We start from the raw sequence: 57,671 nt of genomic DNA, 5'->3' as shown, positions 1-57,671 counted from the left end.
CGTCATCGCGGCGCTGCTCGCGTTCGTCCAAGACGACATCAAGAAGGTGCTCGCCTACTCGACGGTGTCGCAGCTCGGCTACATGATGCTCGGTCTCGGTACCGGCGCTTGGCTGCCGGCCGTGTTCCACGTGTTCACGCACGCCTTCTTCAAGTGCTGCCTCTTCCTCTGTGCCGGCTCGATCAGCCACAGCGGTTCGCACCACTCGTTCGACATGAAGAAGGACATGGGCGGACTGCGCAAGCACATGCCGGTCACCTTCACCGCCTGGTGCATCTCGACGCTCGCCCTCACCGGCGTGATCCCGTTCGCCGGCTTCTGGTCGAAGGACGAGATCATCGACAACGTCGGCAACAACGGCTACACATTCCTGTTCTGGGTCGGTCTCGGCGGTGCAGCGCTCACGGCGATGTACATGACCCGTGCGACGTACCTCACCTTCTTCGGTGAGCCGCGCGGCGCCGCAGCGGGCATCCACCACGACGACGATCACGGCTACGCCACGGCGTTCCGTGAAGAGATCATCCACGGCGACGAGATCGATCGCGAACTCGTCACCGCAACTCCTCGCTCGCTGAGCTCGGCCGCCAACACCGGTACCGCGGTCGCCGACGATCACGGGGACCACGGTCACGACGACGGCCACGACGATCACGGTCACGGCGACCACGGACCGCACGAGTCGGGCAAGTTGATCATCGTCCCGATCATCATCCTCGCCTTCCTCGCCCTCACGTCCGGCTTCGCCAACCCGACGCCGCTCGCCACCGGTGCGCTCGGCATCGACCTCGGCGAAGGTGTCGAGGTCATCAAGAAGTACGTCGAGCCCCGTCCGCAGCCGGTCGCCATCGAGGCGATCATCCCGGGCGGTCCGGGCCACGCGCTCGAGCTCAACGTGCCGGGCTTCGAGGCCGGTGCATCGCTCGCAGCCGAAGACGGCGCCGACGACCATCACGGCGGGTGCGGCTTCGACACCCCGGCGGCGGGCAGCGTCTGCTTCTTCCCGTCGGTCACGCACGCCAAGCCCGAACTGGGCAAGGTGCTGTTGTCGCTCGGCGTGGTGGCCGCGGGCTACGCCGCCGCCATCGCGTTCTGCCTGGCCTACTACCAGCGCCGCGACAAGCGCCTGGTGGGCCTCACCGAGCGGAACAAGTTCGCACGCGGCGGCTACCTGTTCTTGAAGAACAAGTACTACCTCGACGTGCTCTACAACAACGTGTTCGTCTACACGGTGTCACGCCCCGTCTCGAAGGCGGCCTACTGGATCAACCAGAACGTCCTCGACGGTACGGTCGACGCGGTCGGTCGAGGCGGCAAGAAGTCGGGCGACTGGGTCTACAAGAACCTCGACCAGCGCATCGTCGACGGAGCGGTCAACGGCTCCGGCACGATCGCATCCGAGACCGGCCACGGGCTGCAGAGCACGCAGTCCGGCAAGGTCAACCAGTACGGCGCACTCATCTTCGGCGCAGCAGCCGTCGGCGCCGTCGTCCTCGTCATCTTGAACGTCAACTAACGGATCATCACGGCCGCAGCAAAGGCATCACGGAACAGAGATCATGAACACAATTTCCGACAACAACTGGTTGCTGACCGTCGGCACCTTCCTGCCGATCATCGGCGCCCTCTTCATCATGTTCGGTACGAGCAAGGATGACGAGCGGACGCCGAAGATCATCGGTATCGCCTTCGCCGGCGTCACGATGGCCATCGGCATCGCCACGCTCGTGGCGTTCGACTACGACCGGTCGGCCGACCTGCAGTTCTTCGTCGACGCCGAGTGGATCTCGGTGATCTCGTCGAACTACACGATCGGACTCGACGGCATCAGCCTGCCGCTGTACTTCCTGTCGATGGTCGTCACCTTCCTGGTGATGATCTACAGCTGGGACAACATGCCCGACGCCGGCAACGCCAAGGCGTTCTACGCTCTGATGCTGATCCTGCAGACCGGTATGGCCGGATCGTTCATCGCCCAGGACCTCATCCTCTTCTTCGTCTTCTTCGAGGTCGTCCTGCTCCCGATGTTCTTCATGATCGGTGTGTGGGGTGGCGAAGATCGCAAGTACGCCTCGCTCAAGTTCTTCCTCTACACCATGTTCGGCTCGGCGTTCATGCTCGTCGCCTTCCTCGCACTGTTCTTCCAGACCGGTGCCGAGAGCTTCAGCTACGCCCACCTCATCGAAGCCGGCGCCGGCATCGACCGCGACGTGCAGATCTGGATCTTCGCCGGCATGTTCCTCGGCTTCGCCGTCAAGGTGCCGATGTTCCCGTTCCACACCTGGTTGCCCGACGCTCACACGCAGGCGCCCACCCAGGGCTCGGTCATCCTGGCCGCCATCCTGCTGAAGCTCGGTACCTACGGATTCGTCCGCATCGCGCTGCCGATGCTCCCGCAGGGCGCACAGGCCTGGGCGCCGGTCATCGGCATCCTCGCCGTCATCGGCATCATCTACGGTGCGCTCGGCTGCCTCGCTCAGACCGACATGAAGCGGCTCATCGCCTTCTCGTCGGTTGCTCACATGGGCTACGTGATGCTCGGCATCTCCACGCTCACGTCGTTCGGCATCAACGCCGCCCTGTTCGGCATGGTCGCTCACGGTCTGATCACCGGCATGCTCTTCTTCCTCGCCGGCTCGATCAAGCATCGCTACCACACGCTCGAGATCAAGCGCCTCAGCGGCATGCTCATCCAGATGCCGAAGCTCGGTTGGATCCTCGGTTTCGCCTCGATGGCCTCGCTCGGTCTGCCGGGCCTCGCAGGCTTCTGGGGCGAGTTCCCGGCGATCCTGTCGGCCTACAGCCCGCACCCCTCGCTCAGCGAAGAGCTCTTCCGGGTGCTCATGGTGGTCGCCGCGATCGGCACCGTCCTCGCCGCTGCCTACCTCCTGTGGCTGTACCAGCGCACGGCGTTCGGTGAGCCGACCGCAGAGTTCGCCGGCCACTCCGACGCCGAGAAGGGTGGCACGATGGCCCACTCGCTGTCGTCGGCTGCCAACGACGATCACGAGGAGATCCACGACGTGCAGCGGTCCGAATGGATCTCGTGGACGCCGTTCCTCATCGCCATCGTGGTCTTCGGTGTGTACCCGCAACTCATGTTCAAGGTGATGGACCCCGCCGTGACGCAACTCGTTGAAACGATCAGCGCAGGCATTCCGAAATGATCGGCATGCTCTCGACCGTCTTGGCGCAGGCCTCTGAGTGGGTTGCGCCCGACATCGATTGGCACGCGCTCGCCCCCGAGTTGGTGCTGATCATCGGCATCAACCTGGTGCTGTTCATCGATCTCAACCTCAGCGACTCGAAGAAGTGGACCATGGCCACCCTCTCCGGGTTCGTCATGCTCGCTGCCTTCGTTCCCGTGGTCACGCTCGCCGTCGACGACGGACCGGCGCGAGAACTCTTCGACGGCCGCTACGTGGTCGACGAGTACGCACTGATCCTCAAGGCGTTGTTCCTGCTGGTGGCGTACGTCGTCATCCTGCTCAGCCAGAACGAGCTCGAAGAGGGCGGCTACTACCAGGGTGAGTACTACGTCTTGATGCTGTGCTCCGTACTCGGCATGGTGATGATGAGCTCGTCGCGTGACCTCATCTCCATCTTCGTGGCACTTGAGCTCCTGTCGATCCCGGCCTACATGATGGCGGCCTGGAAGAAGCGCTCGTCGAAGTCGAACGAAGCGGGTGTGAAGTACTACCTCCTCGGTGTGTTCGCCTCGGCGATCATGCTGTTCGGCATGTCGTACATCTTCGGCACGACCGGCACGACCAAGCTGACCGAGATCGGCGCCGCGCTCACCAACGGTGACCTGCTCGGCCTCCAGGTCGTCGGCGTCGCCTTCGTGATCGTCGGTTTCGCCTTCAAGGTCTCGGCCGTTCCGTTCCACAACTGGGCGCCCGACACGTACGAAGGTGCACCGCTGCCGGTCACCGCGTTCTTGTCGGTCGCGTCGAAGGCCGGTGGTTTCGTCGCCCTCGTCACGCTCGTCTACGTCGCCTTCCCGGGTGCCGACGACGTGTACGGCCCGATGCTCTGGGTCATGGCGGCGCTCACCATGACGGTCGGCAACGTGCTCGCGCTGCGCCAGACCAACATCGTCCGCATGCTCGCTTACTCGTCGGTGAGCCAGGGTGGGTTCATCCTCATGCCGCTGGCGTTCGCCGGTGACCCCGATGCCTCCGGCTCGGCGCTCAACGCGGTGGTCGTCTACCTCCTCGTCTACGCCTTCATGAACCTGGGTGCGTTCGCCACGATCCTCGCGGTCACCCGCAAGACGCGCAGCGGCGAGATCGATTCGTTCGGTGGACTCTTCCAGTACGCGCCCGGCATGACCGTGGCGATGACGGTGTTCTTCGCCTCGCTGGCCGGCATCCCGCCGCTCGGCGGCTGGTTCGCCAAGTTCAACGCCTTCAAGGCCGTGCTCGACGCGTCGAACGGCGCCGCCTACACGCTGGCCTGCATCGCCGCGATCAACACGGTCATCTCGGCGGCGTACTATTTCAAGGTGCTGCGCACGATCTGGGTCGACGACGCTCCCGACGGCGACAACGCACCGCTCGCCACACCGCAGCCGATCCTGGCTGCACTCGGCATCACCGTCGTCGGCACCATCGTCGTCGGCGTGCTCCCGGGTCTCGTCGCTCGCTTCGGCGAACTGCAAGACCTCACCGGCGCCCTCGGCGGCTAGCAACTCGTCAGCCCGGTCCGCCCCGGGCAGAGCCAGCTACATCCCCACCCGCCCCGGAGTCAGCAGATCCTGCCCAAGTCAGAGCGTGCTGACCCGGTGAGATGACGCTCGAATAACGGCGGTCTGCCAGGGTGGAAGCGTGAAGAAGTTCTCCCTCATCTCATGCGCAACCGTGGTGTCGCTCCTCGCCGGGCTGGCCGCGACCGAACCACCCGTCGCAGCGCTCCCGGTCGAAGGCCGTGAACCGCTGCTCCTGACCGACCTCGACACGAGTCCGTACGGCATCGAGTCCCGTCAGTTGTTCGCGAACGCCACGCACGTCTTCGCGATCAGCCGAGAGCGGCCGGTGGACACAGGTGACCTCGGATCATCGGATGACACCTATGTGGTGTGGAAGATCGACCGCGCGACCGGTGCCGCCGAGACCCTGATCGACTCGACCGACGGCATCACGAGCATGGAGCTCGGGTTGATGAGCGGGAACCAGCTGATCGGCGCCGCCAGGCGTGATTCGATCGGCTACGAGCTCTTGGTCATCGACGTCGTCGCCGAGTCGTGGGAGATGATCGACGTCTACGACGGAAGCGAGAGCTCGTATCCGAGCCAGTTCACGGAGTTCGACGGTGAGATCTACTTCCGCGGCGACGAGGGAACGGGTTCGGAGCTCATGCGAACCGACCTCACCGCTGCAGGGACCGAAACGGTGCTCGACATCGACCCTGGCGCCCCGTCGTCCTACCCCACGGGTCTTACCGTCGCCCCGGTCACCGGCGGGGGAGAGGCGCTCTACTTCAGTGCCGACAACGGGGTCGATGGCAACGAGCTGCATCGCTACGACCCGACCACGGGCCTGACGATGTTCGAGACGCGTCCGGGCCTCGCCGATGGCAACCCCTCTCTCATCCAGACGTCGGACGACGGCTCGCTGTACTTCGTGTCTCGAGATGCTTCGAACTTCAACCTGGTCCGGCGGATCTCCGAATCGACCGCAACCCCGGCGACCGACACGATCGAGGTGGTGTCGGACGCCGGAAACGTCACGGGCTTGGACCTCGTCGGGAACTTCGCGTGGGAGGGGCGGATCAACGGCCTGTACACGATCGCCGACTCGACTGCGACGTCGCAGCTCGTGAAGTCGGGGCCGAACATCGGCAGCACCGTGGGACTCTCGAACGGCAACGCAGTCTTCGTCGAGCGCGTCGGCGACTATCAGTTCTGGGTCAGTGACGGGACCGAGGCCGGCACCGTGGCAATCGGCGGTACTGGGGCGTCGCCGGTAGCGGCCCTCGATGGAAGCGCGGCACTTCTGGCCGTCGAAGCCGGAGACGGCTTCGAACCGTGGATCAGTGACGGGACCGTCGGTGGCACGCGCCAGATTGCCGACATCTTCCCAGGGCCGGCGCCGTCGATCGGCTTCTCGGCGCCCGTGGCGGTGGATGACGGTTGGTACTTCGTTGCCGACGATGGTGTGTCCGGTCAACAAGTGTGGTTCACCGACGGGACCGCTACGTCACAAGTGACCTCGATCAACACCGTCATCACCCAGTCGTCGTTCCCGAACGACTTCTCCCAGTTCGGCGCCGACGCCGTCTTCACTGCATCGAGCTCGGCGACGGGCGACGAGCTGTGGATTCACGACCGAACCGCCGACGAGGTTCGGCTGGTGGCCGACATTCTTCCGGGTGCGGAGGGGTCGCGGCCGCGACGGATCGCACCGTTCGGCGACCGGTTCGTGTTCGAGGCCGACCGCCCGGACATCGGCTACGAGCCATTCATCTCCGATGGAACGGCTGCGGGCACTCACCTGCTCGCCGACACGCGTCCGGGTGATCTGGGCGGCAACTTCAGCAGCGGGGTCGAAGTCAACGGCAGCTACTTCTTCCGTTCGAACGGTGACCTCTGGGTCGTTCGTCCGGGCGGCACGACGGCGACGATGTTCGGTGAGTTCGAGACGAGCAGCATCGTCGGAGCGATCAGCGGCCGTCTTCTCGTGCAGACCGACGACGGACCAACCGACGAACTGCATGCAGTCGACACGGAAACCGGATCGACGACACTGCTCATCACCGACTTCGAGGCGAGCGGGGACGCCGTGGAGTTCGGTGGACGTCTGTACGTCATGCGCGACGTCGACACAGGTGAAGGCGGTGGTGGCGTCAGTTTGCTCGGAGATGGCGATGAGATCGTGTTCCGTACCGATGGCACGGTTGCGGGCACCGCAGCCGTCGCTGGTCTGAACGACCTCCCGATTCAAGAGCTCTATGCCACCGACCAGCAGCTTGTCGCCGTGGCCTACGAGGACGACGGCGGGGGCGCCGAGGAATTCACCGAGCCGAGGAGCATGCTCGGCGACGAGTACGCGTTCTTTCAAGTCGGGCTCGACGATTCTGCAGCCCCGATCACCGTGCCGGCGGGAGATCCCATCAGCCGGATCGATGCGGGGCCGGGGGAGAACGGCGACCTCGAACTTGCTGGTGCGATGGTTCTCGGCCTGACGCGTGGCGAGGGAAATATGGGCGGCAACCGCCTCGAGGAACCAACGCGCACTCGCCAGATCGTGTCGATCGACGGCACCGTGATGACGGTCATCGAGGAGACGACCACCGACGAGTTCGATTTGCTCGGCGTGTACGACGACGAACTGTTCTTCGTGACCGAGATGGAAGAAGCGTTCGAAGGAGTGAGTGGGTTCGCCCCCACACCGGCGAACACCACCAGGGTGTGGCGCACCAAGGGTGAGGTCGACGCAGCGAGACCGCTGTTCGACTACGAATTGCACGGCTTCTACCAGGCGCGCCCGACGCTGATCGGCGACGTCATCTATGCCCGTGCCGACACCGAACTGTTCGGCACCGAACCGACCGTCTTCTACCTCGGCGACGAGCCGACCGTCGAGCCTGACCCCGACCCCGACCCGGATCCGGATGTGTCGGTGGAGGTGGTGTCGTTGACGCCGGGTCGTGTGTTTGCGTCGCGGGTGTCGGATGAGACGGTGGATGGGTTGTTCGAGGGTGGTGGTCGGATCGAGGCGGGTGAGTTCGTGGAGGTCGAGATCGCGGGTCGTGCTGGTGTTGCCGATGATGCGAAGTCGGTGGTGATGAACATCACGGCGATCAATCCGTCGGGTCGTGGTTATGTGACGACGTATCCGTGTGAGACGCGGCCGTTGGCGTCGTCGTTGAACTATGGCGCTGCTGGTGCTGTGGTTGGTAATGAGTTGGTGGCGAAGCTGAGCGGTGAGGGTGCGGTGTGTGTGTTCTCGTCGGCCGAGACCGATCTGTCGATCGATGTGGTGGGTTTTGTGCCGGCGGTGTCGGAGGTCGTGTCGTTGGATCCGGGTCGTGTGTATGCGACTCGCGCATCGGATGAGACGGTTGATGGTGTGCAGGAGGCGACGGGTCGGATCCCGGCGGGTGAGTTCGTGGAGGTCGATCTGGCTGGTCGTGCTGGTGTTGCTGGGGATGCGAAGTCGGTGGTGATGAACATCACGGCGATCAATCCGTCGGGTCGTGGCTACGTGACGGTGTTCCCGTGTGGTGATCGCCCGTTGGCGTCGTCGCTGAACTATGGGTCGGCTGGCGCGGTGGTCGGTAACGAGTTGATCGCGAAGCTGTCGGCTGATGGGACGGTGTGTGTGTTCTCGTCGGCGGAGACGGATCTGACGGTTGACGTGGTCGGCTACATCCAGGAGAGCAGTGCGGCGGCGTCGTTGGATCCGGCTCGTGTGTACGCGACGAGAGCGACCGATGAGACGGTTGACGGTGAGCAGGAGGCGACCGGTCAGATCGCGACGGGTGAGTTCGTCGAGGTCGAGATCGCGGGTCGTGCTGGGGTGCCGGCGTCGGCGGGTGCGGTGGTGATGAACATCACGGCGATCAACCCGACGGGTCGCGGGTTCATCACGACGTATCCGTGCGAGACGCGGCCGTTGGCGTCGTCGTTGAACTACGGCGCCGCTGGTGCGGTCGTTGGCAACGAGCTGGTCGCCAAGCTCTCCACCGACGGCACCGTGTGCGTGTACACGAGCGCGGCGACCGACCTCACCGTCGACGTCGTCGGCTACATCCCCGCCTGAGGGCCGACGTCAATCGGTGTCAGACACAGAATGACGAGTCATTCTGTGTCTGACACCGGATGATCGGTCGGCGGGATCAGAATCCGCGGTTGTTGTCGCGCTTCTTCGGCGGCGCCTTGAACGGGGCTTCGATCAGCATCTCGAACCGGGCGTCGTCGGGCTGGTTCGGCTCGTTCATCTGCTGCAGGTAGCGCTTGAGCGCAGCGCGACCGGCGGTCACGTGATCACCCTTCACACCGACCGAACGCGACAAGGCGTCCTTCGCCTTGGCCACGCGCTCTTTGCGGGTCGCCTTCTCGGCGTCGCTGAACACCCGAGACCCCTTGTTGGCCTTGGCGGCGGCGTTGGCTTCGCGCTGGGCTTCCAGCTTCTGGAGCGGGGTGAGCTTCTTGTCGGGCATGTTGGCTGCTTCCTGTGGTTTGCGAGGGGCGGACGATACCGGCGGCCCGCTCGTGGGAGTCCGGACGTGGCGTGTGAGTAGTTCCTACTCATGACAGCGGCGACCGGATCACGCACGATGAAGAGCGGCACCACCGGTGTGTGCCTGGTGCGAAACAGGAGGCTGCGTTCCATGTCCACACGACCCCATCATCCCGTGAGCGTCTGGGGCAGGATCGCGGTGGCCATGGCCACGGCAGCTGCGCTCATCATCACCGCCGCGCCCACGCTGCAGGCAGAGACCAGTCAGACGGTGACGGGCGACGAGATCCTCGGGCCCGGCGGAAGTGCACAGTTCGGCTCGACGCTGCTCGTCCTGTCGAACGGCAACTACGTGGTGACCGATCCGATGCACGACGGTGCCTTCGCGACCGACATCGGGGCGATCTACCTCTACGACGGCACCGACGATTCGGTCATCAGCCGCATCACCGGCACGCAGTCGAACGATCGTGTGGGCAACGGACTCATCGCCGAGGTCGGCGACTCGAACGTCGTGGTCGTCAGCCGAAACTGGGCGAATGGTGCAACCCCGAACGCGGGCGCAGCGACGTGGATCGACGGGGTCACCGGGTTGAACGGAACGGTTGCTCCGTCGAACAGTCTCGTCGGCGAGGCGACCGGAGATGCCGGAGACACTCGCATCACCGTGTTGGCGAACGGGAACGGTCTGGTGAGTTGGCGCAACTGGGACCGTGGCGGCGTGGTCGATGCAGGTGCGGTGACGTGGGTACCCGGCAACACCGGCATCTCGGGACCGGTGAGCGCGAGCAACAGCCTCGTCGGCAGCGGCGACTATGACCGGGTCGGTGGCCGTGGGGTTGCCGTGCTGACCAACGGCAACTACGTGGTCGCGAGCCCTGACTGGGATGGCGGCGGCCCGGTCGAGCGCATCGGTGCTGCCACCTGGGGTGATGGTGCTGTCGGCGCGACGGGCGAAGTGAGCGCAGCGAACAGCCTCGTCGGATCCACGATCGACGACCGAGTCGGCATCTACGGAATCACTGCGCTCGCCAACGGCCACTATGTGGTGGCCAGTGGCTGGTGGGACGGGCCGTTCGCGAACGTCGGCGCGGTCACCTGGGGCGACGGTGAGTCCGGTCTGGTCGGCGTCGTGAGCGCCGCGAACAGCACGATCGGACAGTCGGCCGACGACTCGACCGGCACGGTGACCGCATTGTCCAACGGGCACTACACGGTGTCCAGCCCGCTCTGGGACGACGGGTCGACGGAGAACGTCGGCGCGGTCACGTGGGTCGATGGTTCCGGCCCCAGTTCGGGTGTCGTCACGTCGAGCAACTCGCTGATCGGATCGACGTCAGGCGACGAGGTGGGTACGGCGACGGCGCTCACCAACGGCAACTACGTCGTCACGAGTGTCGAATGGTCGAACGGCAGCGCCGCGGGCGCGGGTGCAGCGACGTGGCGCGACGGGTCAGGCCCGGCGCCGGGCGTCGTGTCGGTCGCCAACAGCCTCGTCGGCGGGCAGACACTCGACCGGGTCGGCATGCGCGTGACTCCGTTGACCAACGGCAACTACGTCGTCGAGAGCGCACACTGGGCCAACGGTGCGAACACCCGAGCCGGCGCGGCGACCTGGGGGAGCGGTACGAGCGGCGTCGCCGGCCTCGTGTCGCCGAGCAACAGTTTCGTCGGCGTGAACGTCGACGACTTCGTGCCGCGCGTGATCGTGCCGCTCACGAACGGCAACTATCTGATCTCGAGCCCGCATCTCGACAGTTTCGGTGTGACCGACTCTGGTGCGGTGACGTGGGCCGACGGCGAGGTCGGGGTCGTGGGCTCATCGCTCGACGGAACCGTGAGTCTGTATGGCGACAGTCCGAACGACCTGATCGGCTCGGAGGAGATCCCCGAGTTCCACGACATCGTGGCGTTGCCGAACGGCAACGCGATCGTCGTCAGTTCCGACTGGGATTCCGACACGCACACCGACGCCGGCGCGATCACCTGGATCGACGGCACGACCGGACTCGCCGGCCCCGTGTCGGCCTCGAACAGCCTCATCGGTCCGGCGGCGAGCTACCGCCTCGGACAGAACGGGCCGAACGTGATCGAGTCGGGCGACGTGATCGCCGCGAGCTCCTTCCTCGACGGCCGCTACGGAGCGACGCTCATGGTCGGAGACCGACCGACCGTCGGCGTCGCGACCGAGTCCAACACGGCGTTCGGCAGCGGAGCGGGCTTGGCCTACGACCCGCAGCCGTTGCTCACGAGTGATGACGCGGTGCTGCTGCGGACGATCAACAATCGAGTCTTCGCCGTTCGTATCGATCGCGGTCCCGAGTTCACCTCGGTCGGAGCCAACATCTCGGTGACTGCGGCCAGCGGCGCGTCGACGGCAGCCGTCTCGTTCACGACGCCGACGGCGTTCGACCTTCGTGACGACACCACATCGTCGGTCGCATGCCTCCCGGCGTCGGGGTCGGCGTTCCCGATCGGCACCACGACGGTCACCTGCACGGCGACCGACGCTGGTGGGCTGACGTCGGAGACGACGTTCGACGTGACGGTCGTCGGTCCTGCGGCGAGCGAGATCGTGTCGCTCACACCGGGTCGCGTGTTCGCCTCGCGCTCGACCGACGAAACGGTCGACGGTCTGTTCGAAGGGGAGGGTCGCATCGCAGGTGGCGACGTCGTCGAGGTCGACATCGCCGGTCGGTCCGGTGTGGCCGGCGACGCCAAGGCGGTGGTGATGAACGTGACCGCGATCAACCCGTCGGGTCGTGGGTACGTGACGGTGTCACCGTGCGGCGATCGTCCGCTGGCCTCGTCGCTCAACTACGGGTCGGCCGGCGCGGTCGTCGGCAACGAGTTGGTGGCCAAGCTGTCCGGGACGGGGTCGGTGTGCGTGTTCACGTCGGCCGAGACCGACCTGACGATCGATGTCGTCGGGTACGTCCCGTCGACGAGCGGGGTGGTGTCGGTCGATCCGGCTCGGGTGTATGCGACTCGAGCGTCGGACGAGACGGTCGATGGGGAGCAGGAGGCGACGGGGCGGATCTCGGCGGGTGAGTCCGTCGAGGTCGACATCGTGGGTCGCGCCGGTGTGCCGGGTTCGGGTGTCGGTGCGGTGGTGATGAACATCACGGCGGTGAATCCGTCGGGTCGCGGGTACGTGACGGTGTCTCCGTGTGGTGATCGTCCGTTGGCATCGTCGCTCAACTACGGGTCGGCCGGCGCGGTGGTGGGCAACGAGTTGGTCGCCAAGCTCTCGGCCGACGGCACGGTGTGCGTGTTCTCGTCGGCGTCGACCGATCTGACCGTCGATGTCGTCGGGTACGTCCCGTCGTCGAGCGCCGCTCGCTCGCTCGATCCGGCTCGGGTGTACGCGACACGGTCGGGTGATGCGACGGTCGACGGAGATCAGCAGGGCGTCGGGCGTGTGGTTGCGGGGTCCTTCGTCGAGGTCGACATCGCGGGTCGTGCCGGTGTTCCAGCATCTGGTGTTGGTGCCGTGGTGATGAACATCACGGCGGTGAATCCGTCTGGTCGTGGGTACGTGACGGTGTCTCCGTGTGGTGATCGTCCGTTGGCGTCGTCGCTCAACTACGGGTCGGCCGGCGCTGTGGTCGGCAACGAGTTGGTCGCCAAGCTCTCGGCCGACGGCACGGTGTGCGTGTTCTCGTCGGCCGCCACCGACCTCACCGTCGACGTCGTCGGCTACATCCCCACCTGACCGCCCCCTGCGTCATCCGGTGTCAGACACCGGATGACGTGGGCCGGTTGGAACTCTGCGCATGAGAAACGGCGAGCTGGCTAGGTTCTCGCCGATGCGGACACATCGCCTTCTCGCGCTCGCGCTCGTCGGAACCACGGGGATCATCACCACGGCCTCCGACGCTCCGGCCTCAGCGGACATCTCGCCCGACATCACCCAACTCGATCTCGTCGGGCCGGCTGGCAGCGAGACGTTCGGTGCCGACGTGCTGGTGCTGTCCAACGGCAACTACGTCGTGACCGACGTCTTGCACGACGAAGGTGGCGTCGCCGACGTCGGCGCCGTCCACCTCTACGACGGCATGTCCGACACGGTGATCAGCACGCTCACCGGGTCGACGGCGAGCGACGAAGTCGGCTCGGGCGGGATCTTCGAAGTCGGCGACTCCAACTTCGTCGTCGCGAGTGGCGATTGGGACAACGGCGGAGTGGTCGACGCCGGGGCGGTCACCTGGGTCGACGGTGAAATCGGACTGTCTGGCACGGTGAGCGCAACGAACAGCTTCATCGGATCAGCAGCGTCGGAGTGGGTCGGCTCCGGCCCGATCGTGGTGTTGACCAACGGCAACTTCGTCGTCGGCAACGGGCGGTGGGACGGCGGCAAGGGCGCGGTCACGCTCATCGACGGCAACGTCGGCATGATCGGCTCGGCGACATCGTCGAACAGCCTCGTGGGCGTCACGACCGACGACGGTGTGGGCTACGACACACCGGTCGCGCTGACCAACGGAAGTTTCGTGGTGGGCTCGTCGACGTTCTCGGCGATCGGTGCGAACGGCGGTGCCGCCACCTGGTCCGACGGCGAGGTCGGCGTGACCGGCCCCATCACCGAGTTCAACAGCTTGCTCGGCGAAGCCGGCGACGAAGTCGGTTCCAGGATCACGCCACTCACCGACGGTGACTATGTCGTGGAGTCGGAGTACTGGGACGGAGCCGGCAACGACTACGGCGCGGCGACGTGGGGCAACGGCGAGGGTGGCACGGTCGGCATGGTCGACGCGACGAACAGCCTGGTCGGGAGCTCCGACGACGACCTCGTCGGGCGCTCGGTCTTCCCGCTCACGAACGGCAACTACGTCGTCGCCTCGCAGTACTGGGACGGGCCGGGCACCGACCTCGGTGCGGTCACCTGGGGGGATGGTGACGGCGGCACGGTCGGCGAGGTCAGCGACTCGAACAGCCTCGTCGGAAGTGACAACGACGACCGGATCAGCAACGGCGGCATCTTCCTGTTGACGAACGGCAACTACGTCGTCAGCTCGACGTTGTGGGACGGAGCGGGCGCCGATCTCGGCGCTGCGACCTGGGGCGACGGCGCCACGGGGTCGACCGTCGGTGAGGTGAGCGCAGCCAACAGTCTGATCGGTGAGTTCGACGATGACTACATCTCCTCGAGCGGCATCACCGTGTTGACCAACGGGAACTACGTGGTCAACAGCCCGGATCGCAACACCTCCGACCTCAGAACGAACACCGGTGCGGTGACGTGGGGTGACGGCAACGGCGGCACGGTCGGGGTCGTCGACGCATCCAACAGCCTGATCGGTGGCGACGACTACGACGGAATCGCGGTCGGCACTCAGACCATCGCGTTGACGAACGGACACTGGGTCACCGCGAGTTTGCTGTGGGACGGCGAGCCGGGCAAACCCAACGTCGGTGCCGTCACCTGGGGCAATGGCGAGAGCGGCACGGTCGGCGAGGTCACGCTCGCCAACAGTCTGACGGGACCCGATCAATTCGACTTCGTCGGCGGTGGCGGGCTGTACGCGTTGCCGACCGGGGACTATCTCGTGGCGAGCCCACTCGTCGACGGCGACGGCGTCGACCGAGGTGCGATCACCTGGGGGAACGGAAACGGCGGGACGACCGGCGTCGTCAGCGCCGCGAACAGCCTCGTCGGCACCGCCGACAACGACCGGGTCGGCAACGTCCGCGTCACAGTGCTCGACGACGGCGACTACGTGGTCCGCACACCTGGCTGGGGAGCCGACAACCTCGGTGCGGTCACCTTCGGATCGGGCAGCGGTGGCGTCACCGGTCCGATCACGTCGGCCAACAGTCTGGTCGGCACATCTGTGAACGACGCTGTCGGCAATGTCGAGATCGTCGATCTCGACATCGGCGGCTACCTGGTCGGCACGACATCGTGGGACGACGCCGGGAGCCCCGACGCTGGTGCGGTCACATTCGGCCGTGACTCGCTCGGCGTGGCGGGCGCCATCAACGCGTCGAACAGCGTGATCGGGACCCCGTCGGGCGTGATCCGTCTCGACACCGCAGCGACGCGTACGACGTCGGGCGACAGTTACCCGGTGCCAACCTTCCAGAACCGCGTGTTGTTGATGCGCCTCGACCGCGAGCCGGCCTTCGCAACGACGCCGCCCGACGTCGATGTCGAGATCGCCGACGACGAGACCTCGGCCGTGGTGACCTACACCTCGCCGGCCGCCGACGATGTGCGAGACGGTCCGATCACCTCGTCGTGTACGCCGGCATCCGGGTCGACGTTCCCGATCGGCGACACCGTCGTGACGTGTACCGCTACCGACTCGGGCGGGCAGACCGCCACGACGACCTTCACCGTGTCGGTGACGGTCGCCGCTCCCGACGGACCCGAGGTCGTGTCGTTGAACCCGGGGCGTGTGTTCGCCTCGCGCGCCTCCGACGAGACGGTCGACGACTTGTTCCAGGGTGACGGCCGCATTGCCGCCGGCGATTTCGTCGAGGTCGACATCAACGGGCGTGCCGGGGTCGCCGACGACGCTCAGGCCGTGGTCATGAACGTCACGGCCATCAACCCGTCCGGTCGCGGTTTCGTGACCACGTATCCATGTGGTGATCGTCCGTTGGCATCGTCGCTCAACTACGGGTCAGCCGGCGCGGTCGTCGGCAACGAACTGGTGGCGAAGCTCAGCGCTGACGGTTCGGTCTGCGTCTACACCTCGGCCGAGACCGACCTGACGATCGACGTCGTCGGCTACGTGCCGTCGTGGAGCGACGTCATCTCGGTCGACCCGGCCCGCGTGTACGCGACCCGAGCCTCCGACGAAACCGTCGACGGTCAGCAGGAAGCGGAAGGTCGCGTCGACGCCGGTTCATTCATCGAAGTCGACATCGCTGGTCGTGGCGGCGTGGCGGCCTCCGGTGCCGGTGCGGTCGTGATGAACATCACCGCCATCAATCCCAGCGGCCGAGGGTTCATCACGGTGTACCCGTGCGGCGATCGCCCGTTGGCCTCGTCGCTCAACTACGGGGCGGCCGGTGCGGTCGTCGGCAACGAGTTGATCGCCAAGCTCAGCGCTACCGGTTCGGTGTGCGCCTACTCCTCGGCCGAGACCGATCTGACGGTCGACGTCGTCGGCTATGTGCCGTCGTCGAGCGCGGCGACGAGTGTCGATCCTGGACGTGTGTACGCAACGCGAACGTCCGACGAGACCGTCGATGAAGAACAGCAAGCCACTGGCCGGATCGATGCCGGCGAGTTCGTCGAGGTCGACATCGCAGGCCGCGCTGGCGTTCCGGCGTCTGGTGCCGGTGCGGTCGTGATGAACATCACCGCCATCAACCCGTCGGGTCGTGGCTTCATCACGACCTACCCGTGTGGCACCCGGCCGTTGGCATCGTCGCTCAACTACGGGTCGGCCGGCGCCGTGGTCGGCAACGAGTTGGTCGCCAAGCTCTCGGCCGATGGCACGGTGTGCGTGTTCTCGTCGGCTGCCACCGATCTCACCGTCGACGTGGTCGGCTACATCCCCGCCTGACCGCATCGCCGCAAACGGTGTCAGACACCGTTTGCGGCGATGCGATCTGCGGATCTCGCTGCGAGAATCGGGCCGGTGAGCGCCGACCCGATTCCGTTCGATCAGTTCATGGACGCGGCGTTGTACGGACCCGCCGGGTTCTACACGTCGGGTGGCGCCGCCGGTCGCCGCGGTGACTTCCTCACCTCGCCCGAAGTCGGCCCGCTCTTCGGTGCGGTGATCGCTCGCTACCTCGACGCTCAGTGGCGTCGGCTGGGCGAACCCGACGAGTTCGTCGTCGTCGATGCCGGTGCCGGCCCGGGCACGCTCGCTCGTTCGGTGCTGGCAGCGTCACCGGAGTGCAGCGATGCACTGCGCTACATCGCCGTCGAGATCTCGGCCGCCCAGCGTGAGCGCCATCCGGATGGTGTCGAGTCGGTCGAAGCGTTGCCGTCCGAGAGGTTCACGGGCGTGATCGTCGCCAACGAACTGCTCGACAACCTGCCGTTCCGCCTCGCCGTGTTCGAAGACGGCTGGCGCGAGGCCTACGTCGAACAGGGGAGCGACGGTCGGTGGACCGAGCGACTCAGCGCGACGTTCGATCCGCCGCTCTCGTGGCTGCCGGAATCGGCGCCCTTCGGAGCGCGCGCCCCTCTGGTCGACCGTGCCGCCGCGTGGGTCGCAGATGCTCGGGCGTTGCTCTCGGCCGGTTCGTTGTTGGTCATCGACTACGGCGTGCCGCACACGGCCGACATGGCGCATCGACCGTGGCGTGACTGGCTGCGGACCTATCGCAACAACGAGCGTGGCGAGCACTATCTCTCGTCGCCCGGAGCGCAAGACATCACGACCGACGTTCCGTTCGACCAGCTTCCCGAGCCCGACTCGGTCCGATCGCAAGCCCAGTTCCTGCAGCTTCATGGCATCGACGATCTCGTCGCCGAGGGCAAGCGGATCTGGGAGGAACAGGCGGCCCGACCCGGCCTCGAAGCGATGAAGATGCGCTCCCGCATCAGCGAGTCCGAGGCGCTCCTCGACCCCGCCGGCCTCGGCGACTTCCTCGTCGCCGAATGGCGAACCTGACCCCATCGCGGCCCGACCCACCCCGGTTTGTGTGACCGATTGTGGGTGTGGGGCGCAGTTTCGGTCACACAGATTCATCGCCCCGAGGTTTGGGTGACCGATTGTGGGTGTGGGGCGCGGATGCGGTCACACAAACCGGGGATGAGAGGTACAGCCTCGGGGCTGGGTCAGGTGGTGTAGCCGGCGATGTCGGCGGTGAGGTGGACCGGTGCGCTGGTGTAGATGCAGATCTGTCCGTTGGCGTCGACTTCGGCGATGATCTCGTTGCCGCCGTTCACGCCCGGCACGAAGTTGAGACTGGCCGCGTTGGGCGGCGTGTCGAGACATGGATGCACCGTCGCGTAGCCGACGCCGTCGGCGGCGATCGCCGTCACATTGATCGTGACCGTGGCCGCGTCGGCAGGGATCGCGGCTCGACCGGCCACGTCCAGTTCGAGGGTTTCGCCGGCGGAGCGCTTGCCGACACCTTCGAACTCGCCATCGACGGTGACGAGGCCGGGGCCGTCGCGGGTCTCGAGCAGGCGGGTCGGACTCACCGGTGAATACGACGTGCCCGACACGTAGCCGACCACGTCGATCGCCAGATCGGTCGCGGTCGAGGTGTACACGCACACCGAGCCGTCGTCCCCGATCGGCGCGATGATCTCGTTGCCCCGGTTCGAGCCGGCGGTGTAGTTGAGGCTGGCAGCGTTCGGCGCGGTGGGGAGACACGGGTGCACCGTGAAGTAGCCGACCCCGGATGCCCGGATCGCCGTGATGTTGACGACAGCGGCAGTCGCATCGGCGGGAACACCTGCCCGATCGACGATGTCGACCTCGTAGGTGTCACCCCCGTCGAGGGTGCCGTCGCCGGCGAAGTCACCGTCGATCGTCACACCGGCGGGTGCGGGGCGAGTGTCGGCGAGCCGGGCCGGGCCGACAGGGGAGTAGGCCGCGCCGGCGGGGAGGTAGGCCACGATGTCGACGGCGACGTCGGTGTCGGTCGACGTGAACAAACACGCGTTGCCGTCGGCATCGAGTTCGACGACCACCTCGTTGCCCAGGCTGACGCCGGCGGCGAAGTTGAGACTCGACGTGGTGGGCGGCGGGCTCAGACACGGATGGGCGGTGAAGTAGCCGACCCCGCCAGGTCGGATCGCCGTGATGTTGAGCACGGCGGCGACCGCATCGTCGGGTACTCCGACTCGGCCGGCCACGTCGACCGTCACGGCGTCACCGTCATCGAGTCGTCCGATGCCCTGCTGTTCGCCGTCGACCGTTCCGGTGCCGGGGGACGTGCGCGACTCGACGAGGCGGGCGGGTGCGACCGGGACGAACAGCGTCGCGTCGCTCGGCGGGTCGGTGGGCACCGTGGTCGTGGTCGTGGTCGTGGTGGTGGTCGTCGTGGTGGTGGTCGCACCGACGTTCTGGGTCAGTGGGACGGCGACGGGCACGGCGCTGAACGGCGGATCACCCCATGAACCGAACTCGTTGTCACCCCAGCAGAAGAGGCCGCCGCCGGCGCTGGCCTTGCGGACTGCGCACGTGTGGTTCCAGGCGTCGATCGAGATCAGGCCGGTGAGCACCGTGCCGCTCTCGTCGACGACGCGCACCGGGGCGCCGCTGCCGTCGGTGACCTGGTCGCGAGAGACGTCGGTGCCGTCACCCAAGCGGCCGCGTGTGTTCGATCCGGTGCAGGTCACCGTCTCGTCGGTGAGTAGTACACAGGTGTGCGACACCCCCGCTGCGACGTCGGTGGCTGGATTGGTGGCGGCGTTGCCGACGTCGACCATCGCGGTGGGCCCCGTGTCGGTGCCTGGCCCATTGCCGAGCTGACCGTCGTAGTCGGCTCCCCAACACCACACCTCGGCTCCGGCCGCGCGGACGCAGGTGTGGCGATCGGACGCCGACACCTGGTTGGCGACGGTGCCGGACGCGGCGACGACCGGCACGTCGGACGCCGTGTTGGTGCCGTCACCGAGCTGCCCGTTGCCGTTGGCACCCCAACAGCGGATGCCTCCGGCACTCACGATGCCGCATGCGTGGTCGTGCCCGGCGCTGATGCGCTTGCCGTCACTGATGCCGGAGACGAGCTGCGGTGTGCTGTTCGTGGTCGAGCTCGTCCCGTTCCCGATTTGTCCGGAGCTCCCTCGGCCCCAGCACCACAGTTCTTCATCGATGCCGTCGTCGGTTCGCGCACAGCTGTTGGTGTAGCCGGTGCTGATCTCCGTCACGTCGGTGATGGTCGACACGGCGACGGGCGTGGAGTGATCGCTGCTCGCTCCGTTGCCCAGCCGGCCGAATCCGCCGTCACCCCAACATGCTGCGGAGCCATCGCTGCGGGCGATGCAGACGTGCTGGAATGCCGCATCGACGTCGGTGGCGTCGGCCACACCGGTCACCGGGCCGAACGTGTCGGCCCGCGATGCGGTGCCATTGCCCAGCTGTCCGGCCGAGTTCTCTCCGGCGCACTCGATGGTGCCTCCGGCGCGCGCACACGTGAAGCTCGGCCCGACGGTCACCTGGTCGAAGGTGCGGGCATCGACGAGCCGAGCACGCGTGACCCATGCCGGCGTGTCGACGCCGAGCTGCCCTTCTCGTCCCTCACCCCAGCACGCGAGTCCGTCGGACGCGGTGATGGCACAGAAGTGAAAGCTGGTTCCGGCCACGTGCGTCGCACCGGTGATGCCGATCACCGTCGATGGCGACAGCTGGTAGGTCTCGTCGGCGATGCCGTTGCCCAGGCGTCCCGATTCGGTCTGGCCCCAGCACTGGAGCGAGCCGTCGGTGAGCCGAGCACAGGTGGCGGATTGGCCGGCGGCCACCTCGACGGCGCTGCCGGAGAGGCCGATCACCGGAGCCGGGTCGGCGTGTTCGTCGGTGGTTCCGTCGCCCAACTGCCCGTCGCTGTTGCTGCCCCAGCACTCGATCGTGCCGCCGGTGACGACCGCGCAGCTGAACTGGTCGCCGGTCGCGATGCCGATCGCCGGGCCGCTGAGCCCGACGGCGACGGGGGTGTGGCTGTCGTCGGTCGTGCCATCACCGAGTTCGCCCTCCGAGTTCGAGCCCCAGCACCAGACGTCGCCGTCCGATTCGAGTGCACACGTGTGGTCGTAGTGCGCGTCGAGCGCCACGGCGTCGACGATGCCGGCGACGGGTGTCGGAGCGGTGACGGTGTCGGTGGTGCCGGGGTCGATGCCGATCTGGCCGTCGTTGTTGTCTCCCCAACACTCGACAGTGGCGTCGTCGAGAATGACGCACGTGTGGAACCCGCCGGCGACGACCTGGGCAACGCCCGCGACGCCGAGGACGGTCTGCGGCAGTTCGACGCCGGATCCTGCGGTCGACGGCTGGACCTGGCCTTCGCCGTTCCGCCCCCAGCACGTGACCGTGGCGTCGGCGAGACGTGCGCACGCGTGTTCCTCGCCGACGGTCACCTGTTGTGCTCCGGTGACTCCCGGGACGGTGGTCGGCGTCGAAACGATGATGGAGTCGTCGTCGACGCCATCTCCGAGCTGCCCCGCCATTGCCGTACCCCAGCACTGCACCGTCGAGTCGGCCATGACCGCGCAGGTGGAGCTGTAGCCGACGTCGACGGACCCGATCGCGACCGCGGACGCCGCCGGTGCCGCCGCGAACACGGCGACCACGGCCGAGCCGACAGCGATCGCGAACGCAACGACGACACGTTTCGCCCGGGCCGCCGGGTCGGACGGGCGGCGAGATCGGGTCGGGCGTGATGCGACGGAACTCATGACGTCACCTTCCTCGCCCCGTGTTAACCGCGCGTAAATCGACGCGTCCCACCCCGGTTTGTGTGACCGAATGCGGGTGTGGCCCGCGCTTTCGGTCACACAGATGCAGCGCCCCGAGGTTTGGGTGACCGATTCCGCGAGTGAGGCGCGGATTCGGTCACACAAACCCGGGATGAGGGGTACAGCCTCGGGGCTGGGTCAGGTGGTGTAGCCGGCGATGTCGGCGGTGAGGTGGACGGGTGCGCTGGTGTAGATGCAGATCTGTCCGTTGGCGTCGACTTCGGCGATGATCTCGTTGCCGCCGTTCACGCCGGGCACGAAGTTGAGGCTGGCGGCGTTGGGCGGCGTGTCGAGACACGGATGCACCGTCGCGTAGCCGACCGACTCGCCTTGGATCGCGGTGAGGTTGATGGTGACGGTGTCGGCGTCCGACGGGATGCCGAGTCGGTCGGCCACATCGAGCCGTACGGTGCTGCCGGCGGTCTGTTTGCCGATGCCGCTCGCCACGCCGTCCGCGGTGTCGAGCCCGGGTCCGTCTCGCGTCTCGAGCAGCCGGGCGGGTTCGACGGGCGTGTAGCGCTCGCTGGTGATGTGGCCCACGACATCGATCGAGAGATCGCTCGCCGTCGAGGTGAACACGCACACGGTGCCGTCGGCGCTGAGCGGGGCGATGATCTCGTTGCCGCGGTTGACGCTCGCGACGAAGTTGAGACTCGCGGCGTTCGGCCGGTCGTCGAGGCAGGGGTGGACGGTGAAGTAGCCCGTTCCGGTGGCGCGGATCGCCGTGACGTTGACCACCACGGCGTCGGCATCGGCGGGAACGTCGGACCGGCCGGTGATCTCGACCTCGTACTCGTCACCTGCGGCGAGCGTGCCGCGTCCGAGAAAGCGGCCGTCGATGGTTTCGGCTGCCGACGACGTTCGGGTGTCGGCGAGGCGCGCCGGACCGACGGCCGTGAAGCCTCGGTCGGCAGGGAGGTAGGCGACGACGTCGGCCGCCAGGTGTGTCGATGCCGACGTGAAGAGACAGGCGTTGCCGTCGTCGTCGAGTTCGACGATCACTTCGTTGCCGAGGTTGACGCCGGGGGTGTAGTTGAGACTGGACGAGAGCGGCCGCGGCTCGAGGCAGGGGTGAGCCGTGACGTAACCGACGCCGGCGGGCCCGATCGCGGTCACGTTGAGCACGGCGGCAGATGCCCCCGCGGGGATTCCGGCCCGCCCGGCGACGTGGAGTGCGATCTCGTCGGCAGGATCGAGACGGCCGCGTGCGACGTGCTCGTCGTCGATCGTCGATCCGGTCGGGCGTGTGTCGAGCAGGCGGGCCGGATCGACCGGGATGATGAGTGGCGACGCCGTGCCCGCGTCCGGCACCGTGGTGGTCGTGCCCCCCGGCGTGGTCGTCGAACTGCCGTCCGGCATCGTGGTCGTGGTCGTGGTGGTGGTCGCCGGCACCGCACCGGAGAGCGCGATCGCCGTCGGGGCCAGGACGAACGGGAAGGCGCCGGTCTCGCCGAACTCGTTCGAGCCCCAGCAGTTGATCGCCGAGGCGGTGAGCGCACACGTCTGATCACCGCTGCTCAGGTCGGTCACGCCGGTCAGGCCCGTGACGGCCACGGGCGCGAACCCTGGTCCGGTGGTCCCGTTGCCGAGCCCGCCGTTGCCTCCCGACCCCCAGCACGACACGGTGCCGTCGTCGAGGAGCGCACACGTGTGATCGGGCCCGCCGGCGAGTTCCACGGCGTTCGTGATCGGCAGCGTCTGCGGCACGGCCGACGAGCCTCCGCCACCGATCAACGTGGTGAAGCCCCAGCAGTACACCTGGCCGCTGCCGGTGATCGCGCAACTGTGTCGATTGCCGGCGAAGATGTCGATGGCTGCGCCGATGCCGTCGACCTCGACGGGCACGTTGCTGTCGGTGAATGATCCGTTGCCGAGCTGCCCGGACGTGCCCTGTCCCCAGCAGAAGGCTTCGCCGTCGTCGAGCGCGCAGGTGTGTTCGGCACCCACACTCACGCGTTCGAGGCCGTACCAGTCTCGGAGCACCTCGACCGGCGTGTTGCCGACGACGTTGCTGCCGTTGCCGAGCTGTCCGAACTGGTTGCGTCCCCAACACCAGAGTTGGTCGTCGTCGGGCCCCGCCGCCGGTCGGACGGCACACGTATGGCTGCCGCCTGCCGACACCTGGGTGATGCCGGACAACCCGACATCGGCGATGCCGTTGGCGTTGCTGCCCACGCCGACGCCGAGTTGCGCGTTGAAGTTCGCTCCCCAGCAGGTCACCTCGTCGGCCGTGTCGAGCGCGCAGCCGTGGTAGTTGCCGACGGACACCTCGATCGCATCGTCGACCCCGGGCACGACGACCAGTGCGTCGCTCGGCACCAGCGAGCCGTTCTGGAGCTCTTCGTTGGAGTTGCGTCCGGCGCATGCGACCGACCCGTCGCCGAGTACGGCACACACGTGGTTGATGCCGCCGCCGATCGAGGCTGGTGTGGTGGGCGACATGACGGCGGGCAGCAGATTCCGCTTCACGCCGGGTCCGACGGCTTCACCGTCGGCGTTGTCGCCCCAGCACGACACCGAGCCGGCGTCGCGGACCGCGCAGAACGTGTTGCCCCCTGCAGCCAGCGCCTGGGCGTCGGGCAGATCGGAGAGTTGGAGCGGACTGCCGACGTCGGTGAGCGTGCCGTCACCCAACTCGGCGCGGCCGTTCGCTCCCCAGCACCAGCGGTCGCCGGCGGCGGTGAGGACACAGAGCGTGCTTGCGGCGGCGGCGATGTCGACGACGCCCGACACGCCCGGAACGGGGACCGGGACCGACGACGCGACCGGTCGGTTGCCATCGCCGAGTTGCCCGACCGTGTTGTCACCCCAGCAGCTCACCGTGCCGGCGACGGTGCGAGCGCAGGTGAAGCCGAAGCCGGGGGCGACTTCGGCGACGCCGGTCAGTCCGCCCCCCACCACGGGCGATCCGGAGTCGACGGTGTCGCCGTTGCCGAGCGCGCCGCCCACGTTCGAACCCCAGCACCGTACGGTTGCGTCGTCGAGCACGGCACAGGTGCGGCTGCTGCCGACGCCGATCGACACGGCCGAGTCGATGCCGGCCACGGCGGTCGGCGTCCCGTCGTCGCCGCCGATGGTGCCGTTGCCGAGTTGTCCGTCGAAGTTGTCGCCCCAACAGATCACCTGCCCGCCCTCGGTGAGTGCGCACGTGTGGTTGTTTCCGGCGGCGAGTTGCACGACACCGCCGAGGCCCGGAACCGCCGCCGGCGTGGGCTGGCTGCTGCCTCCGGTGGTGCCGTCGCCGAGTTGGCCACGGAAGCTCTCGCCCCAGCACGACACCGTCTGCGTTGCGAGGAGCGCGCAGGTGTGGTTCGTGCCGGTCGCGACGGCGGTCGCGGTGCTGATCGAATCGACGGTTCCCGGTGGTTCGGTGAGTGACGTGAACCCGCGACCGAGTTGGCCGGATTCGTTTCCTCCCCAGCACTCGATTCCTCCCGACGTGAGCACTGCGCACGCGGTCGAGGTCGACACGGCGATCGTGCCGTCGACGTCGAGCATGGCCGACGCGGGGTTCGGTGTGGGCGCGACGACGAGCGCCACGGCGGCGATTGCGAGGATGGCCGAGGTGATGAGTGCGCCGAGTCGACGCGAGGTCGGATCCGAGGTGGTGCTCATGGCCCGACCGTACGCACCATCCGCCACCCCGCCGTGAACCAGCCACCGCCCCGGCTCTCGGTTTGTGTGACCGATTCTGGGTGTGGGGCGCGGTTTCGGTCACACAGATTCGCCGCCCCGGGGTTTGTGTGACCGATGGTGGGTGTGGGGCGCGGTTTCGGTCACACAAACTTGGCGGGCTCGGAGGGAGGTCAGGTGGTGTGGCCGGCGAGGTCGACGGTGAGGTGGACGTCGGCGCTGGTGTAGATGCAGATCCGTCCGTCGTCGTCGACCTCGGCGACGACCTCGTTGCCGCCGTTGACGCCCGGTACGAAGTTGAGGCTGGCGGCGTTGGGCGGGTCGTCGAGGCACGGGTGCACCGTGGCGTAACCGATGCCGTCGGCGGCGATCGCGGTGACGTTGATGATCGCGGTGGCCAGGTCGTCGGGCAGACCCACTCGCCCGGCCACGTCGAGTTCGACCGTCGAGCCTGCCGTCCGCTTGCCGAGCCCGGCGAACGCTCCGTCGTCGGTCGTCTGGCCTGGTCGGGTGTCGAGCAGCCGAACCGGCCCGAAGGCGGCGTAGGTGCTGCCGTCGATGTAGCCGACGACGTCGATCGAGAGGTCGGTGGTCGCCGAGGTGAACACGCAGATGGAGCCGTCGGCGCTCAGCGGGGCGATGATCTCGTTGCCGCGGTTGGCCCCGGCGGTGTAGTTGAGGCTGGCCGTGTTCGGCGCCGGGTCGAGGCACGGATGGACGGTGAAGTATCCGACGCCCGCAGCACGGATCGCCGTGACGTTGACGACTGCTGCGGTGGCCGACTCCGGCACCCCGGCCCGTCCCGTCACCTCGACGAGATACTCGCTCTGCGGCTGCAACGTGCCGTCACCCTCGAACAGGCCGTCGACGGTCGCTGCTGCCGGCGTCGTGCGGGTGTCGGCCAACCGAGCCGGGCCGACGGGGGAGTAGGCCGCTCCCGCCGGGAGGTAGGCGACCACGTCGACCGCAACGTCGGTCTCGGTCGACAGGAACAGGCAGGCGTTGCCGTCGTCGTCGAGTTCGACGATCACTTCGTTGCCGAGGCTCACGCCGGCGCTGTAGTTGAGGCTCGACGTGAGCGGCGGATCGTCGAGGCAGGGATGGCCGGTGGCGTAGCCGGTGCCGGCCGGGCGGATCGCCGTGATGTTGACCACCGCGGCCGTCGCATCGGCCGGAACGCCGGCCCGACCGGCGATGTCCACGGTCACTGCCGAACCGTCGCCTTGCCGGCCGACGCCTTGCTGCTGTCCGTCGATCGTGGTGAGGCCGACGCCGACTCGGCTCTCCAGCAGCCGGGCCGGCGCGACCGGTGCGAACACCGTGGAACCGCTTGGACCCACGGGAACCGTGGTCGGCGTCGTGCCACCCGGCACCGTCGTCGTGCTGCCCGGCACCGTGGTCGTCGTGGTCGTGGTCGTCGTGGTCGTTGTGGTGGTGGTCGTCGTCGTGGGGGTTGCCGCCGGCCCGCTGAGTGCGACCGGATCGGGCGACAGTGCGAGCGGGACACCGCCCGTCTCGCCGTCGTCGTTGCGGCCCCAGCAGGCGACGGCGCTTGCAGTCGCCACGCAGAAGGAGTCGTATCCGGCGATCGACACCACCCCGGACGGAACGGCCACCGTCACCGGCGTCGGTGCGTCGATCAGCGTGCCGTCGCCCATCTGGCCGTGAGAGTTCTGCCCCCAGCACGACACGGCGCCTCCGGTGCGCAGTGCACACGAGCCGCTCTGTCCGGCGGCCAACTCGCTCGCGTCGGTCACCCCGAGGACGTCGACGGGTTCGGTGGCGAAGCCGAAGCTTCCATCGCCGACGTACACCGCTGAACCCCAGCACTCCGCCTGACCCGTGCCCGTGATCGCACAGCTGTGCGTCGACCCCGCGACGATGTCGGTCGCATCGGTGATGCCGGTCACCGTGACCGGCACGTTCGACGAGGCTTGGTTGCCGTCGCCCAACTGGCCTTGGAGCCCTGATCCCCAGCACTTGACGGCGCCGCCGTCGATGGCGCACACGTGATTGTTGCCGACGGCGACCTTCGTCGCCGATGCGATGCCCGACACGGTCACGGGTGTCTCGGACTGGGCGAAGGCGCCGTTGCCGAGCTGGCCGGAGAGACCGTTGCCCCAGCACTTCACCGCGCCGCCTTCGATCGCGCAGGTGGTCTGGCCTCCTGCAGCGACCTCGGTCGCCGCGGTGACTCCCGAGACGGTGACGACGCCGGTGCTGACGCCGACGCCGTCGCCGAGCTGGCCGGAATTGTCATTGCCCCAGCACACGATGTCGCCCGTCGTGCGTCGCGCACACGCATGGGTCGAACCGACGGCGACGTCGCTGGCATCGGAGACCCCGGTGATGGTCACGAACGCATCGCTGGCCTGCCCGGTTCCGTTCTGGAGTTGATCGGAGCTGTTGGCACCCCGGCATCGGACCTGCGCCAAATTGTCGACGAGACAGAGGTTGTACTGGTCGATGTCGATGGCAGCCGGTGCGTTGAGCGTGAGCGCCGACGGGCTCGGATTCGACATGACGCCACCGAACTCGACTTCGCCGTGCGAGTTGCGGCCCCAGCAGTGGACCGCTCCGGCTGCGCTGCGCGAGCACGCGGCCTGCTCGGTGAGCGACACTTCCGCCACGTCGGCCGGTGTCGCCAGCGTGACGGGTGACGCGGAGGTCGTGGTGGTGCCGTCGCCGAGCATGCCGTGGCTGTTGAAACCGCTGCAGGTTCGCTCGCCTGACGTCAGGACGGCGCACGTCACGCGGTCGCCGGCGTCGATGCTGATCGCTGTGGCCACACCCAGCGCGACGACCGGCGTCGGTGAGCTGGCGGTGTTGCCGACACCGAATCCGCCGTTGCTGCCGTTGCCCCAACACATCGCCGTGCCGTCGTCGAGGACGGCGCACGAGTGCGACTTCCCGACGCCGATGTCGACCACGCCCGACAGTCCGGCGACCGTGACCGGGGTGCCCGAGTCGGTTCCGGAGGTGCCGTCCCCGAGTTGGCCGGAGAAGTTGTTGCCCCAGCAGCGCACCGTCGTGTCGCCGAGCAGCGCACAGGTGTGCCGATCCTCGGAGTCGAGGAGCGCGACGTCGCTGAGACCGACCACGGGCGTCGGAGTGGCCTCGACCGAGCCGGTCACCGTGCCGTTGCCGATCTGGCCGTCGACGTTGCTCGATCCCCAGCACGACGCGGTGAGGTCGACGTGGACGACGCACGCGAACGACGTTCCGGCCGAGATGCTCTCCGCTGGAGCCAGGCCCGGCACGGTCTGTGGCATCGACACACTGGTCTGGGCGGTGACACCGTCACCGAGGCGACCGCCGTTGAGGCCCCAGCACGACACGTCGCCGGTCACGTGGACAGCGCAGGTGAAGAGGTCGCCCACCGCCACCGATTCGGCGTCGGAGATCCCGACCACGGGAGCTGGTGGCTCATCCACCGCCGTGATCGTGCCTCGACCGAGTTGTCCTCGATCGTTTCGACCCCAGCACTCGATCGTGCCGTCGGTGAGCACCGCACAGCTGTGGTCGCGGCCGGCCACGACCGTTTTGCCCGGCAGCGCCGCGGCGCTCGTGGTGGTCGAACCGATCGGCGAGATCACCAGGAGGCCGACCAGCAGGGGGACGATCGCGAGCAGGCGTTTCATGCTCGCCATCGTCCGCGAGCGGCGTAAACCGATCGTTAATCGCCACGTCGGTCTCGCTGATCGCTGTTCGAGCGCCCCGCCGGAGCAGAGCACCGGAAGCGAGTGATCTACCATCGCGATCATGAGCGATGAGCAGCACACCTCCGGGATCGAAGCGCTGGCTGACGAGCAACGGACCTTCCCGCCGTCGGAAGATTTCAAGAAGACGGCGCTGACCGTCGGCACCGAGATGTACGACGAAGCAGCGCAGGACGACGAAGCGTTCTGGGCGCGCCAGGCCACCGAACTCGTCTCGTGGAGCAAGCCGTGGGACACGGTGCTCGACTGGCAACTCCCCGACGCGAAGTGGTTCGTCGGCGGTGAGCTCAACGTGTCGTACAACTGCATCGACCGACACGTCGAGGCCGGCAAGGGCGACAAGGTCGCCTTCCACTGGGAAGGCGAGCCCGGCGACACGCGCACCATCACCTACGCAGAGCTCTTGGACGAGGTGTCGCAGTTCGCGAACGTGCTCAAGGGCCTCGGTGTCGAGCAGGGCGACCGAGTCAACATCTACATGCCGATGATCCCCGAGGCGGCGGTGGCGATGCTGGCCTGTGCCCGGATCGGCGCTCCGCACTCCGTCGTGTTCGGCGGGTTCTCGAGCCAGTCGCTCGCCGACCGGATCGACGACGCTCAGGCGAAGGTGCTCATCACCGCCGACGGTGGCTACCGCCGAGGCGAAGTGTTCCCGCTCAAGCCCGCCGCCGACGAAGCGTGTGAGGCGTCGTCGTCGATCGAGCACGTCGTGGTCGTCAAGCGCGGCGGCAACGACGTCGCCTGGGTCGACGGGCGCGACCACTGGTACCACGAGCTGATGGAGGGGGCCTCGACCGAGTGCGCTCCCGAGCCGATGGATTCCGAAGACCTGCTGTTCCTGCTCTACACCTCGGGCACCACCGGCACGCCCAAGGGCATCATGCACACGACCGGTGGCTACATCACGCACACCACCTTCACGCACAAGTACGTGTTCGACCTGAAACCCGAGACCGACATCTTCTGGTGCACCGCCGACGTCGGCTGGATCACCGGGCACAGCTACATCGTGTACGGGCCGCTGTCGAACGGGTGCACACAGGTGATGTACGAGGGCGTGCCGAACCATCCCGGCAACGACCGCTTCTGGGAGATCATCGAGAAGTACCAGGTGTCGATCTTCTACACCGCGCCCACCGCGATCCGCACCTTCATGAAGTGGGGCGCCGAAGAGCCGGCGAAGCACGACCTCTCGTCGCTGCGCGTGCTCGGCACCGTCGGCGAACCCATCAACCCAGAAGCCTGGATCTGGTATCACGAGAACATCGGTGGCGGGAACTGCCCGATCGTCGACACCTGGTGGCAGACCGAGACCGGCGGCATCATGATCAGCCCGCTCCCCGGCGCCACCACGACGAAGCCGGGGTCGGCGACGTTCCCGCTTCCGGGCGTGACCGCCAAGCTCGTCGACGACGAGGCCAACGAGGTCGACAACGGCGGCGGCTATCTCACGCTGACCCGTCCGTGGCCAGGGATGCTGCGCGGCATCTGGGGCGACCCCGAACGCTTCCGCGACACGTACTGGTCGCGGTTCCCCGACCGCTACTTCGCCGGCGACGGCGCCAAACTCGACGACGACGGGTACCTCTGGCTGCTCGGGCGCGTCGACGACGTGATGAACGTGTCGGGCCACCGCATCTCGACCACCGAGGTCGAGTCGGCGCTGGTGTCGCACCCGGCCGTCGCCGAAGCAGCGGTGGTCGGCGCCGACGATGCCACCACCGGGCAGGCCGTGATGGCGTACGTGATCCTGCGCGGCGGCGCCGACGTCGGCGTCGAGGATCTCCGGAGCCACGTCGCGAGCGAGATCGGCGCCATCGCCAAGCCGAAGGCGATCTTCATCACGCCCGACCTCCCGAAGACGCGTTCGGGCAAGATCATGCGGCGCCTGCTGCGTGACGTGGCCGAAGGACGCAACATCGGTGACACGACGACGCTCGCCGATTCGAGCATCGTCGACGAACTGCAAGCGAAGGCCGCTGCGGCAGCCGACGACTGACCGGCGGCACACGCCACGACGAACGACCGTGTCTCCCTCGGATCCGGACCGAGGCGAACACGGGTCGTTCCCGGTTCGGTTTGCAGCAATCTTGAGTCACGACTTTCTCAAGAACGTCGAAACCACTGCCGATGACGAAGGCATGAGTTTGCTCGACGGTGCAGCCAAGTCGCCCATACCCAGCATGTCGTGGGACTCCGTCGTCAGCGACGGGAAGTCGAAGAAGTCCGACGCCGACGCGGCCTCGTCGACGCCGCCTCCACCCCCTGCTCCGCCCGCTCCTCCCACACCGTCGGCCCCGTTGCCGTCCGCATCGCTCACCGAACCAGCGGTGGAGATCGACGTGTCGCTGCGTACGAGCACCTCCGATGCCGCCGCTCCGACGCCGGCACCTCCGACTCCGGCGGCCCCGACACCGGTTCCGGCACCGGCGGCGGTTCCGCCTCCGCCCGACTTCTCGGCCTCTTCGCTCACGTTCGGCTCGTCGACACCGTCGGACCTGGGTGCTGTTCGCCCCGCCCGTCTCGAAGAACCCGACTTCGATCCGGCGGCCGAGCCCCGCCGTCGCACCGTCGAACCGATCGCCGAGCCCCTCGTAGAGCGCGACGCGGTCGCCGCTCCCGCCGAGGCCGAAGAACTGAAGATCGTCGAAGCGACGCCCGTCCCCGAACTCACCGCCGACGAGCAGGCCGACGTCGCAGCATCGAACACGAGCGAGATGCCCGTCACGGCCGCGAGCTCCGCTCCCGCACCAGCAGCCGCAGCTCCCGCACCCGCCATCCCGACACCGGCGGCCGCTCCGGCGCAGCCGAGTGGTTTCAGCCTGCCCAAGCAGGCCGCCGTCGCGCCGCCATCGGCCGGCTTCGACCCGCTCAGCGTCGACATCAGCAAGACGTCGTCGGCCGCCCCGCGCCGCCAGCGCAAGTCGGGCGGAGGTTTCGGCATCGTCGTGGTGTTGCTCCTGCTCGCCGGCCTGATCGCCGCCGGCGTGGTGTTCGGCCGCCCCTACCTCTTTCCCGACGAGTGGGACGAGAGCGCCAAGGCGTACGCCGAAGACATCGAGGCCGTGCGCGGCGTCGACTTCGTCGAACCGCTCCTCGTCGTGTCGGAACCGACCGCGGCGTACCGACTCCGTGTCGGTGACCAGTTGCTCGGCGACTGGGAGGCGGAGATGCCGATGTGGCGTGCACACGGACTCGCCGCCGGCGGTACCGAGCGCGAGGTCCTCGACTCGCTGATCGCCGAACGCTCACCCGCGATGCTGTCGGCGACCGACGGTCAGGTGTACCACGATGCGGCGCTGCCGCTCGTCGACCTCGACCCGCAGGTCACCCACGCGATGGCGATCGCCGCACTCGACCAGGACTACCGCTTCAACCAGACCGCGGCATCACGCACGCTGCTCGACGAAGCGATGACCGATGCGCACGTCTGGCAGCAGGCCACCGACATCCAGCAGCGTTCGAGCGCTCCGACCGCCATCCGGGCCACCGACGATTCACCCCTCGCGTTCCTGCCGCCCGTGCTCGACTACCGGTTGGTCGCGCCGACCGTGTTCACCGAACTACTGCCGCCGCTCGACGACGTCGGCACGAACCCGCTCGACGGCCTCGGCCGCTCCGGTCCGGGGCCGCTCGAGAGCGCGACACTCGACCTGGCGCCGCCAGCACCGCTCGGTGAAGGCGAGACGCTGGTCGACAACTACCGGACGATGGATCGGGAGTACTGGTTCATGATGTTCGCGACGCACGTCGATGTGCCCACGGCTCGGCGCATGTCGAACGAACTCTCGGCCGCATCGGTCGGCGAGTTCGGCGTGGCCGGCGACACGTGTTTCTCGTCGACCTTCCAGGCCTCGACCGCCGACGGCATCGGCGTGCTCACCAACGACCTCAACGCCTGGGTCGGGGCGGTTGCGCCCGAGTTGCAGGCCACCGTGGCACCGGTCGACGACAACACCGTCCAGGTCCGCTCGTGTGATCCCGGCGACGACTTCACGTCGAACGCCCGATTCGGTGTGGCTCGCAGCCTCATCAAGTGGCAGGCGACCGAACTCGCCACGGTCACCGGCGTGATGGAAGCGGGCGGCAGCCAGGCCCAGCTCGACGCTGCGATGGTGCAACTCGCTGCGTCCGACGCGGTGTCGCAGGTGCTCGCCGTCGAACTCACGGCATCGGCGACCGAAGTGGCCTCGGCGGCACGCACGGCCACGGCCTCGATCGTCGCAGCAGCAACCGCGCCACCGGCACCCGTCGAGGAGTGATGCCGCGCAGCCGTCGGCTGCCCAACCACCGGTGATCGACCGTCGCCGACGGTCGATCAGTCGCGGAAGTTCTCGAACTGCAGGGGGATGCCGATCTCGTCGCTCGCCTTGAGCAACGCCATCGTCTCCTGCAGCGCATCGCGCTTCTTGCCGTTGACGCGGATCGACTCGCCCTGCGTTTGACTCGAGATGCCCTTGGGGGCCTTCTCCTTGATCATCTTGTTGATGATCTTGGCCTTCTCCTGCGAGATGCCGACCGCGATCGTCATGACCTGACGAACGGTGTTCTGGGTGGCTTCCTGGATGTCGCCGTAGTCGACGCCGCGGAGTGACACGCCACGCTTCACGAGCTTCTCCTCCATCACGGTGCGCAGTGCGTCGAGCCGATCGCGGCTCGAGGTGTGCAGCGTGATGACGAGTTCGTTCTGTTCGATGGTCGAGTTCGTGTTCTTGAAGTCGAACCGGTTGGCGATCTCTCGCTGCGCTTGGTCGACAGCGTTCTTCACTTCTTGACGATCGACTTCGGACACCACATCAAAACTTGCCATGTGTGCAACCGTAGCGTTGCGTGGGTACGATGTTCTCGCCCTGTTCGACGGACTGCGGTCGGTGGAGATATCCACCATCGTCCGACGGATGGGGACCACAACTGGGTCGGTGTCCGAGCGGCCAAAGGAAGCAGATTGTAACTCTGCCGGCGTATGCCTTCGTAGGTTCAAATCCTACTCGGCCCACTGAGAGCACTTTCCGAAGCGAGCATCGCCTCGCCATGCGGAACGCTCGAGTCTGAGAGCCCGTCAGCTTCGGCTGGCGGGCTCGTGACGTTTTCGGCGAGCCGTTCAGGTGACGTCGTAGCCCAACTCGCCGAAGCCGCAGCCGGTCAGGCCGTGCGCCCGGACGAGGCCCATGATGGCGCGGCTCACCACGATCGTGCCGCGGAGCGGAAACCGGAACAGGTCGACGTAGTCGGTCAGGCGGATCGAGCGCGGTTCGACTCGTGTGCCGTCCGCGCGTTCTTGCGCCGCCCAGACCGCCTCGGTGTACGCGTCGAGCGACGCGAACCTGACGATGTCGCCGGCGTCGCGCGCTCGGCCGTCGACGAACTCGCTGTGCGCCCAATCGATCAGATCTCGTTGCTCGACTGAGAGGTGCACGAGGTCTCGTCGATGGTCGGCATAGCGGCGGTTCACCGTGAACGGATGGGCCACGACACCGGCCGAGCGGAACGCCGCGAGGCGCTCTGCAGTGCGCGGCGAGACGAACAACCCACGGTGGGCGAGAAACGAGCACGACACGAAGTCGGTCGGGGTCGCCCCCGTCTTCATGAGCAGGTCGTCGAGCGCGACGTCGTCGGCGTCGAGGTGCGTGACGTCGGAGCGTCCTTCGACACCGTTGATCTGCGGATGGTCGACACCCATGATCTCGGGGTCGGCACTGATCCGGAGTTCGGCGTAGTGGGGGAGTGAGGGCTGCTCGGGCAGCGGGTGGAACTCGTCGGGGAAGCGCTGGTCGAGATCGGCACGGTGCGGGAACACGTCGGTCAGGAACGTGCGCAAGCCTGTCGCCACGCTGACCGCCATCGGATCGTTCGCGTCGACCCCTTCCGGGACGGAGAGGTCGTGGTCGTCGCCGCCGAGTCGGACCGCGAGTTGGTGGGGCGAGGCCGACAGCCCCGAACGTTCCATCACCACGCGCGTGACGGCGTTGTTCGTCGACGCATAGGGGGTGACGTGCAGGGCGAACTCGTCGGTGCCGAAGCGGAGAGAACCGACGCGGGTCGAGACCTCCATGCCGGTCGCTGCGACGAACGATCGAACGAACTCCGCGTCGAGCAGACGATTGAGATTGCCCGCCATGGCGCCAGTGTACGAGTGGGTGGTCGAGCGGGAGATCCAGACGGCCGGGCGGAGCACGCCGGAGCGCTTCTAGGCTCGGCGCATGGCCCAGATCGACGTGTTGGTGGAGCGGATCACGGCGGGTGACGCCGACTTCATCCACGACCCGTACCCGACCCTCGACGAGTTGCGCGAAGCGACGCCCATCGTCTGGAACGAGGCGACGCAGCAGTGGATGGTGACCCGATTCGCCGATGTCTCGGCCGCGCTCAAGAACCGCAGCCTGGGTCGCGACTACACGCATCGATTCACCCACGAAGAGCTGGGCCGCGAGGCGCCCGACGCTCGATGGGCTCGGTTCAACGAGCACGAGCGTTGGTCGCTGCTGTCGATCGAGCCGCCCGATCACACGCGCCTGCGCCGCCTGGTGTCGAAGGTGTTCACCCCGCGCTCGGTGAACCGTCTCGCCGACGACATCGCCCGCTTCTCCGACGACCTGCTCGACCGGTGCGACGAGCTCGGCACGTTCGATCTGCTCGCCGACTACGCGCAGCCGTACTCGGTGGCGGTGATCTGCTCGATGCTCGGCGTGCCGACCGTCGACACCCAACGGCTCCTCGACTGGTCGCATGCGATCGTCAAGATGTACGAGTTGTCGGCCTCCGACGACACGAAGCGAGCCGCCGACGACGCGGCAGCGGAGTTCATCGAGTACACCCGAGCGCTGATCGCCGAGAAACGAGCGCACCCCGACGGGTTGCTCGTGTCGGAACTCGCCCGCGTCGAAGACGAAGGTGACACGCTCACCGAGGCCGAGATCATCTCGACCACGATGGTGCTCCTCGAAGCCGGTCACGAAGCCACCGTCAACACGCTCGGCAACGGGTTCCGAGCGCTCATGCACCATCGCGACCAGTGGGAACGCGTCACGTCGGGCGCAGTCACATACGCGTCGGCGGTCGAAGAACTGCTCCGGTTCGACGCTCCACTGCACATGTTCGAACGGTGGGTGCTCGAACCCGGCGTTGAGATCGCCGGCCAGCGGCTGGAGGTCGGCGACGAGATCGCCATGCTCTTCGGCTCGGCACAGCGAGACCCGCGTCGCTTCGACGATCCCGACACCTTCGACGTGGGCCGAGACGACCCGGCGCACGTCGGATTCGGCGGCGGCATCCACTTCTGCATCGGCGCGCCGCTCGCCCGACAGGAGCTGGCCCGATCGGTGCAGGGGTTCGCCGAACGCTTCCCCGACCTGCGCCTCGTGGTCGAACCCACGTACCACCCCACCTTCGTGATCCGCGGACTGACCGAGTTGCGCCTGTCGACCAGCTGATCGCCCGGTGGTGCACACGGAGCATGAACGTCACGCCCTGTGCCGGCGTCCCCGCTGAGTGTCGCCGCCACCTCAAGATTCGTAGCAGACTGTCGAAAGATGGACATGGAGGAATCGGGCGAGTCCGAACGCCCGTCGGGGTGGTCGTTTCCGGCTCGGACGACGGCGTACTTCATCGTCGTCTCCGCCCTCTCGATGGGCCTGCTCGCCTTCATCGGACTCGGTGAGATCCGCGAGATCAACCACGACAACGCCGAGATCAGGGTCGATCGGGCGGCGCGAGCTGCGGCCGCGCTGTTCGAGCAGCAGCACAGCGAGTTCGCCGTCGACTGCTCGGTCGACGGGTCGCCCGTCGTGATCAAGATCGATTCGATCGATCGGCTCGAACCCGCTCCGTCGTGGGACTCGCTCCTCGACACCGTCGCGCAGGTCAACCAGGGCGCGGCGAACATCTTTCGGTACAACGCCGAGTCAGCGGCCTTCGATCGGATCTCGACGACGTTCACCGATGCGTCGGGCGCTCGTCTGGGCAACTCGCAGGTCGAGCCGGGCATCATCGCCGAGGGCCACCCGGCGTACGACTCGCTCGTCGACAGTCAGCCGTACAGCGGCGAAGTGCCCGTCGCCGGCCGCTCCCGCTACGCCTACCTGGTGCCCATCGTCGACGGGGCCGAGGCGACGGTCGGCATCCTGGCGGTCGACGTCGGATTCGTCGACGACCTCACGGTGAGCAACTCCCAGGCCGCGAGACGCGTGCTGATCACCATGATCGTCCTGCTGTCGGTGATGGCGGCGTCGGGCATCGTGGTGATGTTCTTCGCGTTCCGCCCCATGAACCGGTTGATCAAGGTCGCGCACGACGTCGGATCGCCGGGCGCGTCGACGGCGGTGGGCCTCACCGATCGTCGCGACGAGATCGGCTATCTCGCGAGCGGACTCGCGAAGGTGGTCGAACTCCGCGACGATCTCGAGCACCGCGCGTACAACGACGACCTGACCGGGGTGCCGAACCGTGCCGCCTTCGTGCGCGAGCTCGACGAACGCATCAGCCGGTTCCGCACCGTCGACGAGCCGGCGACCCTCGGTTTCGCGCTGCTCATCATCGACCTCGACTCGTTCAAGGCGGTCAACGATGCCTTCGGCCATCAAGCGGGTGACGAACTGCTCAAGTCGGTGATGAGGTCGCTCGGCGAGGCACTGCTGCCGGGCGAGTTCCTCGCTCGCCTCGGAGGTGACGAGTTCGCACTGCTGACCGCGCCGGGCGACATCGCCCCGGAGGCGATCGAGGCCGCAGCCCAGCGAGTCACTCGCAGCGTCACCGAGGTGCGCCAGACGCGTGCCGGCGAGACCACGATGACGGCGAGTGTCGGTGTCGCCGTGCTCCCGGAGCATGGAGTCAGCATCGAGACCGCCATGACCAACGCCGACCTCGCGCTCTACGCCGTGAAGCGCAACGGTCGAGGCCATTGGCAGCTGTACTCGCCGAGCATGTCATCGTCGAACCAGCGGCGGATCCACCTCGCCTCCGAGCTGCGGCGTGCGCTCCACGAGCACGAGATCAGCCTCGAGTACCAGCCGCTCTACGCCGCCACCGACGGACAACTGCGATCGGTCGAGGCGCTGGCCCGCTGGCACCACGTCGTCGAAGGGCCGATTCCGCCGGTCGAGTTCGTCGCCGCCGCCGAGAACGCCGGCCTCATCAGCGCGCTCGGCGAGTACGTCATCGAGGCGGTCTGCGCACAGATCGGACGGTGGTGCGACGATCAGCTCGACACTCCGGTCGTCGCCGTCAACGTGTCGACGATGCAGCTCTGGCAGCCGGAGTTCCTCGAGATGCTGCGAGCGTCGATTCGCCGCCACGGGGTCGAGCCCGGTCGTCTGTGCCTGGAGATCACCGAGAGCGTGGTGGTGCAGCGCGACGACGCCAAGACGCGTCGCCTGCTCGACGACATCATCGCGCTCGGCGTGACGCTGTCGATCGATGACTTCGGAACGGGCTACTCGTCGCTCAGCTACCTGCACGACCTCCCGGTGCAGCAGGTCAAGATCGATCGAATGTTCCTCGCCGAAGCGTCGCGCGACCCGAAGAAGGCGCAGCTCTTCGCCGGGATCATCTCGCTCGGGCTCAACCTCGGCCTCGACGTCGTGATCGAGGGTGTCGAGACCTTCGCCGACCTCGAACTGGCCAGGCGCCACGGCGCACACCTCGTCCAGGGCTGGTTCCTCGATGCGGCGATGCCCGCCGACATCGTGTCGGAGCGATTCGGCACCATCGCGGCGCCGTGGGTGGGCACACAGCTCGCCTTCGATCCGCCTCCTGCCTGAACCGCAGTACCTCGATTGGCACTCTCGCTTGCCGGTTGCCAACTCCGATCGCGAGGCGTAGTGTTGGCACTCGGTTTGAGGGAGTGCCAAAGCGTGTGTGACCTCAAGCGTGACTCGAAGTCGAGTCGAACCAATCCGCACTGAAATTCACTACGTGAACTGCCAATGGAGGCATGAAACATGAACCTGAAGCCACTCGATGACCGCATCGTGGTCCGGCCTGCCGAGGCCGAGACGCAGACCGCATCCGGTCTGGTCATCCCCGACTCCGCCAAGGAAAAGCCGCAGCAGGGCGAAGTGCTCGCCGTCGGCCCGGGCAAGCGCTCCGAGACCACTGGCGAACTGATCGAAGTCGGCATCAACGTCGGTGACATCGTCATGTACAGCAAGTACGGCGGCACCGAGGTCAGCTCGGGCGGAGAAGACCTGCTCGTCCTGAACAGCCGCGACGTGCTCGCCATCGTCGGCTGACCCCTCCACACCAATCGCAACACTTTCCCCACTCGCCAATACATCCGCTAGGAGACAACTGATATGGCAAAGATTCTGAAATTCGACGACGAGGCGCGCCGCGCACTCGAAGCCGGTGTCAACAAGCTCGCTGACGCCGTCAAGGTCACCATCGGCCCCAAGGGTCGCAACGTCGTGCTCGACAAGAAGTTCGGCGCTCCGACGATCACCAACGACGGTGTGTCGATCGCCAAGGAGATCGAGCTCGAAGACGTGTTCGAGAACATGGGCGCCCAGCTCGTGAAGGAAGTCGCCACCAAGACCGACGACATCGCCGGTGACGGTACGACCACCGCGACCGTGCTCGCTCAGGCCATGGTCACCGCCGGCATGCGCAACGTCGCCGCCGGCGCCAACCCGATGGCCATCAAGAAGGGCATCGAGGCCGCTGTGGCCGCCGCTGTCGAGTCGATCCAGAGCCAGGCCAAGGACGTCGACGACAAGAGCGACATCGCTTCGGTCGCCACCATCTCGGCCGCCGACGCTTCGGTCGGCGAAGTCATCGCCGACGCCATCGACAAGGTCGGCAAGGACGGCGTGGTCACGGTCGAGGAGTCGAACACGTTCGGCACCGAGCTCGACTTCACCGAGGGCATGCAGTTCGACAAGGGCTACCTGTCGCCGTACTTCGTCACCGACACCGAGCGCCAGGAAGTCGTCCTCGAAGACGCCTACATCCTCCTGCACAGCGCCAAGATCTCGACCGTCCAGACGATGCTGCCGACCCTCGAGGCCGTCATGCAGACCGGCAAGCCGCTGGTCATCATCGCCGAAGACATCGAAGGCGAAGCGCTCGCCACCCTCGTGGTCAACAAGATCCGCGGCACGTTCAACGCTGCTGCCGTCAAGGCCCCGGGCTTCGGCGACCGCCGCAAGGCGATGCTGCAGGACATGGCCGTCCTCACCGGTGGCCAGGTCATCAGCGAAGAAGTCGGCCTCAAGCTCGACAACGTCACGCTCGACCTGCTCGGTACCGCCAAGCGCGTCGTGATCACCAAGGACAACACCACCATCGTCGACGGTGGTGGCGAGAGCTCCGACATCGAAGCTCGTGTCAACCAGATCAAGGCCGAGATCGAGAACACCGACTCCGACTGGGATCGTGAGAAGCTCCAGGAGCGTCTCGCGAAGCTGGCCGGTGGCGTTGCGCTCATCAAGGTCGGCGCTGCCACGGAAGTGGAGCTCAAGGAGAAGAAGCACCGCATCGAAGACGCCGTGTCGTCGGTTCGTGCGGCCATCGAGGAAGGCGTGGTCGCCGGTGGCGGCACCGCCCTCATCCGTGCCCGTGGCGCCGTGCAGAAGGTCGTCGACTCGCTCGACGGTGACGAGAAGACCGGCGCCAAGACGGTGTGGACCGCGCTCATCGCGCCGGGCCTCAACATCGCCAACAACGCCGGCCTCGAAGGCGCTGTCGTCGTCAAGGAAGTCGAAGCCGCTGAGGGTTCGATGGGCATGAACGCCGCGACGGGCGAGATGATGGACCTCATCGCTGCGGGCATCATCGACCCGGCCAAGGTGACCCGTGCGGGTCTCCAGAACGCTGCGTCGATCGCCGCGATGGTCCTCACCACCGAGTGCCTCGTCGCCGACGAGCCCGAAGACGACGCCGGCATGGGTGGCATGCCCGGCGGCGGCATGGGCGGCATGGGCGGCATGATGTGACCGTTCGGCGGGACTCCGTCCCGCCACGCTGACTCCGTCAGCTCGAAGCCGACTTCGTCGTCTTCACGTTCAGTCAAAAGGGGAGCCGGCTTCGAGCCGGCTCCCCTTTTGCGTTCTTCGAACGCGCTGGCGGTCACGGCGGTTCGTTCCGGTCGTCAGTTCCATCGCCGACAGACTCGCCGTGTGGCGCTGCGCGCTGCGGGGCGACTCCCGCTTCGATACAGGGTGATTTCTGGCCTGGCCAAATATCACCCTCACGCGACGACATCTGGCCTGGCCGGATATCACCCTCGGACGGTTTGTCTCTGAGACAAAGCGTCCGGCGCGGGTACCCTCGCCACGTATGGCGAGCGAACCGAGAGGAGCGATGCGGCCGTTCTGGCTGCATCAAGGGGTCGAGTACCTCATCGGCGCCGTGTTCGTGTCGTCGAGCATCCAGAGCGAAACGCCGGCGGTCCCGGCCGCGCTCGGTGTGGCGATCATGATCAACGCCGCGCTCACCATCGGACCGGCGGGAGCGTTCCGTCTCTACGGCCGCAAGCTGCATCGCATCATCGACATCGCCATCATCGCTGCCGTCGTCGTCGCCGCCGTGCAACCGACGATCGCGCTCGGCGACAATGCTCGCGTGCTGATGGTGCTGCTCGCCGTGGTGCTCGCGTTCGTGTGGTGGAACACCGACTTCGCCACCCGTGACGAACGCAAGGAGCGACGGCGTAGCGCCAAGTCGCAGCGCAAGAAGCCGGCGCGGCCGACCAGCGAAGAGGTCGGACAGAAGGCCGGTCGCATCGTCGGCGACGGCATCAACATGGCCAAGCGCGTGAAGAAGAACCTGTCGGCCGACGACGACACCTCCGCCGACTGACCGCACTCGACCGACTCGTAGACTTCACACCGTGAAAGGGCTGAACGATCGGTGACGATGACGAACGGCGCCAACGCTCGACCCGACGGAACTCCCCGTCGCCGAGGCGGCCGCCAGACCATCCCGCGTCCGCCCAGCGCGGTCGAGGAGTACGAGACCCCCTGGCCGCTCGGGGCGACGTGGTCGGTCGACGAACTGACCCGACCGGTCATCGACACGCCCGCCCCGATCGCACCGACGTTTCCCGAGGCGAAGCACTCGGCGGTGCTCCTGGTGCTCGCCGACGGCCCGGCCGGGGCCGAGGTGCTCCTCACCCGTCGATCGATGCAGCTGCGCAACCACAAGGGTGAGATCAGCTTCCCGGGAGGCCGCTGCGACCCGGGGGAGTCGCCGATCGAGACGGCGCTGCGCGAAGCGCACGAGGAGGTCGGGCTCTCACCGCAACGACCGACGGTGGTGGGCGAACTCGGTCACCTCTCGACGTTCGTGTCGAAGAGCTACATCGTGCCGATCGTGGCGACGCTCGACGACCGCCTCGAGCTCGAACCGAAGACGATGGAAGCCGACCGGGTGATGTGGACGCCGATCGCCGAGCTCACCCGTCCGGGCACGTACCACCGCGAGCGTTGGGGCCTCGCGCCGGTCGACCGGCCGCTCCACTTCTTCCACCTCGACGACGAGACCGTGTGGGGCGCCACCGCCCACATGCTCGTCGAGTTGCTCTCGCTGCAGTCCTGACCCGGCCGCCGTCGAAGGTCGTCCGTCAACTGGTGCGTCAACTGGTGTCTGACACCGAATGACGGGCTGGGGTCAGGCGCCCCAGCCGCCGGAGAAGTCGAAGAACTGACCGGTCTGGAAGCGGTTGGAGCCGTCGAGGAGACCAGCCGTGACGCTCGACAGTTCGTCCATCGTGCCGAGTCGGCGCAGCGGGACCTGCGCTTCGATCATGGCCCGACGTTCGGGGTCTCCGTCGGCCCGCGACGCCTTGAGGAAGCCCGGGAAGTCCATGTAGTTGGTGCCGATCGCGTTGACCTGCACGCCGTGGCGAGCGTGTTCGAGACCGACGGCACGCACGATGCCGTTCGCTCCGGCTCGGGTGCCGCCGTAGATCGACACCATCGGGTCGGGACGCCCGCCGGTGGCCGACGTGAACACCACGCACTGCCCGGCGCCGGCCGCGACCATCGGGGGCAGCACCGCCTGGAGTCCGTGGAACACCATGTCGAGGTTGGTGGCCTTGACCTTGGCCCACTGGTCGTCGGTCATGTCGAGGAACTTGCCGGTGACGATGAGTCCGGTGACCAGACATGCCGAGTCGAGCCGTCCAAATCGTTCGAGTACCCGCTCGATCATCGACTGGTTGCCGGTTCGGGTGGTGAGATCGACGTCGCTGATCGTGAGCACGTCGGCGCCGCGCTTCGCGAGGTCGGCGATCTGGCTGTCGAACGATTCCTCGACGCCGACCATCGTGCCGTCGCCGGCCGTGCCGTGGAGCACGAGATCGAACCCGCGGTCGGCCATGGTGCGGGCGAGGGCCGGACCGACGTACCCGGTGGCCATGGTGATCAGTGCGACTGGACGGTTCTCGGCGTTCGACATCGTCCGATGTTTGCACCTCGCCGACGACCGCGACGACTCACTGCCGAGGCGTCGGGGCTACGGTCCAGGAGGCGGGTTCGAGGAGGCGCTTGTGAACGAGGTCGTCGATCGTGCGAACGACCTGCGCCAGTGGTGGCTCGTCGAGCCCGAAGGTCTCGGCATATCGCTCGGCGATCGTGACCGCGTCGGTGGCACCGTCGCAGAGCATGAACACGACCGCTGCCGACGGATTGAGGTGATGCGCGGCCGAAGCCGTGGGTTCGAACACGACCAGGCCGTCGTCGGCCTCCGCGAGGTCGAGATCGTCCGCCTGTGCCGGCCCGGGGCGACGGATCGACCGTCGAACCGTCTGGTCGAGCAGTTCGCGTGCCGCGGTCGCCACATGCGGCTTCGCGTAGCGGTCGGCCACGAGTTCGAGGCCGCTTCGGCTCAGCGACGCTCGCATCGCCGGGTCGTCGAGCAGGTCGACGATGCGCACTGCGAACGACGCAGCGTCGTCGGCGACGAGCACGTGGACGCCGTCTCGAGCGTCGAGGCCTTCGACGCCGAGACTCGTCGTCACGACGGGCACGCCGTGCGCCCACGATTCGAGGATCTTGATGCGCGTTCCCGAGCCGCTGAGGATCGGGGCGACGGTGCACCTCGAACGCTCGAGTAGAGCGCCGAGATCGTCGACGAAGCCGATGCCGTGGTCGAGGTCGTCGCTGCCGGTGCCGCACACGACGAGTTCGGCGTCGGGGACCAGGCGTGACACGAGCGGCCAGACCTCGGTGCTGAGCCAACGCGCTGCGTCACGATTCGGCGCGTAGTCGAGGTTGCCGAACATCGTGACAATCGGCGGGTGAGTCGGGGGAGCGGCCGGCTCGGCGACGGGCGAGCTCGGGGCGACGTTCGGCACGATCGCGGTCGACCCGAATCCCGACGCGCTGACGAGGAGGTCGGTGTGCGGAGCGAACCAGTCGATCATCACGCGGTGCTGTCGGGCGAGGTCGTGTTCGCCACGCGAGTCGTGGAACGCCACATCGTCGTCGTCGAGGTCGACGACGAGGCACGCCGGCGAGCCGCCGCGCAGACCCACGGCGAACGGTCCGAGATACGAACGAAAGCCGACGATCAGATCGAAGGGTGGAGCGGTCTCCCCGGTCAGGACGCCGAGGTACTCCGACGCGAGCAGCGAGCGCTCTGGGAACACCGCGTTCTCGATCGGCATCGGCTCGACGACCCGGAACTCGCCGAGCTCGGGTTGAGCGTCGACGACCGGGGACGGGGTGCTGACCGGGACCACGAACGTCGTGAGGTCGCCCATCTCGGCGAGCGTTTCGCGCCAGAAACGAGCGCGCAACGATGATCCGTTGCCGGCCAAACCGGGGTCGAACGGAGTTGCGAGGGCGATCCGCACGATCGTTAACCTACCGATCGTGCCGGATCGAATTCGCTACGCGTGCGAGTGGACGCCGGCCGGCATCGGCGTTGCTGCTCAGCGTTGCATCCGCTCGCTCGTGGCGGCCGGCGCCGACGTGGCGTGGGAGCCGCTCGTCGCCCTGGGCGGCCCTGGTCGTGATCGCGCGCTCGACTCGTCGGCGGCGCCGGCGTGGATGAGGGCGCTGCGCCGACCCGAATCTCCCGACGACGTACTCGTCTTGCACAGCGTGCCGGCGAAGTGGTCGTCGGTGTCCGAATCGTTGCCGGCCCGACACCGAATCGGACACTCGGTGTGGGAGCTCGAAGACCTCCCGCTGCAGTGGCGCTTCGAGATGTCGTGCGTCGATGAGTTCTGGGTCCCGACGGAGTGGAATCGTCGGACCTTCGAGCGAGCGTTCGACAAGCCGGTCCACGTCGTGCCGCACGCGATCGAGCTCGTCGAGCCGTGTGCGCCTCCGATCACCATTCCCGACGGGGTCGCCATCGTCACGGTCGTGTCGGCGTGGGATTGGCGCAAGCGTCCCGATCGGGCGATCGAGGCGTTCTGTCGAGCGTTCACCGCAGCCGACGATGTCGTGCTGGTCGTCAAGACGTGGCCCCACAGCATGCAGTGGCCGGGCTTGCCGGAGTCGCCGGCTCAGATGATCGCCGCGCTGTTGAGCCGCTATCCCGATGCTCCGCGGGTGCTCGTCGAGACGGCGACGTGGAGCGATGCCGAGATCGCCGGGCTGCTCGAACGGTCGGCGTGCACGTTGTCGCTCACGGCGTCGGAGGGCTGGGGGCTGGCCGCGTTCGATGCAGCGTCGCTCGGTGTGCCCGCGATCATCACCGGGTACGGCGGTCACGTCGAATACCTCGGCACCGACTACCCGGGCCTGATCCCGTTCGAGATGGTCCCGACGTACCACGCCGACACGACGCTCTTCGAGCGCGGGACGCGGTGGGCACACGCCGACATCGATGCCGCGATCGACGTGTTGCGCAGCGTCGTCGACGGATCAGCGACAGCGCTGCTCGATCGAGCGAAGCAGCTCGGACCCGAGCTCCGCGACCGCTACTCCGCCGACAGCGTGGCGGCGGCCGCGCTCGGCGCGTGCCCAGAGCGAGTTCGGCCATCGTCGACCGTTCGCGCCTCGACAGCCACCGTTTCGGCGGAGCCGCCCGAGGTGGTCGTGCTGACTCCGCTGAAGGACTCGGCACACCGGGCTCCCGCGTATGTCGACCGGATCCTCGGCTTGGAACACCCGGCCGAGCGTCTGTCGGTCGCCGTGCTCGTCAGCGACAGCGTCGACGGCACCGCGGCCGCGTTCCGTTCAGAGTTCGAACGGCTCACCGATGCCGGGATCAGGTGGTCGGTGTTCGAGCGCGATTTCGGATACCGGATGCCGGAGGACGTTGAGAGGTCGGACGCGCGGCATCAGGTCGATCGACGGACCGTGTTGGCGAAGAGTCGCAATCAGCTCCTGTCTCGCGGTCTCGGTGACGCCGAGTGGGCGCTCTGGCTCGACGGCGACGTCGTCGACTTCCCGTCAGACGTCATCGCGCAACTGCTCGCGGTGGGCGAGGACGTCGTGCACCCGAACTGCTTCGACTCGAAGGGTGCGTTGTTCGACCTCAACGCCTGGACCGACCAGGGCCTCTTCCATCTCGACGACTACGCGGGGACCGGGCTCGTCGAACTCCACGCAGTCGGCGGGACGATGCTGCTCGTCAACGCCGACCGTCACCGCGACGGCCTCATCTGGCCGGCCTATCGACATGGCATCTTCAACTCACGCGTTCGCACCGATCCGTCGTTGGTCGGACGCGACGAACTCGGTGAGATCGAGACCGAGGGTCTCGCGATCATGGCCAACGACATGGGGATCGCGTGTTGGGGCCTGCCGGACCTGCACATCCGACACGAGTAGCGAGCGCGTCAGTCAGGTGTCGACGACGCGCTGTTCGCCAGTTCGCTGAGCAGCTGCCACGCGTCGGCGACGTCGTCGAACGTCGTCGCTGAGGCGCCGATCGACACGCGCAACGTCGAGCGACCGTCGAGCACCGTTCGGGTGAACAGCACCGTTCCGGTCGCGTTGGCGGCGTCGATGAGGGCGTCGGTGAGCGCATTGGACTCGTCGATGGTCGCGCCTCGGCGGGCGATGCAGAGCAGGTTCAGCGGGTGCGGTGCGACGATGTCGAAACGGTCGTCGGCGCCGACGAGGGCGGCGAGTTGCTGCGTCCAACCGACCTGCCGGCGAATCATCTGTTTGGTTGGCTCGACCCCGTCGGTGCGGAGTGCGAACCAGAGCTTGAGCGCTCGGAACCGTCGGCCGAGCGGCACCTGCCAGTCGCGGTAGTCGATCGCTGCGCCCGCTTCGGCGGCCGCCGACTGGAGGTAGGGCGGCAGGATGCTCAGCGCCCCGATCAGTGAGGCGCGGTCGGCGGTCCAGAACAGGTTGCAGTCGAAGTTGATGCCCATCCACTTGTGTGGGTTGGTCGAGTACGAATCGACGCGGTCGAGCCCATCGTTGACCCAGCGGTACTCGGGTTCGAGCGCGGCGATTCCGGACATGGCGGCGTCGACGTGGAGCCACACCTCGTCGCGTTCGCACACGTCGGCGATCTGCTCGATCGGGTCGAACGCCATCGACGAGGTGGTGCCGTTCGTCGCGCAGACGAAGAACGGCGTGAGCCCGGCGGCGCGGTCGGCGGCGATGAGCTCGCGCAACGACTCGGGGCGCATCGCGAACGAGTCGTCGTGCTCGACGACGCGAAGATGGTCGGTGCCGATGCCGGCGATGCGGAACCCCTTCTCGATGCTCGAGTGAGCTTGAGAGGTGGCGTAGCCGACGAGTCGGGTCGTGTCGCCGTCGGCGTTGACGTCGCCGTTGGTCACCTTCCAGCGTGCAGCGAGCATGGCGACGAGCGTGGCCTCGCTCGCGCTGCCCTGGATCACGCCACCACCGTGCTCGCTCTGCGAGTGGAACCGAGCGGGAAGTCCGAGCAGTTCGTGCATCCAGTCGACCATGAGCGTTTCGAGTTCGGTGGCGGCCGGCGAGGTCGCCCACGCCATCGCGTTGATGCCGAGACCAGCGGCCATGAGCTCACCGAGGATCGACGGGTACGAGGTGTTCGACGGGAACCACGCGAAGAAGCCGGGATGCTGCCATTGCGTCAGACCCGGCACGATGATGTGTTCGAGGTCGGCCATGACGGCGTCGAACGACTCCGGCTCGGTCGGCGGGTGCTCGGGCAGTTGCGACCGGACATCGCCGGGGCTGACGTCGGGGAAGACCCGTTCCGACCCGACGCCGTCCAGGAAGTCGGCGATCCAGTCGACCATCTCGTGGCCGTGGCGGCGAAAATCGTCAGGTGTCATCGGGTGCGACGATATCGAGCGCTGGTCCTGTGGACCGCGGCTGAGCAGGCGCGATCGGTTACGGTGCCGATGAGTGACGCGTGGGAGGGTCAGCGACAATGAGTGACATCGAGTTCGAGCCGGTCGGCGAAGAAATGGAACGACGGGCGTTCATCGCTCGTATGGCAGCGATCGCCGGCGTCGTGACCATTCCGACCGTCGTGTCGTATTCGCTCGCCGGGGGCTCGGCCACGGTGCCGACGCTTCGCCTGACGCCACCCGGTTTCGATGCCGGGGCGATCGGCAGCGGAAGCAACACCGGTGGCGGTGGCAACACTGGCGGCGGTGGCAACACTGGCGGCGGTGGCAACACTGGCGGCGGTGGCAACACTGGCGGCGGTGGCAACACTGGCGGCGGTGGCAACACCGGTGGCGGTGGCAACACATCGTCGACCACGATCGCACCGCCGACGACCGCCGCACCGACCACGACGGCAGCGCCGACCACGACGGCAGCGCCGACCACGACCGCAGCGCCGACCACGATTGCTGCGACGACCACGACGGCGGCATCGACGACGACCGCTCCGCCGACGACGGCGCCGGCAACCGTCGACGCACCGCCGAGCGTCCCGGCGGGTGGAACGATCACCGCCAACGGCGAGAACATGCCGCCGAACTCCGAAGTCACCTTCACGCTCGTGCTCGGTGCCAGCGGCGAGACGGTCATCGTGCTCGGGACCACGACCACGAACTCCGACGGCGAATACTCCGCGCAGATCACGATTCCGGCCACCGTCCCCGCGGGTGACTACGTCGTCGAGGCCCGGTCGGGTGCGGCGGTCGCGACCGATCCGATCGCCGTGTCGGCGGCTCAGGTCGACGTGCGGTTGCCCGAAACGAGCTGAACCCGGCTCCGATCATGGGTTCGCGTCCGCTGCTGTCGGCTGCGATCATCGTTCGAGACGAGGCCGACTTCCTCCGGACCTGCCTCGCGTCGATCACCGACGTGTGCGACGAGATCGTCGTGGTCGACACCGGCAGCACCGACGACTCGGTGGCGGTGGCGGCGTCGTTCGGCGCGGTCCAGACGACCCGTCCCTGGGACGGTGACTTCTCGGCGGCTCGAAACACGGCACTCGACCTCGCAACCGGTCGCTGGATCCTCTACATCGACGCCGACGAGCGACTCGACGCCAGCGATGCCGACGCGTTGCGCGACGAACTCGAACGAGCGACCGACTCGATCGCCTTGCGGGTGTGGTTTCGGGCGCGGCCGATCTGGTCGCCGTACCGCGAGTTCCGGTTGTGGCGTCACCGTCCCGACATCCGTTTCGCCGGCCGGATCCACGAGACGATGGTCCCCGACATCCAGCGGGTGGCCGCGGCTGAGGGCTTGACGATCGACGACTCCGCGTTGTTTCGTCTGACTCACTACGGATACGAAGGCGATCAGACGGCAAAGCACCGCCGCAACCTTCCACTGCTGGAGCAGCGGGTGAGCGAGACCCCGGATCGTGTGTATCTGTGGAATCACCTCGGCAACATTCGCGAAGCGCTCGGCGACATGGCCGGCGCTCGGCAGGCCTGGACCACGGGGATCGAGGTCATTCGGGCGAAGGGACTCGTGGATCGAACCGACGTGCTCTGTTACGCCGGCTTGGGGTTGCATCTGTTGGCCAATGGGCACGACGTGAGCGATCTCGTCGGCGAGATGAGCGAGGTGTGTCCGTGGTACCGGACGCTCGACTGGCTCGCAGCGAAGAATCACGCGTCGCACGGCCGACCCGATGCGGCGATCCCGCATCTCCAGGCGTTGCTCGCCGTCGGTCTCGACCCGATCGACGACTCGCTCGCCTACAACAACGCGATGTTCACCGACTGGGCGTGGGAGCTGCTCGTCGAGTGCCAGATCGAGATCGATGACATGGTCGGCGCGGCGGCCACGGCAGCGACGGCTGCGGCGGCGCGACCCGGCGACTTCGCCTGGCGGACGAAGTCGATGGCGTTGGCAGCGCGTGCGAAGCGTCGCAGCCCGTAGTCAGGCCCGAGTCGCTCGCAATCCGAGCAGCGAAGGGGCATCGACGTCGTCGGTGATCGTGACGTCGAAACCGAATCGCTCCAGTCGGTCGACGACGCGCCGCACACGGTCGGGCGTCGACTCGCCGTCGAGATGCAACTCGCCCACGATCGTGTCGACCTGATCGAGACGTTCGGCGGTTTCGAGGGCCGGCCATTCGCCTCCTTCGCAGTCCAGTTTCAGCCAGATCGGGGCGTCGGGGGCCACACCGTCGCGCAACTCCGTGATCAACTCGTCGAGTGAAACCGATGCGACCACGACCTCGCCGGCTGCGAGTTGCTGCGTGTCGGCGATGATCGGCCGCGGCGAGTGGCCTCCCGTGTTGACGTGGACCCGACGGCCGGGCTCGGCATACGTGGGGGCCGCGCCGATCGCGATCGGTTGACCCGACGGAGGGCTCCAGATCGCCGCCTGTCGAAGGTCGACGAGACCCTGTTCGATCTCGGCGGCGAGGTTGATCGTCGCCATGCGGTAGTTGTCGGGCTGAGGTTCGAGCGCAAGGACGTGATCGGCTCCCGAGTCGATCATCCGTGCGCTGAACGAACCGATGTGTGCCCCGATGTCGATCGCCACGGTGCCGGGCGTCAGGCGCTCCGGAATGCCGTACTCGCTGCCGGAGTGGACGTGATGCGCGACGAAGTGATCGATCGTCGCGTGCCTGACGCGGAACCTGCGACCGCTGAAGCTGAGCGTCGTCAGCTCGAGCTCGGGATCGTCGGTCACGAGTCGCGCCGTGGCGAGCTGGTCGAGCGCGAGGTGGAAACGGCGCAACGCCACATCGGTCGTGATCGAGAACGCGCCCGCGAGCACATCGACGATGTCGCCGGCGGAGGTGCGTCCGTCGGCCAACGAATACACGATCGCCGACAGCGGGTCGAGGCGGTGGCGGAGTCCGCGATCGGGAGCCTCGACGACCACGCCGTCGGCGGTCTCGGTGGCGATGGCCCCGGGAAGTCGGCGAGGCCCGATCGGTGGAGAGAGCAGGCGTTCGACGTCGACGAATCCGGCGCACGTGATCGTTCCATCGGCGATGGCGGTGTCGACGACGAGATCGCACCGCCGACGAACCTCGGCGAGGAGGTGCTGATAGCGAGCGTGCTCGTCGCCGACGGCGATGCTTCCAGCCGCGAGATCGAGGACGACGGGGATGTCTCCGGTCGATGCGAGTCCGAAGCAGAACGGGGCCAGGTCGGCCGACGCTCCGACGATCAGGTCGAAGGGGTCGAGTTCATGGACCCAGCGCGCTCCGAGGTATTCGGGGGCGCGGCGCGCACGCAGCGGATGGATGTCGTGAGCGAGTTCGAACCGAGCGATGGCAACGACGTCTCCGAGTTCGTCGGCTGACCTGTTCGGCAGATCGTGATCGACGGTGCCGGCGTCGACGTCGATGACGATCGTCGTGAGGGTGCCGAACCGAGAGAGCGCACGTCGCCAGAACGTTCGACGCTTCGAGGCATCGTCGTCGTCTGGAGTCACCGAGGTCACGAAGGCGACGTTCACGCTCGGTTACCGTATCCGCCGATGGCGAACCGGGTTCGGTACGCGTGTGAGTGGACACCGGTCGGTGTCGGCGTCGCCGCTCGACGGGCACTTCGGGCCTTGCTGTCGGTCGAGGACCCCGATCTCGACATCGTGTGGGAACCGCTCGGGCCGGCTCCGCTCGGGCGAGCCTCGGTCGGCGATGGCGTCGACCAGTGGCTCCGAGACCTGCGTGGTCCCCCGGTTGCTGGCGAGATCCTGGTGCATCACGTCGTGCCGGGAGCGTGGAACGAGGTGGCTCGCGCCGTGGCGCCGGTGCACCAGATCGGCCACAGCGTCTTCGAACTCGACGACATCCCACACGCATGGCTCGACGAGATGTCGGAGGTCGACGAGTTCTGGGTGCCGACCGAGTGGAATCGGCGCGCGTTCCAGCGGGCGTTCGACCGACCCGTCCACGTCGTTCCGCACGTGGTGATCGACATCGAACCCGACTCGATCCCCCTGTCGATCCCGGACGACCTCGCGATCGTGTCGCTCGTGTCGGCCTGGGACTGGCGCAAACGACCAGACCGTGCGATCGATGCCTTCTGCCGAGCTTTCACGAGCGCCGATTCCGTCGCGCTCGTCGTGAAGACGTCGCCGTACTGCGTCGAGTGGCCGGGGGGAGACGTCGGCGTGATCGAGTCGATCGAGCGGATCGTGCAGGAGTTCCGCGATCCGCCGATCGTGTTCTACGACACCGGAACGTGGACGGACGCGCAGATGCTCGGACTCGCGCAGCGTTCGGCCTGCTCGCTGTCGCTGACGTCGTCGGAAGGATGGGGCCTCGGGGCATTCGACGCCGCGTCGCTCGGCACACCGGTCATCATCACCGGGTTCGGTGGCCAGGTCGACTACCTCGGCGAAAACTACCCGGGGCTCCTGCCGTACCGCCGGGTGCCGACCGCTCACCGAAACCGGAGATTGTTCGAGGTCGGGACCGAATGGGCGTACGCCGATCTCGACGCAGCCGTCGACCTGTTGCGATCCGTGATCGGTGGCTCAGCCAGCGATCTGTCGGCGCGCGCCGAATCGTTGGCCCCCGAACTCAGAGATCGGTACTCGCCGCAACGGGTGGGCACGCAGCTGAGTGAGCTGCTCCGAGCAGCGCGACTCAGTGGTTCGGGTCGACGACGACTCGGCCGCGGACCTGGCCGGCCATGATCTTCGGGCCCTGTTCGATGATCTCGCTCATCGGCACCACCTCGGTCATCGCGGCGAGCTGATCGGCGGGAAGATCGGTGGCGAGCCGAGCCCACGCCGCGTCACGTGCCTCGATCGGAGCCATGACCGAGTCGATGCCCTGCAGTCGGACGTTGCGCAGGATGAACGGCATCACCGTGGTCGGCAGATCGACACCGCCGGCGAGCCCGCATGCCGTGACGACGCCCGAGTGCTTCGTCTGTGCGAGCACCTTCGCGAGCATCGTGGAGCCGACGGTGTCGACCGCTCCGGCCCACGTCTCCGACTCGAGCGGCTTGGGCTCCTCCGACATCTCGGCGCGGGTGAGGAACGACGATGCGCCGAGGCCGCGCAGGTAGTCCTGCTGCTCGGGACGGCCCGTCACGGCCGTGACCTCGTAGCCCAGGTGCGCCAGGATCGCGACGGCCGTGCTGCCGACGCCACCCGCAGCACCGGTGACCACGATCGGTCCGTCGCCGGACTGCACGCCCCCGTCCTCGAGCCCGAGCACACAGAGCATCGCGGTGAGGCCCGCCGTGCCGATGCCCATCGCCTGCTCGCTCGACAGACCCGACGGACGCTTCACGAGCCAGTCCGACTTCACGCGCTGACGCTGCGAATAGCCACCCCAGTAGCGCTCGCCGACGGCCCAACCGGTGAGGATCACCTCGTCGCCCACGGCGAAACGATCGGAGTCGGACGCCGACACGGTGCCGGAGAAGTCGATGCCCGGAACCATCGGGAACGAACGGATGATGCGCCCCTTACCGGTGAGCGCCATGCCGTCCTTGTAGTTCAGCGAGGAGTAGTCGATGTCGACGGTGACGTCGGAGTCGCCGTAGGTCGGCAGGTCGGCGTCGGAGAGTTGCTCGATGGCGGCTGCCGCCGACTTCGGGTTGCCCTCCTCGGCCTCACGGACGACGAGTGCGTTGAAGGTGGTGGTCATGGCGTCTCCTGTGGTCGACCGCCACGGCGGTCATCGATCTCTCGGTCACGCTCAGTTCTATTCGATGCTCGACCGCTCGGCCACATGTGGGTGACGCGAGCCGAGACCTGGCGGCGAAGGGAGCGCTCCTCCCTGACGAGCGCTACCGGGCTCGATTGGCGCGCACGCCGACCGAGATGCGCCAGATGACGAGGCCGAGACCCAGGACCAGCGCGATGAACACCGCGGTCTGCCCCGCCCCGCCGCGCGCCTCGCTGCCGCAGCCCGGCTTCTCGACGAGGCCGACGCAATCGCTCAGGTTCGTCTGGTCGGGAATGAACTCGCTCACCGTCACCGGCGGGCGATCGACGGGCTCCTCGTTCGACGCGAGGGCCGTGGGGGATCCGCCGAGCGTGAACAATGCGACGAGCGAGACCACGAACCTGGTCAGCCAGGCGCTTCCGGCTCTACGATGCATGCCTTGAGTCAACCGCCGTCGCCCTCATCTCCCACGACATCCGCGTCCGACGATCGCCCGACCGTGCTGGTCGTCGACTTCGGAGCCCAGTACGCACAGCTCATCGCCCGCCGCGTGCGCGAGCTCAGCGTCTTCTCCGAGATCGTCCCCAACCGGATCACCGCAGACGAGATCGCCGAGCGGGCACCCGCCGCGATCATCCTCTCCGGAGGCCCCGCCAGCGTGCACGTCGAGGGCGCCCCGTCGCTCGACCCGGCGATCTACGACCTCGGCATCCCGATGCTCGGCATCTGCTACGGCGCGCAGCTCATCGCACAACAACTCGGCGGCGTCGTCGGCCGCGGCATGGCGGGAGAGTACGGGCGCACTGTCCTCGAACGAACCGGTGACTCCCTGATCCTCCCCGACGATGCTCCCGGCGCTCACGAATGCTGGATGAGCCACTTCGACGGCATCACCGTGCTGCCCGACGGCTTCGTCGGCACGGCCACGTCACCGGGAGCGCCGGTCGCCGTCCTCGAGAACGACGAGCGCAAGATCTACGGCGTCCAGTTCCACCCCGAGGTCGTCCACTCGCCGTTCGGCATGCAGGCGATGGCCCGCTTCCTCCACGAGCGAGCCGGCATCGCCTCCGACTGGGCGATGGCGTCGGTCATCGAAGAACAGGTCGCCCTCATCCGTGAACAGGTCGGCGACGAACGCGTCATCTGCGCACTCTCCGGCGGGGTCGACTCGTCGGTCGCCGCGGCACTCGTGCATCAGGCGATCGGTCATCAACTCACCTGCATCTACGTCGACACCGGACTCATGCGCAAGAACGAGAGCGCTCAAGTCGTCGAGACGTACGGCCGCAACATGGGCCTCGAGTTGATCCACGTCGACGCCAGCGAACAGTTCTTCGCCGCGCTCGCCGGCGTGACCGAACCCGAAGCGAAGCGCAAGGCGATCGGGGAGCAGTTCATCCGCGTGTTCGAGAAGCACACCGGCGGTCTGCGTGACGCCAAGTTCCTCGTGCAGGGAACGCTGTACCCCGACCTCATCGAGTCGGGTGGCACCGACGGCACCGCATCGGTGATCAAGAGCCACCACAACGTCGGCGGGCTCCCCGACGACATGGAACTCGAACTCATCGAACCGCTGCGCGACCTCTTCAAAGACGAAGTGCGGGCGCTCGGCACCGAACTCGGGCTCCCCGACGAGATGGTGTGGCGCCAACCGTTCCCCGGCCCGGGCCTCGGCGTCCGCATCATCGGCGAAGTCACACCCGAACGCGTCGCCCTGCTCCAGGAAGCCGACGCGATCGTGCGCGAAGAACTGAAGAACGCCGGACTCGAACGCGAGATCTGGCAGTCGTACGCCGCGCTGCTCGCCGACGTCCGCTCGGTCGGCGTGATGGGCGACGAACGCACCTACGGCAACCCGGTCGTCATCCGTGCGGTCACGAGCGAGGACGCCATGACCGCCGACTGGGCGCGCATCCCGTACGAGACGCTCGAGGTGATGTCGCAACGCATCATCAACGAAGTCGACGGCGTCAACCGCGTCGTCTACGACATCACCAGCAAGCCCCCCGGCACGATCGAATGGGAGTGAGGGCCGGCTCCGCCGGCCGGAGCTCCTTCGTCGCTCCCTCCTCGACTCCGTCGAGGCTCACTCTTTCTCCGGGCTGACGCCCGGACTCGCTGCGCTCGACACGTGTTCGACTCGTCGCTGCGCCGAGTGGGGCGTCGCATTCACTCGTTCCTCGGTCATGAGCAGCGACTCCGTCGCTGCTCATTCTTTCTCCGGGCTGACGCCCGGACTCGCTGCCGCTCGACTCGGGTTCGACTCGTCGCTGCGCCGAGTTGGGCGTCGCCGGAGCTCCTTCGCTTTCGGTGATTCGCGACGACATTTGGCCTGGGCGAAAATCATCCTGTCGCGACGACTTTTGGCCTGGGCAGAAATCATCCTGTCGCGACGACTTTTGGCCTGGGCAGAAATCATCCTCTGGCGCGTTGCTGGGCAGCGTGGGCGGCCGGTGGTGGGCGTGGGGGAGAAGCGGCCGGAAATCGGGTGTGACAGGGGACTCTGACTTTTCGTTGGCGTTTCGCAACAAGTTCGTCATATTCGCTAGGGTTTGACTTCGCTATGAAGCAGTTCCTGCGCCTTGCGCCGATCGCACTGATGATCACCCTCGTCGTGCCAGCGATCCATCCCAGCGTCGCCGCAGCCGGCACCGTCGAGCAGAAGCGGCAGCGCGTCGAACAGATCGTCGACGAACTCGAACGTCTCGAAGAACGCACCCTGCAGATCAGCGAGGACTACGTCGAATCGCTCGACGAGCAAGCCCGCCTCGCCGACGAGATCGTGGCACTGCAAGCCACCATCGTCGACAAGGAAGCCGAGCTCTCGACGCTGCGTGCCGACCTCGGCGACATGGCGATCCGGTCGTTCGTCGGCGCCGGCGGCGCCACCCTCGGACCGCTCTTCGAAGACTCCGCCGACATCAACGACGTCCTGCAACGCGAGGAACTCGCACGAGTCGCACTCAGCGCCGGCGACATCACCACCGACGAACTCGACGCCTTCGTCGCCGACCTCGAAGCCGACCGCGCCGACCTCGAGAAGAAGAACCAGCAGGCTCAGCAACTCGCCGCCTCGCTCATCTCGGCCCAGGAAGAGACCGAGCAGCTCAAGCTCGACTACCAAGCCGCCCGAGTCACCGCCGAACAAGAACTCGGCGAGGCGATCGCCGAAGAAGAACAGCGTCGCGCCGCCGCAGCAGCCGCCGCAGTCCAGGCACAGTACGAAGCCACCGTTGCCGCCAACCAGGCCAGCAACAACTCCGGCAGCTCCAGCAACTCCGGGAGCTCGAGCAACAGCGGAAACTCCTCGTCGAACAGTGACAGCGGCTCGACCTCGACGAGCTCGGGAAGCGGCAGCTCCGGCAGCGGCTCCAGCACCGACAACGGCTCCAGTGGGAGCTCCGGTGGCGGCACCAGCGCACCGCCCGTGTCGTCGCTCGCAAGCGTCGCCGTCAACGCGGCGCTCAGCCAGCAGGGTGTGCCGTACCGCTACGCCACCGAGATCCCCGGCGTCAACTTCGACTGCTCCGGCCTCACCAAGTACGCCTGGGGCAAGGCCGGCGTCTACCTGCCGCACCAGTCGCGAGCGCAATACGCCTCGATCCCCCACGTGTCGCAAGGCGCCGCCCAGCCCGGCGACCTGCTCTTCTACTACAGCCCGATCAGCCACGTCGGCGTGTACCTCGGCGGCGGCCAACTCGTGCACGCCCCGGCGACCGGCGACGTCGTCAAGATCGCCAACGTCAACTGGAGCAAAGTCTCCGGTGTCGGCCGCCCCGGCTGAGGCTTGCCAGATCTCCCGATCTCTGCGTCAGCCCTCAGCGCTCGTTGCCCAAAGGCAACTCGGCCTCATGC

Annotated in this window: 33 protein-coding genes and 1 tRNA gene (1 of these 34 cut by a window edge); 22 read left to right on the top strand and 12 right to left on the bottom strand. The window is 67.2% G+C overall.

Annotated elements, in window-relative coordinates; translation table 11 throughout:
• The 4 genes from YM304_RS23025 to YM304_RS17820 form a co-directional block, all read left to right on the top strand.
• Positions 1-1,516, top strand: the 3' portion of a protein-coding gene (locus tag YM304_RS23025) for an NADH-quinone oxidoreductase subunit 5 family protein (protein ID WP_015443118.1). Its footprint begins 1,079 nt before the window's first position; only the last 1,516 of its 2,595 coding nucleotides appear in the window; its start codon lies off the left edge, out of view; the stop codon is at positions 1,514-1,516.
• 43 nt (positions 1,517-1,559) lie between these two features.
• Positions 1,560-3,167: a complex I subunit 4 family protein gene (locus tag YM304_RS17830; RefSeq protein ID WP_015443117.1), complete on the top strand. Its 1,608-nt coding sequence runs from the start codon at positions 1,560-1,562 to the stop codon at positions 3,165-3,167.
• Positions 3,168-3,172: 5 nt separating this feature from the next.
• Entirely contained in the window at positions 3,173-4,690 is a 1,518-nt protein-coding gene (locus YM304_RS17825) for an NADH-quinone oxidoreductase subunit N (RefSeq protein ID WP_154723683.1), read from the top strand.
• A 139-nt stretch (positions 4,691-4,829) separates the two neighbouring features.
• On the top strand, positions 4,830-8,765 hold the full coding sequence (locus YM304_RS17820) for a hypothetical protein (RefSeq protein ID WP_015443115.1): 3,936 nt from the start codon (positions 4,830-4,832) through the stop codon (positions 8,763-8,765).
• 76 nt (positions 8,766-8,841) lie between these two features.
• Here the strand turns inward: YM304_RS17820 and YM304_RS17815 are convergent, their stop codons facing one another.
• Positions 8,842-9,165 carry a hypothetical protein gene (locus YM304_RS17815; protein ID WP_015443114.1) on the bottom strand — a complete coding sequence of 108 codons (324 nt, stop codon included), beginning with the start codon at positions 9,163-9,165 and terminating at the stop codon, positions 8,842-8,844.
• 171 nt (positions 9,166-9,336) lie between these two features.
• On the opposite strand from YM304_RS17815, the gene YM304_RS17810 reads away from it, so the two are divergent.
• The 3 genes from YM304_RS17810 to YM304_RS17800 all read left to right on the top strand — a co-directional run bounded on the left by YM304_RS17810 (position 9,337) and on the right by YM304_RS17800 (position 17,767).
• Complete coding sequence (locus tag YM304_RS17810) at positions 9,337-12,900, top strand: HYR domain-containing protein (RefSeq protein WP_015443113.1); 3,564 nt, start codon at positions 9,337-9,339, stop codon at positions 12,898-12,900.
• 61 nt (positions 12,901-12,961) lie between these two features.
• Positions 12,962-16,705 (top strand): HYR domain-containing protein, encoded by a 3,744-nt coding sequence (locus tag YM304_RS17805; protein WP_154723530.1) that lies wholly within the window; start codon positions 12,962-12,964, stop codon positions 16,703-16,705.
• A gap of 75 nt (positions 16,706-16,780) precedes the next feature.
• A complete protein-coding gene (locus tag YM304_RS17800; protein WP_041298418.1) occupies positions 16,781-17,767 on the top strand; it encodes an SAM-dependent methyltransferase in 987 nt (328 codons plus the stop codon).
• Between the two features lie 167 nt (positions 17,768-17,934).
• Here the strand turns inward: YM304_RS17800 and YM304_RS23020 are convergent, their stop codons facing one another.
• The 3 genes from YM304_RS23020 to YM304_RS23010 form a co-directional block, all read right to left on the bottom strand.
• Positions 17,935-21,501, bottom strand: a complete 3,567-nt coding sequence (locus YM304_RS23020; protein WP_015443110.1) for an RCC1 domain-containing protein — start codon at positions 21,499-21,501, stop codon at positions 17,935-17,937.
• A 198-nt stretch (positions 21,502-21,699) separates the two neighbouring features.
• Complete coding sequence (locus tag YM304_RS23015) at positions 21,700-25,176, bottom strand: RCC1 domain-containing protein (protein WP_015443109.1); 3,477 nt, start codon at positions 25,174-25,176, stop codon at positions 21,700-21,702.
• 191 nt (positions 25,177-25,367) lie between these two features.
• Positions 25,368-28,835, bottom strand: a complete 3,468-nt coding sequence (locus tag YM304_RS23010) for an RCC1 domain-containing protein (RefSeq protein ID WP_162142107.1) — start codon at positions 28,833-28,835, stop codon at positions 25,368-25,370.
• 121 nt (positions 28,836-28,956) lie between these two features.
• Between YM304_RS23010 and acs the strand changes: the two genes are divergently transcribed.
• Both acs and YM304_RS17775 read left to right on the top strand, forming a co-directional pair.
• Positions 28,957-30,912, top strand: coding sequence for an acetate--CoA ligase (acs, locus tag YM304_RS17780; protein WP_015443107.1), 1,956 nt, complete (start codon positions 28,957-28,959; stop codon positions 30,910-30,912).
• A 142-nt stretch (positions 30,913-31,054) separates the two neighbouring features.
• Positions 31,055-33,175, top strand: a complete 2,121-nt coding sequence (locus YM304_RS17775; RefSeq protein ID WP_154723529.1) for a hypothetical protein — start codon at positions 31,055-31,057, stop codon at positions 33,173-33,175.
• 56 nt (positions 33,176-33,231) lie between these two features.
• On the opposite strand, the gene YM304_RS17770 is transcribed toward YM304_RS17775, so the two are convergent.
• A complete protein-coding gene (locus YM304_RS17770; RefSeq protein ID WP_015443104.1) occupies positions 33,232-33,723 on the bottom strand; it encodes a YajQ family cyclic di-GMP-binding protein in 492 nt (163 codons plus the stop codon).
• Between the two features lie 103 nt (positions 33,724-33,826).
• Here YM304_RS17770 and YM304_RS17765 point away from each other — a divergent pair.
• Positions 33,827-33,909, top strand: a tRNA-Tyr gene (locus tag YM304_RS17765).
• Between the two features lie 105 nt (positions 33,910-34,014).
• On the opposite strand, the gene YM304_RS17760 is transcribed toward YM304_RS17765, so the two are convergent.
• Positions 34,015-35,031, bottom strand: a complete 1,017-nt coding sequence (locus tag YM304_RS17760) for a hypothetical protein (protein ID WP_015443103.1) — start codon at positions 35,029-35,031, stop codon at positions 34,015-34,017.
• 82 nt (positions 35,032-35,113) lie between these two features.
• Between YM304_RS17760 and YM304_RS17755 the strand changes: the two genes are divergently transcribed.
• The 6 genes from YM304_RS17755 (at position 35,114) to YM304_RS17730 (ending at position 42,443) form a co-directional block, all read left to right on the top strand.
• The gene (locus YM304_RS17755) at positions 35,114-36,343 is read left to right on the top strand and encodes a cytochrome P450 (RefSeq protein ID WP_015443102.1); all 1,230 of its coding nucleotides are present in this window, start codon (positions 35,114-35,116) and stop codon (positions 36,341-36,343) included.
• 39 nt (positions 36,344-36,382) lie between these two features.
• Positions 36,383-38,668: an EAL domain-containing protein gene (locus YM304_RS23005; RefSeq protein ID WP_154723528.1), complete on the top strand. Its 2,286-nt coding sequence runs from the start codon at positions 36,383-36,385 to the stop codon at positions 38,666-38,668.
• Positions 38,669-38,848: 180 nt separating this feature from the next.
• Complete coding sequence (gene groES, locus YM304_RS17745; protein ID WP_015443100.1) at positions 38,849-39,139, top strand: co-chaperone GroES; 291 nt, start codon at positions 38,849-38,851, stop codon at positions 39,137-39,139.
• Between the two features lie 63 nt (positions 39,140-39,202).
• Complete coding sequence (groL, locus tag YM304_RS17740; protein WP_015443099.1) at positions 39,203-40,840, top strand: chaperonin GroEL; 1,638 nt, start codon at positions 39,203-39,205, stop codon at positions 40,838-40,840.
• A 343-nt stretch (positions 40,841-41,183) separates the two neighbouring features.
• Positions 41,184-41,705 carry a hypothetical protein gene (locus tag YM304_RS17735; RefSeq protein ID WP_154723527.1) on the top strand — a complete coding sequence of 174 codons (522 nt, stop codon included), beginning with the start codon at positions 41,184-41,186 and terminating at the stop codon, positions 41,703-41,705.
• Positions 41,706-41,762: 57 nt separating this feature from the next.
• On the top strand, positions 41,763-42,443 hold the full coding sequence (locus YM304_RS17730) for an NUDIX hydrolase (protein ID WP_015443097.1): 681 nt from the start codon (positions 41,763-41,765) through the stop codon (positions 42,441-42,443).
• A gap of 72 nt (positions 42,444-42,515) precedes the next feature.
• Here the strand turns inward: YM304_RS17730 and YM304_RS17725 are convergent, their stop codons facing one another.
• Both YM304_RS17725 and YM304_RS23000 read right to left on the bottom strand, forming a co-directional pair.
• Positions 42,516-43,304 (bottom strand): SDR family NAD(P)-dependent oxidoreductase, encoded by a 789-nt coding sequence (locus YM304_RS17725; protein WP_015443096.1) that lies wholly within the window; start codon positions 43,302-43,304, stop codon positions 42,516-42,518.
• Between the two features lie 37 nt (positions 43,305-43,341).
• Positions 43,342-44,703 carry a PqqD family peptide modification chaperone gene (locus tag YM304_RS23000; protein ID WP_015443095.1) on the bottom strand — a complete coding sequence of 454 codons (1,362 nt, stop codon included), beginning with the start codon at positions 44,701-44,703 and terminating at the stop codon, positions 43,342-43,344.
• Positions 44,704-44,722: 19 nt separating this feature from the next.
• Here YM304_RS23000 and YM304_RS17715 point away from each other — a divergent pair, with 19 nt between their 5' ends.
• A complete protein-coding gene (locus YM304_RS17715; RefSeq protein WP_015443094.1) occupies positions 44,723-46,636 on the top strand; it encodes a hypothetical protein in 1,914 nt (637 codons plus the stop codon).
• An 8-nt stretch (positions 46,637-46,644) separates the two neighbouring features.
• Here the strand turns inward: YM304_RS17715 and YM304_RS17710 are convergent, their stop codons facing one another.
• On the bottom strand, positions 46,645-48,087 hold the full coding sequence (locus YM304_RS17710; RefSeq protein ID WP_015443093.1) for a pyridoxal phosphate-dependent decarboxylase family protein: 1,443 nt from the start codon (positions 48,085-48,087) through the stop codon (positions 46,645-46,647).
• 98 nt (positions 48,088-48,185) lie between these two features.
• On the opposite strand from YM304_RS17710, the gene YM304_RS17705 reads away from it, so the two are divergent.
• Both YM304_RS17705 and YM304_RS22995 read left to right on the top strand, forming a co-directional pair.
• Positions 48,186-48,974, top strand: coding sequence for a hypothetical protein (locus YM304_RS17705; protein WP_015443092.1), 789 nt, complete (start codon positions 48,186-48,188; stop codon positions 48,972-48,974).
• A 14-nt stretch (positions 48,975-48,988) separates the two neighbouring features.
• Positions 48,989-50,107, top strand: a complete 1,119-nt coding sequence (locus tag YM304_RS22995) for a glycosyltransferase (RefSeq protein ID WP_015443091.1) — start codon at positions 48,989-48,991, stop codon at positions 50,105-50,107.
• Here YM304_RS22995 and YM304_RS17695 read toward each other — a convergent pair whose 3' ends face one another.
• Entirely contained in the window at positions 50,108-51,646 is a 1,539-nt protein-coding gene (locus YM304_RS17695) for an FkbM family methyltransferase (protein WP_015443090.1), read from the bottom strand.
• Between the two features lie 21 nt (positions 51,647-51,667).
• On the opposite strand from YM304_RS17695, the gene YM304_RS17690 reads away from it, so the two are divergent.
• Complete coding sequence (locus YM304_RS17690) at positions 51,668-52,831, top strand: glycosyltransferase (RefSeq protein ID WP_015443089.1); 1,164 nt, start codon at positions 51,668-51,670, stop codon at positions 52,829-52,831.
• Here YM304_RS17690 and acuI read toward each other — a convergent pair.
• Together acuI and YM304_RS17680 are read right to left on the bottom strand one after the other, a co-directional pair.
• On the bottom strand, positions 52,782-53,795 hold the full coding sequence (acuI, locus tag YM304_RS17685) for an acrylyl-CoA reductase (NADPH) (RefSeq protein ID WP_015443088.1): 1,014 nt from the start codon (positions 53,793-53,795) through the stop codon (positions 52,782-52,784). The two genes, YM304_RS17690 and acuI, sit on opposite strands and share 50 nt — an antisense overlap.
• A 142-nt stretch (positions 53,796-53,937) precedes the next feature.
• Positions 53,938-54,213: a hypothetical protein gene (locus tag YM304_RS17680; RefSeq protein WP_041298415.1), complete on the bottom strand. Its 276-nt coding sequence runs from the start codon at positions 54,211-54,213 to the stop codon at positions 53,938-53,940.
• A 42-nt stretch (positions 54,214-54,255) separates the two neighbouring features.
• Here YM304_RS17680 and guaA point away from each other — a divergent pair, with 42 nt between their 5' ends.
• Both guaA and YM304_RS22990 read left to right on the top strand, forming a co-directional pair.
• Positions 54,256-55,845, top strand: a complete 1,590-nt coding sequence (guaA, locus tag YM304_RS17675) for a glutamine-hydrolyzing GMP synthase (protein ID WP_015443086.1) — start codon at positions 54,256-54,258, stop codon at positions 55,843-55,845.
• A 534-nt stretch (positions 55,846-56,379) separates the two neighbouring features.
• The gene (locus YM304_RS22990) at positions 56,380-57,600 is read left to right on the top strand and encodes a C40 family peptidase (protein WP_015443084.1); all 1,221 of its coding nucleotides are present in this window, start codon (positions 56,380-56,382) and stop codon (positions 57,598-57,600) included.
• Positions 57,601-57,671: the final 71 nt, after the last annotated feature.

It is taken from the genome of Ilumatobacter coccineus YM16-304 (genome assembly GCF_000348785.1).
Classification (GTDB): Bacteria; Actinomycetota; Acidimicrobiia; order Acidimicrobiales; family Ilumatobacteraceae; genus Ilumatobacter_A; species Ilumatobacter_A coccineus.
This window is presented reverse-complemented; position numbering and strand designations above follow the sequence as displayed.

Bases quoted from the DNA above. Each gene is read 5' to 3' on its own strand.
- YM304_RS17830 (WP_015443117.1), top strand. From the start codon at position 1,560: ATGAACACAATTTCCGACAACAACTGGTTGCTGACCGTCGGCACCTTC.
- YM304_RS17825 (WP_154723683.1), top strand. From the start codon at position 3,173: ATGCTCTCGACCGTCTTGGCGCAGGCCTCTGAGTGGGTTGCGCCCGAC.
- YM304_RS17815 (WP_015443114.1), bottom strand. From the start codon at position 9,165: ATGCCCGACAAGAAGCTCACCCCGCTCCAGAAGCTGGAAGCCCAGCGC.
- YM304_RS17810 (WP_015443113.1), top strand. From the start codon at position 9,337: ATGTCCACACGACCCCATCATCCCGTGAGCGTCTGGGGCAGGATCGCG.
- YM304_RS17805 (WP_154723530.1), top strand. From the start codon at position 12,962: ATGAGAAACGGCGAGCTGGCTAGGTTCTCGCCGATGCGGACACATCGC.
- YM304_RS23020 (WP_015443110.1), bottom strand. From the start codon at position 21,501: ATGAGTTCCGTCGCATCACGCCCGACCCGATCTCGCCGCCCGTCCGAC.
- YM304_RS23015 (WP_015443109.1), bottom strand. From the start codon at position 25,176: ATGAGCACCACCTCGGATCCGACCTCGCGTCGACTCGGCGCACTCATC.
- YM304_RS23010 (WP_162142107.1), bottom strand. From the start codon at position 28,835: ATGAAACGCCTGCTCGCGATCGTCCCCCTGCTGGTCGGCCTCCTGGTG.
- acs (WP_015443107.1), top strand. From the start codon at position 28,957: ATGAGCGATGAGCAGCACACCTCCGGGATCGAAGCGCTGGCTGACGAG.
- YM304_RS17775 (WP_154723529.1), top strand. From the start codon at position 31,055: ATGAGTTTGCTCGACGGTGCAGCCAAGTCGCCCATACCCAGCATGTCG.
- YM304_RS17770 (WP_015443104.1), bottom strand. From the start codon at position 33,723: ATGGCAAGTTTTGATGTGGTGTCCGAAGTCGATCGTCAAGAAGTGAAG.
- YM304_RS17760 (WP_015443103.1), bottom strand. From the start codon at position 35,031: ATGGCGGGCAATCTCAATCGTCTGCTCGACGCGGAGTTCGTTCGATCG.
- YM304_RS17755 (WP_015443102.1), top strand. From the start codon at position 35,114: ATGGCCCAGATCGACGTGTTGGTGGAGCGGATCACGGCGGGTGACGCC.
- groES (WP_015443100.1), top strand. From the start codon at position 38,849: ATGAACCTGAAGCCACTCGATGACCGCATCGTGGTCCGGCCTGCCGAG.
- groL (WP_015443099.1), top strand. From the start codon at position 39,203: ATGGCAAAGATTCTGAAATTCGACGACGAGGCGCGCCGCGCACTCGAA.
- YM304_RS17735 (WP_154723527.1), top strand. From the start codon at position 41,184: ATGGCGAGCGAACCGAGAGGAGCGATGCGGCCGTTCTGGCTGCATCAA.
- YM304_RS17730 (WP_015443097.1), top strand. From the start codon at position 41,763: ATGACGAACGGCGCCAACGCTCGACCCGACGGAACTCCCCGTCGCCGA.
- YM304_RS17725 (WP_015443096.1), bottom strand. From the start codon at position 43,304: ATGTCGAACGCCGAGAACCGTCCAGTCGCACTGATCACCATGGCCACC.
- YM304_RS17710 (WP_015443093.1), bottom strand. From the start codon at position 48,087: ATGACACCTGACGATTTTCGCCGCCACGGCCACGAGATGGTCGACTGG.
- YM304_RS17705 (WP_015443092.1), top strand. From the start codon at position 48,186: ATGAGTGACATCGAGTTCGAGCCGGTCGGCGAAGAAATGGAACGACGG.
- YM304_RS22995 (WP_015443091.1), top strand. From the start codon at position 48,989: ATGGGTTCGCGTCCGCTGCTGTCGGCTGCGATCATCGTTCGAGACGAG.
- YM304_RS17690 (WP_015443089.1), top strand. From the start codon at position 51,668: ATGGCGAACCGGGTTCGGTACGCGTGTGAGTGGACACCGGTCGGTGTC.
- acuI (WP_015443088.1), bottom strand. From the start codon at position 53,795: ATGACCACCACCTTCAACGCACTCGTCGTCCGTGAGGCCGAGGAGGGC.
- YM304_RS22990 (WP_015443084.1), top strand. From the start codon at position 56,380: ATGAAGCAGTTCCTGCGCCTTGCGCCGATCGCACTGATGATCACCCTC.